The organism is Bacillus sp. 17RED48, assembly GCF_019837545.1.
GTDB lineage: Bacteria > Bacillota > Bacilli > Bacillales > Bacillaceae_G > Bacillus_A > Bacillus_A wiedmannii.
This window is the reverse complement of record NZ_JADAXG010000011.1, coordinates 1-57,671: the sequence shown is the minus strand read 5'-3', so window position 1 is coordinate 57,671 and position 57,671 is coordinate 1. Positions and strand designations below refer to the sequence as shown.

General features: G+C 33.4%; 50 protein-coding genes and 8 pseudogenes. 43 read left to right on the top strand and 15 right to left on the bottom strand.

What is annotated here, in order from left to right; translation table 11 throughout:
- Positions 1-3,299: 3,299 nt before the first annotated feature.
- Together ILT06_RS28310 and ILT06_RS28305 are read right to left on the bottom strand one after the other, a co-directional pair.
- A pseudogene (locus ILT06_RS28310) lies at positions 3,300-3,651 on the bottom strand (zinc ribbon domain-containing protein); the annotation flags it as partial.
- Positions 3,652-3,841: 190 nt separating this feature from the next.
- Positions 3,842-4,396 carry a MerR family transcriptional regulator gene (locus ILT06_RS28305; RefSeq protein ID WP_097815784.1) on the bottom strand — a complete coding sequence of 185 codons (555 nt, stop codon included), beginning with the start codon at positions 4,394-4,396 and terminating at the stop codon, positions 3,842-3,844.
- 919 nt (positions 4,397-5,315) lie between these two features.
- Between ILT06_RS28305 and ILT06_RS32730 the strand changes: the two genes are divergently transcribed.
- Positions 5,316-5,447, top strand: coding sequence for a hypothetical protein (locus ILT06_RS32730; RefSeq protein WP_257206901.1), 132 nt, complete (start codon positions 5,316-5,318; stop codon positions 5,445-5,447).
- Between the two features lie 587 nt (positions 5,448-6,034).
- Here the strand turns inward: ILT06_RS32730 and ILT06_RS28300 are convergent.
- Entirely contained in the window at positions 6,035-7,003 is a 969-nt protein-coding gene (locus tag ILT06_RS28300) for a Replicase RepFR55 (protein WP_098095561.1), read from the bottom strand.
- A gap of 664 nt (positions 7,004-7,667) precedes the next feature.
- Between ILT06_RS28300 and ILT06_RS28295 the strand changes: the two genes are divergently transcribed.
- A complete protein-coding gene (locus ILT06_RS28295) occupies positions 7,668-8,798 on the top strand; it encodes an AimR family lysis-lysogeny pheromone receptor (RefSeq protein WP_098095570.1) in 1,131 nt (376 codons plus the stop codon).
- 388 nt (positions 8,799-9,186) lie between these two features.
- On the opposite strand, the gene ILT06_RS28290 is transcribed toward ILT06_RS28295, so the two are convergent.
- Positions 9,187-9,579 carry a helix-turn-helix transcriptional regulator gene (locus ILT06_RS28290; RefSeq protein WP_090978803.1) on the bottom strand — a complete coding sequence of 131 codons (393 nt, stop codon included), beginning with the start codon at positions 9,577-9,579 and terminating at the stop codon, positions 9,187-9,189.
- Between the two features lie 146 nt (positions 9,580-9,725).
- Between ILT06_RS28290 and ILT06_RS28285 the strand changes: the two genes are divergently transcribed.
- The 6 genes and pseudogenes from ILT06_RS28285 to ILT06_RS28255 all read left to right on the top strand — a co-directional run bounded on the left by ILT06_RS28285 (position 9,726) and on the right by ILT06_RS28255 (position 13,118).
- A complete protein-coding gene (locus ILT06_RS28285; RefSeq protein ID WP_090978805.1) occupies positions 9,726-9,935 on the top strand; it encodes a helix-turn-helix transcriptional regulator in 210 nt (69 codons plus the stop codon).
- Between the two features lie 263 nt (positions 9,936-10,198).
- Positions 10,199-10,518: pseudogene (locus ILT06_RS32725) on the top strand (prealbumin-like fold domain-containing protein); the annotation flags it as partial.
- A 172-nt stretch (positions 10,519-10,690) separates the two neighbouring features.
- A pseudogene (locus ILT06_RS28270) lies at positions 10,691-11,148 on the top strand (TRAG family protein).
- 40 nt (positions 11,149-11,188) lie between these two features.
- A complete protein-coding gene (locus tag ILT06_RS28265; RefSeq protein WP_222655715.1) occupies positions 11,189-11,764 on the top strand; it encodes a type IV secretory system conjugative DNA transfer family protein in 576 nt (191 codons plus the stop codon).
- A 102-nt stretch (positions 11,765-11,866) separates the two neighbouring features.
- Entirely contained in the window at positions 11,867-12,115 is a 249-nt protein-coding gene (locus ILT06_RS28260; protein ID WP_222655714.1) for a hypothetical protein, read from the top strand.
- Positions 12,116-12,674: 559 nt separating this feature from the next.
- Positions 12,675-13,118, top strand: a complete 444-nt coding sequence (locus ILT06_RS28255; protein WP_097822225.1) for a hypothetical protein — start codon at positions 12,675-12,677, stop codon at positions 13,116-13,118.
- Positions 13,119-13,280: 162 nt separating this feature from the next.
- Here the strand turns inward: ILT06_RS28255 and ILT06_RS28250 are convergent, their stop codons facing one another.
- The gene (locus ILT06_RS28250) at positions 13,281-14,510 is read right to left on the bottom strand and encodes an IS110 family RNA-guided transposase (protein WP_000765657.1); all 1,230 of its coding nucleotides are present in this window, start codon (positions 14,508-14,510) and stop codon (positions 13,281-13,283) included.
- A gap of 166 nt (positions 14,511-14,676) precedes the next feature.
- On the opposite strand from ILT06_RS28250, the gene ILT06_RS28245 reads away from it, so the two are divergent.
- The 23 genes from ILT06_RS28245 (at position 14,677) to ILT06_RS28140 (ending at position 39,168) form a co-directional block, all read left to right on the top strand.
- A complete protein-coding gene (locus ILT06_RS28245; protein ID WP_014990590.1) occupies positions 14,677-14,817 on the top strand; it encodes a hypothetical protein in 141 nt (46 codons plus the stop codon).
- Positions 14,818-14,866: 49 nt separating this feature from the next.
- Positions 14,867-15,100 carry a hypothetical protein gene (locus tag ILT06_RS28240; protein ID WP_001018797.1) on the top strand — a complete coding sequence of 78 codons (234 nt, stop codon included), beginning with the start codon at positions 14,867-14,869 and terminating at the stop codon, positions 15,098-15,100.
- A gap of 31 nt (positions 15,101-15,131) precedes the next feature.
- Positions 15,132-15,440 (top strand): hypothetical protein, encoded by a 309-nt coding sequence (locus tag ILT06_RS28235; RefSeq protein ID WP_000062187.1) that lies wholly within the window; start codon positions 15,132-15,134, stop codon positions 15,438-15,440.
- Positions 15,441-15,543: 103 nt separating this feature from the next.
- Positions 15,544-16,629 (top strand): hypothetical protein, encoded by a 1,086-nt coding sequence (locus ILT06_RS28230; RefSeq protein ID WP_098625499.1) that lies wholly within the window; start codon positions 15,544-15,546, stop codon positions 16,627-16,629.
- A gap of 15 nt (positions 16,630-16,644) precedes the next feature.
- Entirely contained in the window at positions 16,645-18,102 is a 1,458-nt protein-coding gene (locus tag ILT06_RS28225) for a hypothetical protein (protein WP_222655713.1), read from the top strand.
- A 90-nt stretch (positions 18,103-18,192) separates the two neighbouring features.
- A complete protein-coding gene (locus tag ILT06_RS28220; protein WP_222655712.1) occupies positions 18,193-20,769 on the top strand; it encodes a VirD4-like conjugal transfer protein, CD1115 family in 2,577 nt (858 codons plus the stop codon).
- Between the two features lie 58 nt (positions 20,770-20,827).
- A complete protein-coding gene (locus ILT06_RS28215; protein ID WP_000538815.1) occupies positions 20,828-21,037 on the top strand; it encodes a hypothetical protein in 210 nt (69 codons plus the stop codon).
- Positions 21,038-21,060: 23 nt separating this feature from the next.
- Positions 21,061-23,757, top strand: coding sequence for a pLS20_p028 family conjugation system transmembrane protein (locus ILT06_RS28210; RefSeq protein WP_222655711.1), 2,697 nt, complete (start codon positions 21,061-21,063; stop codon positions 23,755-23,757).
- A 47-nt stretch (positions 23,758-23,804) separates the two neighbouring features.
- Entirely contained in the window at positions 23,805-24,092 is a 288-nt protein-coding gene (locus tag ILT06_RS28205) for a DUF5592 family protein (protein WP_001258275.1), read from the top strand.
- 15 nt (positions 24,093-24,107) lie between these two features.
- Positions 24,108-24,917, top strand: a complete 810-nt coding sequence (locus ILT06_RS28200) for a hypothetical protein (protein ID WP_222655710.1) — start codon at positions 24,108-24,110, stop codon at positions 24,915-24,917.
- 15 nt (positions 24,918-24,932) lie between these two features.
- A complete protein-coding gene (locus ILT06_RS28195; protein ID WP_222655709.1) occupies positions 24,933-26,870 on the top strand; it encodes a VirB4 family type IV secretion system protein in 1,938 nt (645 codons plus the stop codon).
- Between the two features lie 4 nt (positions 26,871-26,874).
- Positions 26,875-28,002 carry a bifunctional lytic transglycosylase/C40 family peptidase gene (locus ILT06_RS28190; protein ID WP_071714078.1) on the top strand — a complete coding sequence of 376 codons (1,128 nt, stop codon included), beginning with the start codon at positions 26,875-26,877 and terminating at the stop codon, positions 28,000-28,002.
- A gap of 27 nt (positions 28,003-28,029) precedes the next feature.
- Positions 28,030-28,608, top strand: coding sequence for a hypothetical protein (locus ILT06_RS28185; RefSeq protein ID WP_000653494.1), 579 nt, complete (start codon positions 28,030-28,032; stop codon positions 28,606-28,608).
- Positions 28,609-28,629: 21 nt separating this feature from the next.
- Entirely contained in the window at positions 28,630-29,526 is an 897-nt protein-coding gene (locus ILT06_RS28180) for a hypothetical protein (RefSeq protein ID WP_222655708.1), read from the top strand.
- A gap of 259 nt (positions 29,527-29,785) precedes the next feature.
- Positions 29,786-30,046, top strand: a complete 261-nt coding sequence (locus ILT06_RS28175) for a hypothetical protein (RefSeq protein ID WP_222655707.1) — start codon at positions 29,786-29,788, stop codon at positions 30,044-30,046.
- Positions 30,039-31,229, top strand: coding sequence for a MobP2 family relaxase (mobP2, locus tag ILT06_RS28170; RefSeq protein ID WP_222655706.1), 1,191 nt, complete (start codon positions 30,039-30,041; stop codon positions 31,227-31,229). The genes ILT06_RS28175 and mobP2 overlap by 8 nt, the downstream gene beginning before the upstream one ends.
- Positions 31,230-31,232: 3 nt before the next feature.
- On the top strand, positions 31,233-31,676 hold the full coding sequence (locus tag ILT06_RS28165; RefSeq protein WP_098645839.1) for a hypothetical protein: 444 nt from the start codon (positions 31,233-31,235) through the stop codon (positions 31,674-31,676).
- A gap of 42 nt (positions 31,677-31,718) precedes the next feature.
- Positions 31,719-31,994 carry a hypothetical protein gene (locus tag ILT06_RS28160; RefSeq protein WP_222655705.1) on the top strand — a complete coding sequence of 92 codons (276 nt, stop codon included), beginning with the start codon at positions 31,719-31,721 and terminating at the stop codon, positions 31,992-31,994.
- On the top strand, positions 31,987-34,494 hold the full coding sequence (locus ILT06_RS28155) for an LPD25 domain-containing protein (RefSeq protein WP_222655704.1): 2,508 nt from the start codon (positions 31,987-31,989) through the stop codon (positions 34,492-34,494). Before ILT06_RS28160 ends, ILT06_RS28155 begins: the two co-directional genes overlap by 8 nt.
- A 145-nt stretch (positions 34,495-34,639) precedes the next feature.
- Positions 34,640-34,774 carry a hypothetical protein gene (locus ILT06_RS32720; protein ID WP_255257104.1) on the top strand — a complete coding sequence of 45 codons (135 nt, stop codon included), beginning with the start codon at positions 34,640-34,642 and terminating at the stop codon, positions 34,772-34,774.
- Positions 34,775-34,789: 15 nt separating this feature from the next.
- Entirely contained in the window at positions 34,790-37,447 is a 2,658-nt protein-coding gene (locus ILT06_RS28150) for a type IA DNA topoisomerase (RefSeq protein ID WP_222655703.1), read from the top strand.
- 85 nt (positions 37,448-37,532) lie between these two features.
- On the top strand, positions 37,533-38,513 hold the full coding sequence (locus ILT06_RS28145) for a DUF3991 and TOPRIM domain-containing protein (protein ID WP_222655702.1): 981 nt from the start codon (positions 37,533-37,535) through the stop codon (positions 38,511-38,513).
- Positions 38,506-39,168, top strand: a complete 663-nt coding sequence (locus ILT06_RS28140) for a restriction endonuclease (protein ID WP_222655701.1) — start codon at positions 38,506-38,508, stop codon at positions 39,166-39,168. Before ILT06_RS28145 ends, ILT06_RS28140 begins: the two co-directional genes overlap by 8 nt.
- Positions 39,169-39,381: 213 nt before the next feature.
- Here ILT06_RS28140 and ILT06_RS28135 read toward each other — a convergent pair whose 3' ends face one another.
- Positions 39,382-39,534: a ribbon-helix-helix domain-containing protein gene (locus ILT06_RS28135; RefSeq protein WP_000290205.1), complete on the bottom strand. Its 153-nt coding sequence runs from the start codon at positions 39,532-39,534 to the stop codon at positions 39,382-39,384.
- A gap of 115 nt (positions 39,535-39,649) precedes the next feature.
- Between ILT06_RS28135 and ILT06_RS28130 the strand changes: the two genes are divergently transcribed.
- From ILT06_RS28130 to ILT06_RS28100, 7 genes are all read left to right on the top strand, one after another.
- The gene (locus tag ILT06_RS28130; RefSeq protein ID WP_002090003.1) at positions 39,650-39,838 is read left to right on the top strand and encodes a hypothetical protein; all 189 of its coding nucleotides are present in this window, start codon (positions 39,650-39,652) and stop codon (positions 39,836-39,838) included.
- Between the two features lie 26 nt (positions 39,839-39,864).
- A complete protein-coding gene (locus ILT06_RS28125; protein ID WP_222655732.1) occupies positions 39,865-40,128 on the top strand; it encodes a hypothetical protein in 264 nt (87 codons plus the stop codon).
- 428 nt (positions 40,129-40,556) lie between these two features.
- Positions 40,557-40,835, top strand: a complete 279-nt coding sequence (locus ILT06_RS28120) for an AbrB/MazE/SpoVT family DNA-binding domain-containing protein (protein ID WP_071743599.1) — start codon at positions 40,557-40,559, stop codon at positions 40,833-40,835.
- Positions 40,836-41,126: 291 nt separating this feature from the next.
- On the top strand, positions 41,127-41,462 hold the full coding sequence (locus tag ILT06_RS28115) for a hypothetical protein (RefSeq protein ID WP_000788513.1): 336 nt from the start codon (positions 41,127-41,129) through the stop codon (positions 41,460-41,462).
- 26 nt (positions 41,463-41,488) lie between these two features.
- On the top strand, positions 41,489-41,677 hold the full coding sequence (hfq, locus tag ILT06_RS28110) for an RNA chaperone Hfq (RefSeq protein WP_222655700.1): 189 nt from the start codon (positions 41,489-41,491) through the stop codon (positions 41,675-41,677).
- A 35-nt stretch (positions 41,678-41,712) separates the two neighbouring features.
- Positions 41,713-42,048 carry a hypothetical protein gene (locus tag ILT06_RS28105; RefSeq protein ID WP_098289338.1) on the top strand — a complete coding sequence of 112 codons (336 nt, stop codon included), beginning with the start codon at positions 41,713-41,715 and terminating at the stop codon, positions 42,046-42,048.
- A 553-nt stretch (positions 42,049-42,601) separates the two neighbouring features.
- Positions 42,602-42,904: an antibiotic biosynthesis monooxygenase family protein gene (locus tag ILT06_RS28100; RefSeq protein WP_222655699.1), complete on the top strand. Its 303-nt coding sequence runs from the start codon at positions 42,602-42,604 to the stop codon at positions 42,902-42,904.
- 703 nt (positions 42,905-43,607) lie between these two features.
- On the opposite strand, the gene ILT06_RS28095 is transcribed toward ILT06_RS28100, so the two are convergent.
- From ILT06_RS28095 to ILT06_RS28065, 8 genes and pseudogenes are all read right to left on the bottom strand, one after another.
- Positions 43,608-44,519, bottom strand: a complete 912-nt coding sequence (locus tag ILT06_RS28095) for a DMT family transporter (RefSeq protein ID WP_222655698.1) — start codon at positions 44,517-44,519, stop codon at positions 43,608-43,610.
- Positions 44,520-44,608: 89 nt separating this feature from the next.
- A complete protein-coding gene (locus ILT06_RS28090) occupies positions 44,609-45,499 on the bottom strand; it encodes an aspartyl/asparaginyl beta-hydroxylase domain-containing protein (protein WP_222655697.1) in 891 nt (296 codons plus the stop codon).
- 387 nt (positions 45,500-45,886) lie between these two features.
- A pseudogene (locus ILT06_RS28085) lies at positions 45,887-46,060 on the bottom strand (YetF domain-containing protein); the annotation flags it as partial.
- 246 nt (positions 46,061-46,306) lie between these two features.
- Positions 46,307-47,467, bottom strand: coding sequence for a Ger(x)C family spore germination protein (locus tag ILT06_RS28080; protein WP_222655696.1), 1,161 nt, complete (start codon positions 47,465-47,467; stop codon positions 46,307-46,309).
- A gap of 52 nt (positions 47,468-47,519) precedes the next feature.
- Positions 47,520-47,696, bottom strand: a pseudogene (locus ILT06_RS32715) (spore gernimation protein GerLB); the annotation flags it as partial.
- 3 nt (positions 47,697-47,699) lie between these two features.
- Positions 47,700-48,143, bottom strand: a pseudogene (locus ILT06_RS28075) (spore germination protein); the annotation flags it as partial.
- Positions 48,144-48,465: 322 nt separating this feature from the next.
- Positions 48,466-49,407: a nucleoside hydrolase gene (locus ILT06_RS28070; RefSeq protein ID WP_002205041.1), complete on the bottom strand. Its 942-nt coding sequence runs from the start codon at positions 49,405-49,407 to the stop codon at positions 48,466-48,468.
- Positions 49,408-49,981: 574 nt separating this feature from the next.
- A pseudogene (locus tag ILT06_RS28065) lies at positions 49,982-50,380 on the bottom strand (recombinase family protein); the annotation flags it as partial.
- A 486-nt stretch (positions 50,381-50,866) separates the two neighbouring features.
- On the opposite strand from ILT06_RS28065, the gene ILT06_RS28060 reads away from it, so the two are divergent.
- Complete coding sequence (locus tag ILT06_RS28060) at positions 50,867-51,865, top strand: ETX/MTX2 family pore-forming toxin (RefSeq protein ID WP_222655695.1); 999 nt, start codon at positions 50,867-50,869, stop codon at positions 51,863-51,865.
- Between the two features lie 856 nt (positions 51,866-52,721).
- The gene (locus ILT06_RS28055) at positions 52,722-53,693 is read left to right on the top strand and encodes a beta-channel forming cytolysin (RefSeq protein WP_222655694.1); all 972 of its coding nucleotides are present in this window, start codon (positions 52,722-52,724) and stop codon (positions 53,691-53,693) included.
- Positions 53,694-53,756: 63 nt separating this feature from the next.
- On the opposite strand, the pseudogene ILT06_RS33320 reads toward ILT06_RS28055, so the two are convergent.
- Positions 53,757-53,843: pseudogene (locus tag ILT06_RS33320) on the bottom strand (IS6 family transposase); the annotation flags it as partial.
- Between the two features lie 189 nt (positions 53,844-54,032).
- Between ILT06_RS33320 and ILT06_RS28050 the strand changes: the two are divergent.
- From ILT06_RS28050 to ILT06_RS28040, 3 genes are all read left to right on the top strand, one after another.
- Positions 54,033-55,469, top strand: coding sequence for an IS4 family transposase (locus ILT06_RS28050; RefSeq protein WP_222655693.1), 1,437 nt, complete (start codon positions 54,033-54,035; stop codon positions 55,467-55,469).
- A 678-nt stretch (positions 55,470-56,147) separates the two neighbouring features.
- Positions 56,148-56,549, top strand: a complete 402-nt coding sequence (locus ILT06_RS28045) for a BlaI/MecI/CopY family transcriptional regulator (RefSeq protein WP_222655692.1) — start codon at positions 56,148-56,150, stop codon at positions 56,547-56,549.
- A gap of 2 nt (positions 56,550-56,551) precedes the next feature.
- Positions 56,552-57,671: M56 family metallopeptidase (locus ILT06_RS28040; protein WP_222655691.1), on the top strand; the 1,120-nt coding region annotated here is incomplete at its 3' end.

Below are 57,671 nucleotides of genomic sequence, written 5' to 3'. Positions count from 1 at the left end.
TCATCGTATATTCTTCTTGGAGTATATATTTAAGTTTCTTAAGTTGAAGTAAATGCAAAATTTTTATTTTATGAACGTTTTAGAAGTGTTATTTAGGCGTTGTTATTTGATGTTGGCGCGTTCTTAAAGCAATTTTTAGTGGCATATTTATATAGTTATTAATTCGATGTTTTGATGGGTAAAGCAGAAACTTCGGCTAAGAGATAATATGATTGCAATTTAAAAGAAGATTCTTTTCTTAAACATATGAAGATGTGGAATATCAACCTAAGTTCGGAGAGAAGTACGGTAGACGTAAGCATATGTTTTTTTGAAATGAATGACTCTAGTCCAACCAAATAAAATCTTCCACAAGAAACAAACAAATGGAAATATCGTTATAGTAGATGATCAAGCAAAAATATCTATAGTAGAACGTAGTTTGCGAAGATCATGATTTAGTAGAATTGTTAGACGGTACATAAAAGAATTAATGAAAGTTTGTATTTCTGTTGGAAATGATATGTGATTAGGAATTAAAGAATTTTTCTAGTTATAAAAATACTAAATTCGTTCGGACAGTAGAAACTATCTAGCAAAAGCAAGGCGCACTCTTTACAGAAGAACGAAGGATTCTGTAAACTGGCATATGCAGCATAAAGAAGCCAATAATTTTTGAAGAATCTTAGATACAATTTTCAGTAATGTTGAAACTCAAAGCGAAATGGAATGAGGAGATAGTTATAGTTGTATCTGATCTCGTGTTTCTAATCACTCATTTTAGAGGTTTTGCGAATAAATTTCTTACTTTTAGGTATATATCATAATAGATATATTAATCTAGGATTAACTAAAAAAACAAATCAATTTATTTCATTTCGCAGCTTTACAATATAGTTATAAAAAAAATATAATATGGATTTACGGATGTAGTTGAAATTTCTATCATAAATTGCGGGTTTCATGAACGTTATAAAAACGGTCATGTTGCTATCAAAATATATTATTAACACTACTACCTATTTTTTTGTATAGGATGTATTTAATATGACAATACTATTAATATTGAACTACGCCCACTTAACAATGTTGCGACCCATTTAATATATTAGATTACGGCTTTCTCTTGGATTTCTTAATTTCGTCAAGTGTGGGACGATAGAACGTTGAATCTTTTACAATTGCTATGACTTTTTTGCAAACTATATTCTAATAAAAAAGTGATCTGTACAAGTAGATGGTAACAAGACAATCGGTATGCATCGCCCACCTTCACATTTTAGAGGAAGAAGTACTTTGTAATAATTTTGAGAATACTACTTTAAAGCAACTATGTTTTTAAAAGATGTCACCAAATCGAGGACGTTACAAATTTAAATTACTACCTCTAACTTCTAACTTTAATCTATAAAGGTTAAGTGGATATTTTAAGGAATCAGGATTCTTGTACAATTCAAACGTTATCGAAGTGTTATTTTAGTGTTAATTTCCATGTGAACGCTGTCCGTTATTTCACCGACTAACCCTTTAACTACAGCGTTAAGAGTTGTATAAAGTGCGTTACTCATAACAGGCATATCAATTAATAAAATAAAAAGCAAACTAAAATATATAAGGTGTTCTATAATTTGTACTGAATGTTATAACAACAATTCCAACTAAATGAAGTGAAAATATATCGTATTAAATTCTTTAAACAGGAATCAACTTGCAAGAAGCAAAGTATAATCTTCCAAGGGCATATTTTAAAAAATGCCCTAAGTTTTGCTGTGTTATAGATGTTAATGAGAGTGTCCTTCTTATAACACACATTATTACAAAGGTATTAGCACAAATTTAAATCATAAAACGAAGTAGTTCATTTATAAAGCATAGGAATTACGAGAATAGTCACCTAACAAATTAAGAAGTTTACTTATTGGATCTTGCGCCTTAAACAGTCTGTAAGAATGTTTAAGGCGCAAGATGTTTAATATAATAGGAAGAAATAAAATAGATGAGCGCTTGAGAAACGTTAATTTAACGCTTTGTGAAATGTGAACGCATAGCGTTTACAAGAAATCCCCTTCATTAATATAATACGTTAAAATATATTTACATCTAAACGTATTATGTGATTTTAGGATAGATATGTTTTATTTAACAGTGTTCATAACGTGTATGAATTAGTAATAATGAATGCGGCGTTTGTATAATGCGGTTTTATTATTACAGATCTTAAGATTTATCTTAATTGAATGTTACACTTCATATAACAAATACAATCTGACAAATATATTAAAGAAGGCTGGAGATATATGGAGTATTTTTTGAATCAATAAGAAAGGACAAAAAAATATGTAGTTGTGGTTGTGCTGAAATTGTTTTTTACTTAAATGTTGTCGAGTGTTATTTTAATGATTTCTAATGTGAACGCTACCCGTTATTTCAGCGTCTATCTCTTTAATATCAATATTCTGAGTTGATCAAAGGACGCAATTTATGCTAAAGCAATATATAAAAATGATAACAAGTGTATCAATTAATAGCTCAATAATAAAGTTGTAGGTTTCTATGTTGTAATGGTTAATGAACGTTATAATAACGACCTTGACTAAATGAAGCATAGAGTTTCATAATGCTATATGTCATGAAGTATTTAAAGCGAAGTGGTATGAAAAAAAGTTGTTGATGTTAGCTGACGATGTTCGAAGTATGATTACAAAAACATAGACATTAATGGGCGTGTTCTTCATATGGCACATATCTTAGTAGCAAAGATTTAAATTATAAGAGTGATGTGATAGCGGCCTAACAAATTAGAGAATGTGTGTTTAGTGTTTTGAATCCGAAACGATCTGTAAGGATATTAGATGGCAAATAGTTTAATACAATAAGAAAAAACGAAATGAGCGCTTACAAAACGTTAATTTAACGTTTTGTAAATGGTGAAAGCATAGGATCTAGTAATAATGAATGTAGCAATTGATGACAATATAAATAAAAAATCTAGTCTGGCAAAATGAATTAAAGAATACTAGAAAAAGCATGCAGTTTCATATATGGGTTTAATATGTAGTTGAGGAATTAGAGGATTAGTCAAAACTCCCTAAAAATCGTCAAAGAAAACACTTAAGTAATTTTAGGAAATAGGATTAACATGTTGATATTAGAAATATAGAGTGTTTTTTGGAATCCATAAGAAAGGTCCAATAAGATATGCAATTGTGGTCATCTTGGAATTCATGTAAGCAAAATATGTTGAACCACTCAGTACTTAACATCTTCCGGAGCGTTTTAAGTGAGGGATCCCTAAGTACAAAAGCCTAACGCTTTCTAATTTAGTAGGCCATCCTCATAGTTCCTACGGTTAAAAGAGGAATTGCTTCATTTCTAAGGTTGAGCACTGTGTTACATCTCTATCATGATGTGTGCCACAATAAGGACAATCCCACTCAAGAATGGTTAGATTTTTAGCATCTTTGTTTTTGTAGTTACAATTGGAACATAATTGACGTGAAGCAAATGTTTTAGATAATACAGCTAATTGTTTGCCATACCACTAGATCGTACGTATTCTTTACCAATGACATCGTACTTTTTGATGATTTCACTAGAAAGTTTATGTAAGTAATCAGCCCGTATACTCGCATCATGTTCATGAATTCATGCAATTATCACGTGCTGTTTATTTTAGTTAGAGTAAGTAACATAAGTTATATAAAAGTACATTCTCAATATTAAACAAGAAATAAAAAACATATTATAAAAATTTTTTATAAAACTACGTATTCATGTTGTGAGGATGAGTAAAAAAAAAGCGGTAGCTACCGCTTTTTTTACTCAATTAGATATGTATTGGATAAAAAAAAGTATATCTGATTTAATTCCTACCAAAAAAACGTTGAATGAACGTTTTTTTGGTGTTATCTTGCTGTTCTTGGCGATCTTCATTCAATAGTTCAATTGCTTTATCCAGTTTTTCTTGTAATAACTGAATCTGTAAATCCTTGTCTTCTTTTTCTGAGCGTTCCTGTAATAATAATTTAATAATATCTTGGTTTTGCTGTACAATTTTATCTTGCTGCTCAAACATGTAAGAAAATTTTTCTTGAATCATTAAAATATCTGTTTCTGAACGTTTTCTGAGCGTTACTTGAACTTCATTTTCCTCGTGAACGCTATCCGTTTTCTTAACGTTTTCTTCAGTATTTTCCATGCTTCTTGTTGCAGCTTCTTCTAGTTTCCAGTTTTGATTTAAGTATTCTTTCATTTGCTTTAAGATATCTATATCATTCTCATAGTAAATTCGTTGATTACGCTCATTTCTTTCAAATATATATTCCATTTTTTCTAATTCAATTGACCACCTGCGAAGTGTATTGGTGTTTATATCTAGTTGTTTTGCTACTTCTTGTGCAAAATATCCATATTCCAAACTTCACACCTCCATTATTTGTGTGTAAGATATTGATTCGTTCTTGAAAAGATCTTTCTTTTAAGAGTAAAAGTTTTATAGGCAGCCACCTAATTATTTGTACTCATATCAGTTTGTTTGTATACATACTTATATATTAAGTCAATCTATACATCTAGCGTTAATGTTTTTTCAATAATAAACGCTATTCGTTCTAATAGCGTTCATTATTGGAAGTGAACAAGTATTTATACAACATTAATGTAAGCAGGAAATTAATTTAAAACTAACTATTAATATTAGAAGTTTGTTGCTGATATAAGAATTTTACTAGATATTTGTAATAGAATCAAAGCTTTCATTAATAGAATTAGCAATTAAGTACTATTTTTTTATTACAAATGCCTAAAAAGCAAACAAAAAACTTTATTTATATGTGAACGCTATGCGTTAAAGTAGCGTTTTATGTTTGTATAAAGGCTTGCATAGTATGTATTACTTGAATATTAAAAAGGTACTAGATATTATTTATTGTGTTTTGAATCTCAAATAAGGTTATTTGTATAAGTGAAAAATAATGAGGGTTATTCAGAGATTAAATGTATTGTTTAAATATTAAATAGACATAGCTATAAAAAACTCAGTTTTAGGTTTTATGTATATTAGTATGGACCAGAATTTTGAATAATATACACTTGTAATTCGATATGAAATTTAGATGTATATAGGGAGAGGGGCAATAGATATAGGCGTTTATTATTTTGACAAGGATACTTGTGGTTAAAATATATTGAAAGAAAAAATTTCATATTATTTTGTTGATACTTACAGTAAATAAATCCTGTTTAAGAAAAGTGAAAGCTATAAATATATTAAAATGAAATTTCGTCTCGTTAATTTTACTTTACCAAATAATAGTTAGGATGAAAGATTTCAAGAGTTGTTAAAAGTAGTAGGACAGATGTTGGAGCAAAATGTAGATTGTACAATAGTGGAAGAGGGGGAAGAAGACAATTGTATAATGAAATCAGTTGTTAAGACAGTGTATGAAACGAGTTATTATACATTTTAAAGAGTGAAATCAATGAGTACGAAGTTTTTAACTTTTAAAGCACATAGACAAATTAGAACAAATTAATCAAATACTATTGAACAAGATTGATAAATAACAACAGGCCATTGCTTCCACGCAACTGGTAGAATCATAGTTTAGCCAATTGTTTAAGAAGTAAGTTATGCCAAATTAAATAAAAAATTAGGGAATCCTTTAGAAGATATGCTAAGCCTCCCTAAAAAGTTACAAAGAGATGCAAAGTACTATATTTAATAAATCTTGTTTTAGAAATTAAAATAAATAAAAACATTAGAATTAATTTTGGGGGCATTATGGTTATTGTATCAAGGTATTGGAGATTTATGCTTAGTAAATTTCTAAGTAAATAGTTTAGTAAATAATTGAATATACTATATTCATGAGGTGTAAATTTTATAGTTGAATTAGAAGTAAAAAAAATATAGTCCATAGAAATTGCATATAGTTTTTGAAATTATTTTATTGAAGACCAATAAGGCAATAAAGAACGATAGGAAGACATTACAAATAGCCTTGCTGTATATGTTTTTTTCAGCAAGGCTATTTGTAATGAGATTTTTTTGATTTTAATTGTGCTCATCTAAAAAATTATAAAAAACAAATGTATGACTATGATTTGTATCTAAGAGTGAGCTTGTATTTTGTGCATTACGTTTTCTACGATCTTGATTTTGTTTAGATTTTTGATTAAGCATTTTTATGAAATGTGCAGGATTACTGTTTTCAGCTTTATTAAACTGGAACCATTGCACACATTCTTCAAAATCCCATCTTATGTAGCGATCAATATCCGGTGGCAATCTTAAAGCAATTGTGTATGCATCATTTTCAGATAGGTATGTTAGCTCTTGACTCAAAATGTAGTAATACGCTTTTTTCTGATCTTCACTCAAATAATCATTTAAGTCTTGTAATCTATTATTTTTCCCTTGTTTCTCATGATTAACAGCAGGTTTTGATTGCTCTTCAATGCCGAAAAAATCTAAGGAAGGTGAAGGATTAAAATTGTTTTTTTGCATAAATTCAAGATCTGTCACATCAGACTTTTTACTAATTTTGTTCTTTAAAAATCTAGTAAAAGTAGCACAAACATCAATTGCTACAGCCCATTTTATCTTGAAATATTCAACGATTTTTAAATAATTATTATGTATTGTTAAGATGTAAACAGAGGGGGCAATCTTTCCGTGCCGTCTTACCTTTATTTGTTGACATACTCCTAAATCTTGCAGCCAATTGAAAATGTAATTAATAATAGGTTTTGAAATTCCAGATTTTTTGCTAATGTGTTCTTGTCTAACTTGACTATAGCCTTCTTGTACTAAATAAGATAAAACAGTCTCTAAAGCTTCGTATTTCTTTTTGGTAAGATAATCTTTAGTGGTAGCACCTTCACACTCTAGGACAACACCATCAATATAAGAAGTTATTTTCTTGATTGCTTGATTGATAGCTCCAGGAGTTTTGGATAAGTGATGGATGTGGGGACTTAGTTCCGCTTTTGCTCGACTAAGCAAAAAGTTTCGCAACAACACTGAAAAAACCTCCTATTTTTCCCACTAAACACATACAGAAAAAACATGGAAAAATAGAGGTTCTTATTCACATTAAATCCACTTTATGTTATAATTATTTTTATAAGTGAACATTAAAAAATGTTAAATAAGACCCTTACTATTCTAGGAGTTTTAAATTGGTTCATGTCGCCAAACTAGAGACCAATTTAAAACTGTGTATAGTGGGTTTTTTTTATGTGTAAATATTTTTAAAAATTATTTCTTCTTTAAAATACAATCTTTCTATCTATCTTATATTGTCATTAAAATAATATCAATCCCCTCGAGTAGCCTTTTTTATCCCATCTGTAAAAAACATTTAAATGTATTCATTCAAACCCATCTGAATTTTAATGTCTCCTCCTTATATTTTGAATTTTCTGATAAATAAATATAAAATTTTTATAATGGTCAATTTACACATAACGATAAGACCTTCGTGTTAAAATATTTCTAATTATACAATTTTTGAGAAAACATTAAGTAATATAATAACAAGTTTTGATTACCCGATCATTAAAGTTAATTATTAACCTCCAAGAATATATATAAATACTACACTATAGATTAAAACATCTATTTAATAATTTATATTGGGTGATGTGTCTTGTGCTTGGAAGGGGGCTTTACATTGGAGAATTTAATGGGGAAATTGTCGAAAATTAAAGCTGAAAAGAAAATAAGTAGTAGACAACTAGCAAAGGAAATTGGAACAAGTAAAACAACAATTGATAACGGACTTCAATGTAAAACAGAAGAGTTTAAATTTGAGATTTTTTTAAAGTTAATTCAAGCCATTTGTAATAATTCGGAAGAGAAAAGAAAAATCATTCATGAATATATTCTTCTTTGTAAAACACCATTAAATGTACAAAAAGCATTATGCTATTGCCAAGCAATGGGAGAATACAAAGTAATAGCAGATATTATAGAAAAGCATGCGGATACAAAGGGATTAAAGAAGTACATAGCGGTTTATAAAATACAGAATAAAAGAAATCAAAACATAGCGAGAGGTCAGCAACTTCTAGATGAGATATATACCAAAGATTTCTCTTCAGATACAGTGTGTCAAGCAGCCTTAAATATTTTATATATGGAAGCTATGTATGATAAGCAAAATTATAATGCGGTTATTCCTTATGCTGATCGTACAGATGTCATTTTAAAAGAAGTGAAACAAGAGTACGTTAAGAGATGCTTGGAAATGAAATATAAAGAGCGACTGGCTTATATATATTTAATGAGAAATGCCTTAGATAGATGTCGCAATACATGTTATGAAATTTTAGATTCTAAATTGGATATTTCTATTATTAAGGCTACAGCTTGGTGCTGTTTAGGAGAAAGTTTCACGTTTGAATGCCCATATACAGCTGAGAAGTATATCAAGAAAGCCATTTCTCTTTGTGAAAGTATTCAAGTTCCACAAAAAACACAAAAGTATTTAGCGTTTCATACTACACTAGCCCATTTGTATATAGAAAATGGTATTAATTTAGATGAGATAAGATTTGATCTTATTCATTCATCTGAGAAGGCTTTTTTTGAATGCATGCATGGTGATTGGGAAAAAGGAAATAAACTATATGATGACTTGAGAAAAGATGGTAAAAAATTCACGGCCTTCCAGCAGTATTCGTTTTCAAAAGTAAATAATGATATAATAGGATTAAAGGAATCGTTAGAATCTTTCGAATTGACAGGTAACATTTTTTATTCGCAATACGTCAAGAAGGAGCTATTAAAAGAAGAGGTGAAGTCAAGTGAATAAATTTTTAGCGGTTACGTTATATACCGTGATGCTATTGACATCGTTTTTTCAATTAGAAACACCAGATTCACAATATGCAAAAGCGCAAGATACAAATAAATATGTTATGCAAAGGATGGTCGATCCCGGAGGTGGTTAAGCCGTTTAAGCAAGAAAGACGCTACTAAAAAGTAGCGTCTTTCGTACTTTATAATGGTGGCTCATTATTATAAAGCGTAAAAATTTCGTGCCACTAACACATAAAATTCATGTAAAATATGGGAGGCGTTACAAAATGAATCTTAATCAAGAGTGGTTTAATGAAATGATTAACCAGGATAATAATATTTTAGAAACTTATCGCGAATTATTATTGTTAATTGGAAATTTCCAAGAAGAATAATGTATTTCAGCTATGTTTTAATTTATTTTTAGTCTCAATTCTATGCGTTAAGTATTTTGCATACTCAATTAACTCATTTTCTAATAATGGTTTATCTTTATCAGGAATATTTTTATAACTTTCATACAAATCTTGTGCTAAACGTTCAACAACTAATTTTCGATCTTCTGTTGTAAGAGCTTCACTATCACCAATTTTATGATTTAGGAGTCGATCAGTACTTACATTAAAATATATGGAGATCTTTTGGAGCATTTCAAAACTTGGCTCTTTCCTGTTATTTTCCCAATTGGAAATAGTACTACTAGCGACTCCTAAAACATCACCAAGTTCTTTCATATTTAATCCTTTAAGCGTTCTTAGAATTCTAACATTTTCTCCGAAATAATTTTGTATCATCTATTTCACTCCATTCATTATATTCACATTAAGGATTATTTTTTATCCCTAAAGTAAAAATAATTCACTTTAGGGATAAAAAAGTATCCTGAAAGGATTGACATTCTACTTTAAGGAGAATAGAATGTGATTAAGGGGGTGGGGAATTGACTGTTATACGCAATATTAGAGAATCAAAAGGGTTATCAATTCAAGAGCTGTCGGATGCTTCTAAAATACCTTTGAAAACTCTGTATCACATTGAAACTGGTACAAAAGGAGTTATTGAAAATAGGGCAAAAGTTCTTGCTGATATTTTCAATGAGCCAATTGAAAAATTGTTTTTTGCTACGTACTATCGTGCAAGATTAGAATGAAACAAATTTCATTTACTAACTAAACAATAATTATACATCTATATTGTAAATGAAAAATACAGAAAAGTGATAACATAATTACTTTTTTTAAGTTTATAAATCTGAAAATTTAGTTTTTTTGTTCTCTAAAAGCTGCATATCATATGAGGAAGCTGTTAGTCATGTTGAAACTTTCGTGTCGTATGCTACTCATTACAATGAGTGCGCTCCTTGTAGCATCATTAAACCTCCTATTTCCGGCACCAATAAACTTCCGAACGCTGAGGCTTCCATATGGAAAATACACGTATAAAGAAACATTTGCACAAGAAGGATATTTACTGAATGAAGAAATGTTCTCATTTGAAATTAAAGAAGATGGTCAAATTATTAAGCAAAAGGTGAAGGGTCAAAAGAAATCGCCCCACCACTTACTCCAGTGACAACACAACAGATTGTTATGAAACCACCACTAGAACAAACACCAAAGAAACTCGAAACGTATCTTCCGACAACAGGCGGTAAATCCGAAAATCCATACATAAAATGGATTGGTCTTGCATGTGTCGTACTTGGCTTAATTGGAGCCGTATTTGCAGTAAGAAAGCTCAATTATGATATGAAGGAATATGAAGCTCATTCTAATGAAGTAGATGAAAATCCGTTAGGCTTTGCTATTGGATGTCTTTATGCATGTATATTCGTAATTCCCATTTGGACAGTTGTTTTTTTGATAGGGAGCAAGATATAAGAGACCGAGAGGGAGATGATATGAGATGTCAGAAATCTATGTCGTTAAAATAAAAAATTTAGGGAAACTTGGGGAAGACGTTATGCGGCGCATGAGTCTTGGTTACCTGAAGAATTGATGCAAGCAATTTCAATCGCTCAAACTGTAATGAAACCATTAAAGCAACATGATTACTGGATAGAATCCGCTACAAAATTATTGGCAGGAAGTATTTTGTATCTGGATCAACGGCATAAAAAGCTATATTACCTGGATGTGAAAAAAGTTATTGAGTTCACGGAAAAAATGTATGAGTGTGTAGCGAACATGGTAGAGGTAGTAAATTTGCTCGAGAATGAGCATCCAGCTTATCATATCTTCCATGAGCTAGGTCTTTATTCAAAAGAAACAAGGGATGCTATAACTATCACTTTGCTATACATTCTTGAAAAACATCAACGTGAAAAGCAAGGGGAACAAAAAGAGTATTTTTGGTTTCAGTAGTAGTCAGAAGAGGAAAATGAAATAGAAAGGAGTGCAATACATGTTAGGCGTAGCTAAGAAGTATACAAAGGTGATTAGAGCGTTGAAAGAACTGAATGAAGGGAAAAAGGTTGCAGGTGTGATAAAAGCTCATTTTGGAGCTTATAAAACAGTCATAGAAGGTTTAAAAGAAAACGCCAACGATTTTATTTTCATTTTTGATCCAAAAGGTATCTTTTATGAAGATACCCATCAAGAAAAACGAAAACAAGGATATCAAATCATCAATCATGATTTACTAACTGGTTATGAAACACTACAAATGGATCTAAAACAAAAATCCGTTGTGTACATCAGTGTAGAGACGGAAACGAGTACGTATCAAGAGAGAGGGGAAGCATTATCAAATTTTCTTCAATATCTAACAGAATGCAAGAATATAAGACCGATTCACCTGGTATTTCATCAATATGATTTGTACCCGATCCCTCATATGGAGCAGTTTTTGAAAGATAGCGCAACATACCACATTCAGCATTCAATCGTAGTTGAATCTCAATCCGCATTACAACACATATACGGAAAAGAAGCAGCACAACGCATCATAACCTCGTATAACACAACAATTCTAGCATGATATGAAGCACTCGTTCACTATTTCATCCTATCTAGATGGCTAGAAAACTAGACAAGGGAGAAGCGTTTTTCTCCCTTCTTTATCAAAATAGGAGGCGTTCATATGGGAAAAGAAAAAAGACTCACATTTTATGATATTGCCGCATCACAAGCTCACAGTGTTAAAACTTTTGATGGAAAAACATACGAACTGAAAGGTACCATCGCAATTGAAAATAGCACAGGAAGCATCGAAAAGGTCGCTCAAATTTATTATCAAGTGCGCTCGGTAAGAGATGAGCATCAAAACTTAATTGCTAAACGAAAAAATAAACATGCGGATTTAGTAGCTGTCAAACAAAAGTGTAAATAAAAAAAGCGATTTTGAAGTGTGCTGAGAACATAGCACAAAGTAAGTTGCTCTTTGACAATTTAGATATATATTGCGTATCTTTTCCTTTCAGTAATAATTTAGAAGGATAGTATACGACTTTCAATATATATGCGTGCCTCCCTTCGAAAGGTCACTAGAAGGGTTAGGTATACGGTTATCGTTGGGTGAGTAAGATCGTAAAACTCATCTGTGATCACTGGGAAATGCATTGTATCAAAGACCTGTTTGTGTCAGTACTCGTGAGGAATATCCCATTTTGACATTCTGAAGAAGCGAGGAACATCACAACAGTAGATACATAAGGTTCTACGTTCACGCCAAAATACGTAGTGCGGTATTGGGCATATAGAAACTAGGTCGGGATTAGTCTCTATACGCATGCCAATACAGGGTTCGTCATTCCAGCCATAAATGATATTTCCATTTTCTATCCCACTTTCCTTTAAATGTTATAAAATAAAGACAGATGTTGAAGTTTAAATGTGTCTCATCACACTTCAAAATCGCTTATAAAAATATGACATAGGGAGGAACATGCATGAGTCGTAAAGGGTGGATCATTTCCGCTGTTGTTGGACTGTTAATTGCAATTGGTATTGGTTCGACATTTGTCTTTAGCTCGGGAAAAGGGGAAGTAATGGAACTTAGTCCGTTAGAAATGAAGAAGTTCATGAGTGAGGATGGCACGGGTTTTGTAATATTAAATAATGATAAGAAAACAAGAGCAGATATACTTTTTAAAGTCGAAAAATTAGCAAAGCAAAACAATATACTGGTTAGAGAATTATTCGGAGGTAGAGAGGATGTCCCAAGAACAAGTAATCAACATGACTTCGGTTTGTCACAAAAACGTGATACTCTTGCTTACTATGAAAAAGGTGAGTTAAAGAAATCAATAAAGTTTGAAGAAATTAAACCATCTGATTTTGAAAAAGAAGTTACCTACTTTGTTCAAAATTGCAAAGAGCAATATCAGAAGTAATCACATAATCATTGAAAGACCTGTGGTGTGATGTCAAGTAGGTATTTTAGTACTTGAACTATTAAATCTAGTATTACAGCTTAAAAAAGGCAATAGGAAACTAGACCATCAACTAATTGTAAATTAATGGTATTTAAAAGGAAGGGGAAATGTCGTTAGATATCATCTATCAACGCCCCTTCCAGGCGCGTAAATTTGGTTATTGCGTAGTAGCGCATCAACCAAACGCACAAATTTTCTTGCAGTTAAGACGAGGGCACGTTTGTGCTTATGTTTAGGCACTTCTGCAGACTTTTTCGTATAATAATCACGATATTCAGGTACATGACGTCTTACGGAGTTGGCGGCTTCAACTAGGTAATAACGTAAGTACGGATTTCCTGATTTTGTTAAGGATGTATTTTCTGCAGTAAAGCGACCAGACTGGTATTTTTTCCAGAAGAGGCCTGCATATTTTGCGATACGTGTTTCATCGGCAAAGCGGTCAATTTGACCAATCTCAGCGACAATACCTGCCGCGAATACAGGACCTACACCAGGAATACTGTCAAGGGTTTGCGGTAACGTTGACATCAAACTTTCTATACCTTTCTCAATCTCTTTAATTTGAGCTTGATAGGTGCGCATAATCTGAATAGAGGTGCTTAGTAAGAGATCAATAGAATCTTCTACGACTTTGCTTAATCTATACGAACCTTTAACAGCTTTTTGGATGGATTTCGCAACGTCTTCTGGATTACCAAAACGCTTTTTTCCTTTTTCCTGAAGGAAAAAAACGAGCTCTTGTAAAGGCATTTGAGCCATTTCTTCTAAACTAAATCGTTCTAGAAATAATTCCATCATGGCATTTCCGAATACAGAGGATTCAACGTCTTGAGTAAATTGGCTGCATTTCAATCCTAGGTGTTGAAGAAAATGTTGTTTTTCTTTCGTCAAGGCATGTACGAGTTGATAGCGAGAACGAGTTAATTGTTGTAAGGCCATATATTGTTCTTCTTTTACAATAGACATCGTATGGCGACCAAAACGAACATAGTCTGCAATGACAAATGCATCAATTGTATCGGTTTTATCCATTTCCGGATAGCTTTTTTTAAAATTTGAAATTTGTTTTGGATTAATCATAAATACCTGAGAACCGTAGGTTCTAAGTTCCTTGTCATTATGAAGGAACATGGCTGGGTGGTAGCTATAAATTGATGTAGATTCTAATCCAATCTTAATGATTTTACAATTGGATTTAGAAGCTGTGTCTAGAATTTTTTTCTTTAAAATCAAAGCGCCAGGTAAATCATTTGTAATAGTGAACGATTGTAAACAATCCCCTTCACCATTTAAAAAACAAATTTTCGCATCTTGAGAGCTCACATCTAAACCTACAAATAATTTCATGAGAAAACTCCTCCTTTCTTTTAGAATCACTGGAAACTTTCTTGGACGTCTGGGGATATCCCTAGTGTGATCGCTGACCAACATCCTCGTGTATAAGAACTTATTCTTACTCCAAAAGCCGCCCTAGCGCTACTAACAGCTAGGTTTGAAGTAAGGGGAACAGCCTGTGAGTAGGAAGCATAAAGCGAACACTGGGAAACAGTCTTTCCTTGTAGTTATATCTACAGGTGGTGAAGGAATTGTCCCAAATGATCCTTACTTTCATTATCTAGGAATATCCTCGGACGTCCAAGAAAATATAGATTAAATATGTCCGAAAAAAAGTAATTAAACATAATATACGAGGTGGTGATATAGTGGCGATTACACAAAGGGAATTAAAAAAAGAAAAAGATATGGTAGCAAACCTATTAAGAGCCAATGGTCAGGATTATAACCATTGGCTTCATTTACATCATCAGAAATACATTGAAGAAAATCAAGATTTAGTAATGAAAGCTTTACAAGCTTATAAGGCAACAGCAACAGAAGTAAAAGAAGTGAAAGAAGACAGCAAGGCAAATGAATCAAGTCAGCTTAGTAACGTATAAGCACTTAAAAATGAAAAGGGAGTGAATGTATATGTCAATGTTGGAAACATTATCTCAAATGTTAGTGTTAGGTGATGCGATGGACGGTCTAATTAATACAGGGAATTCATTTATTGCATGGATGCAAAGAGGGGCAATGGTTAGTACAGCGATTGTCTTTTGCTGGGGCGCTTATCTACTAATTTGGGGCGGTGAACGAGGAAGACATAAATGTATATGGTGGTTTCTTGGTGGGGCAGCCGGACTTGTTATCGTAATGGGATGCCAATACTTAGCAGAGAGCGTAAATAGCAATGTGAAATTTGGTCAAATCTTATTCCCGTTTTTCTGGATGAAATAGTGAAAAAATATAATTAAGGCAATGAAGAGGCTATGCAAAGGGTATGGCTTTTTTTGTTGCCTTTTTTCATGGAATTTAAAGTAAATGTGAGAAAGGAGAAGCCATGTTTGTCATTTTTAAGAGTAGTAATGGAACAGAAATTGAGTCGGGTAAGCAATATTCGTTTCATGAGGCCTATGCCTTAACTAAACGATTAGAACGTGTGTATAGAGAAGCAGGACGTCAAGAACATATTGATTTTGATTTGTTAGATGGTCATGCTAATGAAATTTATAACGGTACATTATCACTTGGTTCGAGATATGCAGATCACATTTTTGATCACATTTCTAAAAAAATGAATGTAATGCAATTAGATCCAGAACAAGAGGAACAAAAAAAGGAGCTGTTAGAAACGTTAGAAAGGGAAATCAATGATTCTCCTTTTCATGAAGAATATGAATATCAAGAAGAATTACCAGTAAGAAAGGAAGAACCCTCTTATAGTCCATCGAATGAAATAGAGCCACAAATAAAGCCTGGAAAGGAAAATAGAAAAGGATTCAAGATTATTGTGAGTGTCATAGGAAGCGTGGTGTTAATTGGAGCTGGTGCCATATTTGCCTTTAAGTTATTCTCTTCCGAGCCAGTTTCGAGTGCAAATGCTGGTTCGGAACAATATGTAGTAAAAGGATTACAACAGGCAGCCATTCAGCAGTATGGAGAAGCCGTTAAATACTTCGATAAGGTCAATTACACAGAATTAGATAAAGATAGTCAGAAGGCAGTTTTATTTACTTATTTATTAAACGGAAAGGCAAATAAGGCATTACAATATGAGCCGAAATTTGCAGAAAGTGTGGTTGCTTATTTTATTGGGATAGACAACATGAATAAAATCAATGAAATTGATGTCAAAAATGATGTAATCGACTTTGAAAAGGCAGCGCTTAATAAGAAATATGAGGAGGTAATCAAACTTAAGGGGAAAGTCAATATGGATGGTAGACGTGAAAAACTCATTGTTGAAGCTTTTATAAATCTAAAAAAATATGAGGATTGTTATTCTTTTGCCAAAACGCAAGGAAATAAAAACGTAATGAAAGAGGTCAAAGAATTAGAGAAACGAGATATTCAGCAGTCTACGGTAAGTGAAGAGGAAAAGAAAGCTAAGATTGAAAAAATTGATAAAGATCTACAGAACATCTAAGGGGGAGAGAATAACATGCCTTTAAATTATGAGAATTTGTACAAAAAAATGGGAATTGTTTTTCTTGGTGGTTCATTGATATTGGGTACGACAGGTTGCAGTTGGTTTGGAAGTAAGGAATCATCAAAAAGTAAATCAGCTATTACAAAAAAGGTAGATAAGAATAAGCCGGAGGAAAAGAAAGAAGATCTGAACAAACAAGATTTTGAAGCAATTACAGAGAATGCAATTCAAAGTAAGGATAATGAAGTTGCTTATGTACTCGAAGAGCTGGATAAATCAAAAATTAATTTTAAGGAAAAATCTATTGTAAGTAATCTTCAAAACGGGGATGACACCACTTCTCGTGTTCTAGCACTCTTTGATAAAGAAACGACAGATAAATCAATTCAAGATACAGCAAAAGACAACGTGATTGCAGCTATTACAGATAATAAGCCACAAGTCACCGTGAATGGAGATCATTTTGCATTCGGTGATCAAAATATTGATTCTTCAGTAGCAAGTATAGGCGATATTCTTCCACCAGAGAAGAAACCAGATGTAATTTTGAACCCACCAATTATAACGGAGGGTGAGAATGGTAATACGGAAAATACAGGGACAGAAAAACCAAAGCCGCCAATAGAGCCGGAAAAACCAACAAATCCAGAGAAACCGACAGAGCCGGAAAAACCAACAAATCCAGAGAAACCGACAGAGCCGGAAAAACCAACAAATCCAGAGAAACCGACAGAGCCGGAAAAACCAACAAATCCAGGTAAACCAACAGATCCAGAAAAACCAACAGATCCAGAAAAACCAACAGAACCAGAGAAACCAACAGATCCAGAAAAACCAACAGAACCAGAGAAACCAACAGATCCAGAAAAACCAACAGAACCAGAGAAACCAACAGATCCAGAAAAGCCAACAGAACCGGAGAAACCAACAGAACCAGAGAAACCAACAGATCCGGAGAAACCAACAGATCCGGAGAAACCAACAGATCCGGAGAAACCAACAGATCCAGAAAAACCAACAGAACCAGAGAAACCAACAGATCCAGAAAAACCAACAGAACCAGAGAAACCAACAGATCCAGAAAAGCCAACAGAACCGGAGAAACCAACAGATCCAGAGAAACCAACAGATCCGGAGAAACCAACAGATCCGGAGAAACCAACAGATCCGGAGAAACCAACAGATCCAGAGAAACCAACAGATCCAGAGAAACCAACAGAACCGGAAAAACCAACAGATCCGGAGAAGCCAACAGAACCGGAAAAACCAACAGAACCGGAGAAACCAACAGAACCAGAGAAGCCAACAGAACCGGAAAAACCAACAGATCCGGAGAAACCAACAAATCCAGAGAAGCCAACAGAACCGGAAAAACCAACAAACCCAGAGAAGCCGACAGAACCAGAGAAAACAACGAATCAAGAAAAGCCAGTTCTGAAACAAAATGAAAAGATGGTAGCGAGTAAATAAAGAGAAAACAACTGATTTTGCCAAAAAGGTACTCATAAAAAGAGTACCTTTTTAATTTGAAGCTGGATTGAACAGAGGTGATACTTTGATATGTATAGTGAAAAAATATCAATCAAATATAAATTAGCTGAAAAAGAAGTACTCATTCCATTGAGTGCTTTTTTGTTTGTTGGAATGTTATTAATCGCTAATTTTTTACTCAACTTATCCTTAGAGCTGATAGAAACAACTTTTAGTGATTTATTACATCCCAAACCGTTTCATATGGAGATAGGATTTCTTTTTCGGATGCCAATTGCAGAGCATCCAATTTACTACTTGTTTGTTTTCCTTGTAGTGATTGGAACTATTGCAAGAACGGTGTATAAGCTGAAATCTTCCTTTAAAAACTTAAATAATCATCAGAAAGGTTCTAGTCGTTTTACAACAGTTGAAGAGTTGAAAAAGCAATACCGAGCTGTACCAGATCGAGAGGAATCATTTAAAGGTGGCGGTGGTGTTGTTATCTCCCGACTAGGTGATAAGGTATTCATTGATGATAGCCCGGTAAACAACTTAATTATTGGTACAACACGCTCTGGTAAAGGGGAAACCTATGTATTTCCTACAATTGATGTCTATTCTAGAGCGGAACATAAACCCTCCCTAATTTTTAATGATCCAAAGGGGGAATTGTTCAGCGCATCGAAAGAAACGCTGGAAGAACGAGGCTATCACATTGAAGTTTTGAACCTGTTAACTCCACTTGATTCTATGAGCTATAACTTGTTGCAGCTTGTCAAAGATGCCTATAAAGATGGGGATTATTCAACGGCACAGGCATTATGTAAAACACTTTCTCACACTTTGTATTACAACCCAACTGTAAAAGATCCTTTTTGGCAACAGTGCGCTATGAGCTTGTGTAACGCCATGATATTAGCCGTTACAGATAAATGTATTGCGGAAGGTACAGAAGAAAAAATCACAATGTACGCAGTTGCAAATATGTTATCAGAACTTGGTTCAAAAGAGGTAATCGTAGATCCGGAAGCAGATCCACAAAATGCATTAGATTTATACTTTGAAGGCTTACCAGCGGATAGCGTTGCGAAGATGCAATATGCAACCTCAAACTTCTCAAAAGGAACGACACGAGGCGGGATCTTCACCCAAACCATGAACGGACTTTCTATTTTTACATTTGATGAAATCGCTAAAATGACCGCAAAGAATAGTGTAGATTTAAAACGTGTTGGTTTTGGAAAAACGATAAAAGGAAAAGTAACACCTAGAAAACGAGTAGACATTGTATTTCCAGATGGCTCAAAGGAGTCTATCAAGGCAGATATTACAGGACGTTTTGCATTAGATTTCAAACAAGTAATACAAGTTGGAGATACCATTCAATGTAATGAAAAAGAAAACCCTCAAACGAAAACATCTATTACTATTACAAAAATAGATGAAAAAACGGGTCATACAGAATTTAAAATAGTAGAAGAAAATGAAGATATGAAAATAACAAAAGTGGATTATTTCGATAAGCCAGTTGCTATTTTTATGATTACACCAGACTTTGATTCTTCGAACCATGTGATTGCTTCTATTTTTGTAAGGCAGCTTTATTTTATATTGGCAAAGGGTGCATCTCTCGCTCGTGGAGGGAAATGTCACCGTGAAGTGGTTTTTTGCCTAGATGAGTTTGGAAATATGCCGAGTATTGAAGGAATGGCAAATATTATCACGGTTTGTCTTGGTAGAAATGTTCGCTTTAACCTTATCATCCAGGCATATGCACAATTAAAAAATAAGTATGGTGAAGATGCAGATACAATTGATGGAAACTGTGGGAATACGATCTACATTCTAACGAACGATCAAGAAACCGCCGAAAAAGTGTCCAAAAAACTAGGGAATCAGACGATTAACCTACCTTCCCGAAGTGGGAAAGGTCTTTCTACTGATAAAAATAAAACGGAAGGTCTAGACCAACGCCCACTGTTAACAGCAAATGAACTGATGAATTTTAAAGAAGGAGAAAGTGCCGTTATTCGTGTCATAAAACGTCAGGATAATAACCGAAAACGTATCAGACCTCGACCAATCTATAATACGGGAGAAACAGCTTTAAAATATAGATGGGAGTACTTAGGGGTAGAGTTCGATACAGATAAATCTATTTTAGATATAGATATTGATTCTCTACATGATGATGTAAATCCAAAATCACTTATTGTAGATTTTCTAGGACAGAGAAAAGCAGAACAAATTGAGCAAAAAACATCAGAACCAGAACAAGTACAAGAAGCTTCTTCTCAAATAGAGACACCGCAGCCAGTAGAAGAACCAACAATGATGGGAATTGATGAAGAGATTCCAGAAGAGGCGTTTCAGCAGGAAGATAGCCCGTTTAATTCCCTCTCCATTGAAAATTGGAAAGAAAAAACGGTTAATGAATTTTTCGAATCTGATTTAGCGGTTTTGAAACTGGTTGATAAGTTCTTTTTAGCGCAATTAGGTAAAGCAATAGATGAGGTTGAAAATCAAGAAATGGGCGAGTTTTACAGTGAATTTCAAATGTTAGCTCACAATGACCACATTGACAAAAGTGTTTATCAAGCAGTCGAAAACAAGATTAATCGAATATTGCGTGACTTAGAAGAAAAAGAACAAATAACAAGTTAGAAAAGCACTCAAATGATTGAGTGCTTTTTTGAATCTAAATATAAAGGGGGAAGAGGTAATGGGTGTACCGACAATAACGGATAAAATGCAATTGATTTTAGATAGTTACTCGCCATTTGTAACAGAAGAAAATGAGGTCATTCTTGGTTTAGAAGATGCGGTTCTTTTCCTTTCAGTAGATCGGGAACAAAAAGGGAAATTGATTATTCGTATTGACAGACTGAATGAGAGAGTGAATTGGACAGCAAAAGAAGTATTAGGGCAATAGCAAGCATGAGAGGAGGGTAAATCGTGAAAGATGAAGAGATTTTAAAAACTATAGAAGCGTTCTCGGATTATCTTCAAGTAGGAGACATCGTGAATTATGTATTACGTTGGTTAGGGTGGTTCCTAATTGTAGGCCTATCTTTAGTTGTAGATGCCTTAGAAGGTGTGACAGATGCCATACTGGGGATTAAAGGATTCTTTAATTCACCGGAAATACAAAAGTTTGTTGATATGCTATATCCATTGTTTGTCGTTCTTTTAGCCATATCGTTTTTATATATTGGCTACATGTTCATCATGAACAAACAAATGAACCGTTCTCAAATTATCATCAATATTTTCATAACATTGAGTGTACTTTGTTTATTAAGTACTGGTATGACAAAGGTCGATAAGTTCACCGATGATGCCATAGCGGTTGTAAAATCAGAGCAAAAAGGTTCCTTAAGTGATGAAATTATTAAGAAGAACATAACGGATGTAGCAGTGATAGATCAAAATGGATGGAAAAAGAAAGAGGATATGAATCCGAAAAATAATATTCCGGAAAAAAATATTAGACAAATTGATATTACTGAAAAGATAGATAAAGATTTTGAGTTTGCTAAGGATAAGGAATTATCCGAGGGTGGTCAAGATATTCTTAAGTATAAAAGGGTAATGGATGGGACGGGAGTCGCATCTTTAGCGGAATTAAAAGATGGATGGTTTGATTTCTTTCCAGAAAAGTATTATCGCTGGCATTGGAATTTTTGGAACATATTCTTTACTTTACTGATAACAGGATTAACTTTGTTATTGGTGAGTATTAAATTAGCTAGGTTATTTTATGAATTGGCATTTAACTACTTGTTAGCGAACATATTAGCACCAGCCGATGTTGCGAATGGTCAAAAGTTAAAAGCCGTGTTATCCAATATACTCAATATATTTATAGCAACGATTATGATATTCCTATCTTTGAAGCTATATATAATGGGAACGGCGTTTCTCCATGACAAACTAAGTGGTGTACCGTATCTGATTGCATTAGCCGCATTTAGTATGGCAGTTCTAGATGGTCCGGCAGTCGTAGAAAGGTTATTCGGTATAGATATTGGATTAAAGAGTAGTTGGGGCATGTTAGCAGGTGGTATAGCTGGTGATTTCGCACTTGGTAAAGGAATTGGTGCTCTTGCAAATTCAAAACCAATGAAGGGTCTCGGAAATATGATTGGAAAAGGAGCGAAAGGTGCAGCAGAAGGAACGGGTGTTGCAGCAGCTAAAACAGCAAGTGCGGCAGCGATGGCAACAGGTGGAATGGCTGGTCTCATAAGTGGTTTGAAAAATGGAAATGAATCTGAAAATAAAGATTCATTGCAAGATCAAATGAAAAAAGCTGGTGAGAAGAAAGTAAATGGAAAAGATGTAGCAAAAAATGAAAAAGAAAAAGGTAACTTAAATAAGGAAAAAGATAAAAAGAATGGTGGTACGCCATCTATTCAAGAAGACATGAAAAAAGGAGGGAACGAAAACCCAGGGGTAGCGAATGGGCAAGAATCGGGAACAACAAGTCTTCAAGATGAAATGAAAGAAGCTGGAAAATCAAATGGAACAAGTGAAGGAAGCCAAGCACCAGGAACAGTAAGGCAAGGAGCAAGTGAAGGAAGCCAAACACCAGGAACAGTAAGACAAGGAGCAAGTGAAGGAAGCCAAACACCAGGAACAGTAAGACAAGGAGCAAGTGAAGGAAGCCAAACACCAGGAACAGTAAGACAAGGAGCAAGTGAAGGAAGTCAAACACCAGGAACAGTAAGACAAGGAGCAAGTGAAGGAAGCCAAACACCAGGAACAGTAAGACAAGGAGCAAGTGAAGGAAGTCAAACACCAGGAACAGTAAGACAAGGAGCAAGTGAAGGAAGCCAAACACCAGGAACAGTAAGGCAAGGAGCAAATGAAGGAAGCCAAACACCAGGAACAGTAAGACAAGGGGTAAATGAAGGAGTTCAAACACCAGGAACAGTAAGACAAGGAGCAAATGAAGGAAGTCAAACATCAGGAACAGTAAGACAAGGAACAAGTGAAGGAAGTCAAACACCAGGAGGAGTAAGACAAGGAGCAAGTGAAGGAGTTCAAACACCAGGAACAGTAAAACCAGTACCAAGTGGAGGAAGCCCGGCACCAGTAGAAGCATCAAGACCAGTACCAAGTGGAGGAAGCCCGGCACCAGTGGAAACATCAAGACCAGTACCAAGTGGAGGAAGCCCGGCACCAGTAGAAGCATCAAGACCAGTACCAAGTGGAGGAAGCCCGGCACCAGTGGAAACATCAAGACCAGTACCAAGTGGAGGAAGCCCGGCACCAGTGGAAACATCAAGACCAGTACCAAGTGGAGGAAGCCCGGCACCAGTGGAAACACCAAGATCAGTACCAAGCGGAAGTAGCCCGGCATCAGCCGACATCACAACGGTGACACACAGTAGCCCAATTATTCCTTATGAAAGCGATAAAGAAGTGGCAGCAAGTAGAAGTCAGGAAACACGGACATTAGGACAATATACAACTGATAAAGTTAAAAATACAACATCATCCGTGAAACAAAAGGTAAGAGGAGTACAAGAACGCATTCATAATTCTGAAACGGTACAGAATACAAAGCGTTTTTATCAGATGGGGCAAAACACGGGTAAAAGTTGGAGAGATATTGTAAACAAAAATAAAAAGAATACGGATAAAAAATAAGCGTAATCGTACGCTTATTTTTTATTGTCGAAAAGGAGGGAATCCCGATGAGAAGCTATCGGATTCCGAAGGAAATCAGTACAGAATTACGGATTAATAAAGTGCTTTATTTAATAGATTTCTTTTTATTAATTGGCTTATTAGTTGTAACGATGATTCTTAGGAATTTTGTACATGATTCCTTTCAATTACCATTTGTTATTTTCATGGCAGTTATTGCAATTATCATGATTTGGCGTCCAAGTACGAATCCTCAAAAAAGAATGTATGAAGTGTTGATAATTACATTGCTAAGAAGGAAAGGTGCATATTGCGCCATTGATAACGATCAATAAGGGAGGGATCACACTATGGCGTTATTCAGCGAAAAAGATGTAGAGAAAGAAGAGCCAAAACAACTAGAAAGACCAAAGAAAAATACATTTCGATTTAACGAAAAAAATGTAAAAGAATCAATTACTGAACCAAAAGAAATTGTGAAGGTGGTACCCGACAAAAAGAAAGAAGAAAAACCAAAGGTAGAACCACAAGTAAAAAAACAGAAGAAAGAAAAGCCAAAGAAAGATGTTTCAAAAAAGAAAAATCCAAAACTGTTAGGTTTTTTATCTAGAAAAAAGAAAGAAGCACCACCAAAGGTAAAGAAAAGTATTGCGGAAATTATGCAAATTGTAGATATGACAGAGGATGGCATATTTGAACTGAAAAATGAGGAGTTTTTAGAAATTCTTCAAGTGGAAGGTGATGATATGTTCTCTAAGAATAGCGACGAGCAAGCATTTGTTATTTTCTCACATGCTTATTTTTATCAAGCCTACAAACAGTCCATTAAACTCGTTTTTTTAAATTTCCCATGTCAAACAACTGAACAACAACGTTATATAGAGAAGAAAATTAAAGAATGTACTAGTCCTTTGTATGAACGGATTTTAAATCAGAAGTTAAAAGAACTGCAGTTTTTAGAATGGGGCAGAACCAATCGGGAAGCCTTCCTATTTATTTACGGAGAAACGGAATTAATCGTAAAAGAACGTGTAGATGCAGCAAAACGATATATCAGGCGCTCTACTGAACTATTAGAGGTGGATGAAGAGAAAAAGTTAGAGCTTATGTTTAAATTGTTCAATCAAAATGCAAAATTAGGAACGAAAAATATATGGTAGTAAGGGGGCAACAATATGTTTGCGTTCAAGAGTAAAAAATCTAAAAAAGAAAAACAAGAGGAACTAAAAAAGAAGAAAGGTTATAACCCCTTTTTAGTGGCTAGAGTTCAGCCACAAGGGGGAATTAGTTTTAAAGAAAGTTATTTTCAAACAGGTGATGGATTAGGTACTTGTGTTCATGTTTTTGACTTTCCAACAGAGGTAAATGATTTTTGGTTAGAACAAATTATGAATATGCCAAATGTGATCACAACATTAGATGTCATGAGTGATGACCGAAAAGAAGTTGTTGAATCAATTAATAAATCCATGAGTGAACAAAGTGTCCGACATGATACAGCGAAGGATAATATAGATCGAATTGATGCGAAAAATGAATTTTTAGAGCTGGAAGCTCTCTATACGGATTTGAAACAAGGTGAGGTCATGAAACGTATTCACATTCGTATTTATGTTTCCGCTAGAACAATAGATGAGCTAGAAAAACAAGTAAAAGAGATCCTGGAAACATTAGAATCTTATAACTTTCGAGGAGCTGTCTTTTTAAATGAACAAGAGTATGAATGGGATGCACTCGTAACGAGCTTTGATACACAAAAAAATTATGTGAACCGAAGAAAAGGGAAAGAAATTCCGGCAGTCAGTTTGGCTGGTGGGTGTCCGTTTCATTATTCTTATTTGCACGATCCATACGGTACGTATTATGGAACAACGAAAACAAAAGGAAATGTTATTTTTGATATCTTCCATAAAGACAATCAAAGAAAGAGTTATAACGGTGTAATGATTGGGAAGTCTGGTGCGGGGAAATCAACATTGTTAAAAAAGAAAAGTGTGGATTATGCAAGTAAGGGTCATTTTGTTCGGATATTTGATGTGGTAGAAGAGTTTACAGATACGGTAGAAGAGCTAGGTGGAAAGACAATTGCGTTAGATGGATCACAAGGTCAGATTAACCCACTTCAAGTATATAAGACAGCAGAAAGTGAGGAAGTTAGTTTTACCCAGCATTTATCTAAACTAACAATTATTTATCGATTCATTGCGCCAGAAGCAAAAGATGATGAAATTAAAGAATATGAAAATTTGCTTCGTAAATTATATATTCGTATGGGATTATGGAATGACGAAAAAGGAGTAAAAAATGAAATTACAACAAGAAAATCGAAAGAATATCCGATCTTCTCTGACTTTTTAAAGTTTGTTCGCAAAGAGTTATATCAAGATGTAGCAGCTAAAAAGCATCATGATAATTTAGGGGACAGCAGACTTCATCGTTTAGAATTAATTGAATTAAATCTTACGAATTTAGTAGAAGCATATGCAGAATTATTTGATGGGCATACTACCATTGAAGATTTCAAGAAAGAACAGGTTGTATCTTTTTCTTTACGGAATATATCCAGTTTTAAACCAGAGGTATTCCAGGCACAGATCTTTAATGTGTTAAATCTTCTTTGGAATGAAATGATTTCAAATGGTGCGCCTCAATTAAAAGCCTTTAATAAAAAGCAACTTGCTTTTGAAGATGTAACTCGTTATTTCATTATTATTGACGAGGCGCATCATATCATAAACACGAAAAAAGAAAGCGCTCATGCTCTACAATTTTTAACAAAACTTAGTCGTGAAGATCGAAAATACTTTGCAGGTCTTTTATATGCAAGTCATACAATTCGAGATTTTGTACCGGAAGGATCTTCACAAGAAATGATTGATGAAATTAAAAAGTTATTTGAACTTACACAGTACAAATTTATTATGCAGCAAGATAATAACAGTTTAGATATGTTACGAAAAGTATTTGCAGGACAATTAAGTGAAAGTGAGATTGCAGCGATTCCACATTTGCCAACAGGGGATGTCATCTTAAGTATTGGGGCTGTAAAAAACATTCATTTTCATGTAGAAGTAACAGACGAAGAATTAATGTTATTCGGGGGAGGTGCTTAATACTATGCATCTAGTTTTAAAGGTTATACCAAAGAAATGGCTCATCACTTTAGCACTACTTGTGATGGGTCTTTTTTCTTTTCTTTTACTTGGAGTGGTTAGTATTTTCATAGCAGCAATGGGGAGCGATAGTGGAACAGACACAGGTGATATTACGTATACAGGTGAAGGGCAAGTCATGAATGTTTCGCCCGAAGTTTTAAAATGGGAGCCAACGATTCGGAAGCATGCGAAAGCCTTTGGTGTAGAACCGTTTGTCGCTTTAATGCTTGCTCAAATGATGCAAGAGAGTGGAGGACGTGGTAGTGATCCGATGCAGAGTTCCGAAGGCGCATTTAATACGAAATATTGTAAATCACCAAACTGTATTACAGATCCAGACTATAGTATTTGGGCTGGTGTACAGGAGTTTAAACATGCGATAGAAAGAGCCGGAGTAACGAGTCCTGGGGATATGGATCATATTAAAACAGCCCTTCAAGCCTACAATTTCGGGACAGGATTTTTTGATTTTGTTGGCGCAAATGGTGGCAAGTACACGAAAGAATTAGCAATCAAATTTTCACAACAACAGTATCAAAAAGTAAAACATACTGGTATGTATCATTGCCTTAGACCAGAAGCCGTACCATATCAAGCGTGTTATGGCGATATATTGTACGTTGACGCAGTTTTAAAGTATTATCAGCCGGGTTCTGTCGTTTCTGGTGGCGGAGGAAATCCAGGAAGTGGAGGAAGTAGCGGTTCAAAAGTTGCCGATGTAGGTCGCCAATGGATAGGGCGTTCTACCTATGTATTTGGTGGAGGACGTAACACAAATGACATTGCAAGAGGGATATTTGATTGTAGTAGTTTTGTACGCTGGGCATTCGAACAAGTAGGAATGTATACCAGTCCGATTGGTGCTGTAAGTACGGAAACATTAAATAAAATTGGTACAAAAGTATCAGCAAATGATATGAAACCGGGTGATGTTATTTTCTTTGATACCTACAAACATGACGGACACGTTGGCATTGTAATTGATAAAAATACTTTCATTGGATGCCAAACGAATAAAGGTGTTTCTATTGAAGATTTAAATAATCCGTATTGGAAAAAAGTCTTTTCTGGTCATGTAAGAAGGTTCTAAAAACCGAAAGAATAGGAGACTAAAAGAATGAAAGATAAACGAAAATCTTTGTTTATTGTGTTTGTCATTTTAGTTGTAGGTGTGACAGCTTTTAATATCTATTTGAGTAAAAAGTCAATGAGTGATGGTAAAGAAAAACAGCTAAAACTTTCAAATGAATTACTAACAAAACAAAATGAAGACTTAAAAAAACGACTGGATAAGGTACTTCCTTCCGCACAAGAACAACAGAGAAGAGCGTATTTATCGACAGCCGAAACGTTTATTCAATTATCATTTCATCGAGAAAAAGAAGGCTACAGTGAGCGAAAAGAAAAAGCAAAATCCATTATGAGTGAAGAACTATTACAACAATTTTATCCAACTGATAAATACGAATTAGGAGATACGTATAAAACAAAACCAATAGAAATGAAGTTTTATTTACAAGAAAATGAACCGGATAAAGAGGAGGTAAATGTCTTAGCTGAATTTATAAATGTCACGACAGATTCAACGCAAAACCGAGAAGAAAAAGTAAACAATGTGTTACGAATCATCATGAAAAAAGAAAAGGAAACATGGCGAGTTACAAGTGTGGAAGAGTTAAATATGAAAGTTTTATAACGAAAAAAGTGGGGTGAGAGTGTGATAGGTGCAATTGGTAAGAAGAGTGAAAGAATCAATCTAAGAAAAAATAAGTCGTGGATCTACTTAACAATTATCAGCTTTCTGTTTTTTGGTTTCTTCGCTTTCTTAACATCTAAAATTTACATGCCAAACGATGAAAAACTATTTCATACTGAGACAAATAAAGTAATTAAATTGTCGGGTATGGGGAAATTAATTGTAGAAAAAAGGGAATACAATCCACACAAAAACTTTATACAAATTTACTTTCGATTAGAAGGGTATGAAGAGACAGGATATACATTTAAAGCACAGCAAAAATCAAATCCAGGTGTTCAATTACCTGTCAAAGTATTATATGAGGAGAACGGAAAATACGTAGTAGAAATAAAAGACTTATCTCCGAATTGGGGAGCGTTAGCTTTCGATATTTACAATAAAAATGGTGAAAAAGAACAAATGGATATTCGTAAATTCACACAAGATGTGAACGAAGCTGAAGAAGAAAATGCAGCAACAAAAAGTCCGAATAAATTAGTTCAGACGATTTTTACCGATCAAAGAAAAACAAAAGCAAATGATGAATTGTTAGCTGAAGATAAAAAAACATATGAGCTAGATTTTATAGAAAGAGACAAAAAGGATATAGAAACAAAGATAAAAAATTATGGGAAAGCAATCAAACTAGAAGAAGAAAATGCGAAGACAGTTTATGAAAAAGTAAAAGAATTACAGGATGAAATGAAGTACCAAACTGAAGCAGAAAAAACGGAAACACAATCCAAAATAGCATCCTTAGAATCAAAAATAAAATCATCAGAAAAGAACGTGGAATTGTTTAAAGGAGAACAAAAAATTGCACGAGATAAGATCAAAAAATTAGAGCAAAAATCACAAGAAATTAATAAAAAGTGAAAAAAGATATAGGGACACAATGGAGACATTGAGGTGAAATAAGGGGACACGAAAGGGACGCTAAGAAAAAATAACGGGACATGATGGAGACATTAATCAAAAAGATAGGGACGTAATGGGGACATTCAACTTCTTTCCTTGTTCCCATCGTTTTGCTAGGCTCCGCCTAGCTTCACACCTTAGGTGGGAACAAAAACCCCTTATGCTCTTCTCACTATTTTTTAATCTCTACCCACAATTGCAGAAAGGAGAGAGAAAAGTGGAAATTAGAATAAGAGAAGTAGATCCAATTGCCGTAAAGAAAATAGATGAAATTGCAAAGAGGAAAGGATTATCCCGGCAGAAATTTTTGAAAGACCAAATTGAAATGTTGGCATTTTTTCAGCAACAAAATAAAAGGGAAATGGAATTAGAAAACCTCATTGAAAAGAACATCCATATGATGAGTGATTGTTATAGCGCAATGGAAAAAATGAATGAGTTTATTCAACTGATGATGCAGGATATTGAAAATGAGTAATGCGGTTCCTGTTCAGTCTTCCGTCACACCGGGTGTTGTTTTAAAAACGAAATTTGTGTTACCAAGTTCCGATGCGTTTCAGAACTATATTGAGTATGTAGATCGAGAGGAAGCGAAAAGTGAAGTGAAGCTGAATCCGAAAATGTTCGAAACGTATCAAGACTATATGGGGAATTCAGAAAAGACATCGGCACTATTTACGGAGCACGCAAATCGTTTAACAGAAAGTGAGAAAAAGTCCTTAAAGGAAATGTTTAAAACCGCTCATGAAAATGGAAGTATCATGTGGCAAGATGTCATTTCTTTTCATAATCCCTGGTTAGAGAAACAAGGAATTTATGATGAGAAAACAAAAACATTGGATGAAAAAAAGTTAATGGATGTAACACGGCTTGCGATGAAGGAAATGCAAAAAAGAGAGGGGATAGAAAAAAGTTCAATCTGGTCAGCAGCTATTCATTTTAACACGGACAATATTCATATTCATGTAGCAACTGTTGAACCATTTCCAACGAGAGAACGTGGCAAAAGAAAACCAAAAACATTGGATGCGATGAAGGGGAAAGTCGTAAATAATTTGTTAGATCGTAAGCAGGAACAAAAGCAAATTAATGATTTAATTAGAAATAATATGGTGGGAAGTAAAAAAGAAGATTCCGTTTTTGATTGGCGCAATCAACATTTGAAACCACTGTTTTTACGAATTTATAAACAGTTACCAAGTGATAAAAGACAGTGGCAATATAGCTACAATACAATTCAACCATTGAAGCCGGAAATTGATGAATTAAGCAGGCGATATATTCAACATCATCATAAAAAAGATTACGATCAATTTCTCAAAAAGTTAGACAAAGAAGTGCAAGTTTTTAAAGAAGCTTATGGGGAAGGAAAGTATGATAAGAAGCAATATGAAAATTATAAAACGAATAAAATCAATGACCTATATAAAAGAATGGGAAACGCCTTTTTACAAGAAATGAAGGCATATGATAAGGAACAAAAGAGAATCCATCACATGAAAAAATCAAAGCCGTTTCAAAAATTTCAACAGAATGTATCTATTCAGTATTCCATGAAAAAGGTGGAACGTGCTTTTAAAAGTGAGTATGAAAGCTGGAAGAATCAAAAGTATTATGAGCGTATGCAAAGGGAAAATGCATATGAAAACGAAAGGGGTTAGAGCATGGAGAATAAAAAAATAAGAATGAAGTTATCGTTAAATGAAAATGTTCATCAATACATTCAAGATTATATGGATGAAAATAATATTACACATCCAGGTGATGCTATATCGAAAATTTGTATGGAGCATCAAGCATCAAAAAGTTCAGAATGGTCATTGAATTATATTTCCGAAATTGTATCAAAGAATCTACACGATGTGTTGAAAAGTGAACTAACAAAAATTCGTCTTGGTGCAAACAGTGCAGATCGAAATACACAAGTTCTAATTGAATTAATGAATGGATACTTTTTTGCTAACGACTTGGATTTAGAAAGCATTATTACAACAGATAAAATAGAAGTCGGTGGCGTAAAGATAGCAAAAGAAGTTGTAGCGGAACGGATTAGTAATGCAAGACAAAAACGTATAGATCATGAGGCATCAAAGAACAATGTAACGTAAGCTACATTGTTTCTTTTTATAAAAAAACAGGAGGTTAGTAGGATGTTATTATTTCATGAAGATATCGCATTAGGAGTCATTAAAGAGGTTGGAGAAGGTGAACTTGTTTTACTTGTAAAAGAGGAAGAACTAACAATCAAAATTACACGAGAACAAGAAGAAGAACTTGCAGTCCATGTCATGAATCAAGAAAATATGTTAGTTCCGGTTAATGTGAAAACTCATGAGCTTTTCTTTGATACAGCTGAGAGATGGAATGAAGAAGAAATGGAGGAATTACAAAGTGCGAGTGAAAGTGTAGGAGAAGAATATGAGTAAAAGTTATAAGAAAAAGTATCAAAAGAAATCACCGGAAGAAAAAAGAGAAGAGGTTCAAGCTTTAACAAAAAAGATGGAAAAAAACGTAGAAGGCTATTTTCGTACACCAGAAGATATGAAAGAATATTTAACGTTTATGGCAAAGTTTTATAAATATTCACCACAAAATGTTTCGTTAATACAAGCACAATTTCCAGGAGCCCAAGCAGTGGGCTCTTTTTCTTTTTGGGAAAAAGCGGGCTTCCCTGTTGTTACAGGCGTAGGACATAAAGGAATTAAAATTCTTGTTCCAAACAGAACTGTAGCAAAATTTAAAGATAAAGATGGGACATGGAAATCCGTTACAAAGGCGAGTGAGCAAGAGAAAAAACAAATTGAATCTAAAAGCGTAGAAGTGAAACCAAGTCGCTTATATTTTGCTATCGGTCATGTGTTTGATGTGTCCCAAACAAACGCAAAAGCGGAAGATCTTCCTCGTATTTTTCCGAATCGTTGGCTAGACGGGAGCGTAACAGATTACAAGAGTTTGTACAAGGGAATGGAAGCCATTGCAAAAAAAAACGGTGTGAAAATTATTGAGCCGAAGCAAGAACTTGGGGTCGCAAAGGGGGTTAGTTACACCTTAACAAAAGAGGTTGCTTTGAATCCTAGAAACAGTGAATTACAAAATGTTAAAACACTTCTTCATGAATTGGCACATGCCAAACTTCATACAGCAGAGACACATATGAATTACACAGCACCAGAAAAAGAGTTTCAAGCAGAAATGACAGCTTACGCCGTTTCTTCTTATTTTGGAATTGATACAAGCGAATATTCATTAGGATATTTAGCGAGCTGGACACAAGGAAAAGAAATGAAGGATAAAACAAGATTATTAAAAGAAGTACATGAAACTTCGATTGAATTTATTGAAACAATTGAAAACACACTAGAAAAGGACAAAGAACAAATAAATGAAAAAGAGGTGGAAAGTATGGCAAATAGAAATGAAAAGCAGGACGAAAAAAATATTTTGTTGGTTGAATTTATGAGTTTAAGTAACACGACACAAGAGCTTGTTTCCGTTACGGAGTTAAGGGAACAAGCGGATAGAAACAGAGCGTTTGAGCCCGTAGAAGGCGCAGAAAAATTGAGTGATAAAGAATTTATTGATGCATTTAACGAAGCGAATCAAGAAAAGTATGCAGCACTAAATCAAAATGAAATAAATCGTCCAACTATGTTAGTTCAGTGGAGCGAAAACGAAAATTTTAAAGGTAGTCAGTTGATTCCATTTGGAGAGGCCAATGAAAAAATGGCTGAAGTCATTAAAAATATTGAAAAAGCAAAAGAGGAAGCAAGAGAAAGGGATGAATACGTACCATATGATAAAACTCGTTATCATATTGCCATTCCAAAAGAAGTAGATAGAGATTTTGGGAGAATGGAGCTTGTGAGTATGGATCGTTTGGATATGGGGGATGGGGACTACAAGACACCATATGAACAAGTATTAAACGAGAAAAGGTATTTATCGGATGAAGTAAAACAAGCGTTACGAGATGAAGTGATGAATTATAGAAATAACAAAGAAATACCGATGGAAAAAGCACAGGAAAATACAATAGAAAAACCGAAAGAGACACCCAATCACTTAGTTACAATTGAAGTATTAGCAAACGGTATACAAGATGAAGAGCTTGCAAGAATCCACATGATGGATGCCGTTACGAAAGATATCAGTTATTTGTCTGTATGGAATCAAGATAAAACAGATCGGGACGATTTATATGTTTCCCTCATGGAAAAGAACGGAAAACGAGAAAATGTCTATTTAGATAACATTTTGAAACCAGATTTATATGAAAAGGTTCAAAGTTCTATCTTTGATGGAAGAGGGAATTTGTCATTTGTTGTTTATGAAAAAGATGCAAATATGAGTCTAGATGAAATCGTAAAAGATGAACGATATGGACTCTTGGTTGATAAAGCGGAGGCACAAAAAGATTACTTATTTAATGAGAAAGAAGTGGAATTATATAAGGAAATGAAGACAGATGGATATGCACCTATTGCTTCTCTAGATCAACAAATTCAGCCTTTAAAAGAAAAGGAGCCAACTACATTAGATAAAGATTTAAGCCGAAAATTCGAAGCATACAGACGTTCACAATATGAAGAGACACCAGATAATATTGATAGCATTGTCACTCGTGTAAAAGCTGAAGAACGGTATTATACAACGAAATATGTTTCGATTGATAATGAGCTGGTAAGCCAGGAACACGTAGTAAAATTAGAAAACCAGGTGGATGAGAAGCTTGGAAAAGAAGGAATAACGGTGAATCAGTCAACAACTACAAAGGAAATGAATTTTGATAAAAATTTTCAGCCATTGAATGGAAAACAAACGAATGATAAAGAAAAAGACAAGAAAATAGATCCTGGTAATGTAGATCAGTCGAAGTCTACAAAGAAATCGGGTAGAAAAAAAGAAACAATGGAGATGGAACGATGAAAAATTTAATAACAGGAATACCAGATTAAATCATTTTTTGTTACTCAATTGAGATAGCGGAGAGTGATTTTTTTATATCTAAAAATGAAAGAGGGTAAAAGGAAAAGCCCTCTTTCTTATTTATAGAACGAAAGGAGAGAATGCCATGAATGTATGGCTGTTTGCGGGCTGTATGTTCCTTGTAGCTGTCTTTTTGAACATGTTGCTATTATTTGGTCACAGAATAATGAAAAAGCGCAGAAATAAGAAATGGAAGCGTGAAACTGAAATTGTAGATTAATAGGAGGTAATACGTATGGGGAAAACATTGTTTATTGCAGAAAAACCGAAGGTAGCTGTTGAATTATTAAAATCACCTAGATTTAGAAACTCACAAAAATATCCGGGTAGTAAACCGTATTACGGATACTATGAAAATGAAAATTACATTATTAGTTGGTGCCGTGGGCATTTATTAGAGTTAAAACATCCGGAAGAGATGGACGAGAGATACAAAGAATTTAAATTTGATCACTTACCTATTATTTTAGAGCCAGAATATAAAGAGAAATCGGATAGTCTAGAACAAATTCAAATATTAGTTAAGTTGTTAAATCGTTCCGATGTAGATCATGTGGTCAACTCCTGTGATGCAGATAGAGAAGGTGAGCTTATCTATCGTGAATTATATGAATATGCAGGTGTGAACAAGCGAGAATCACGCCTATTTATCTCTTCTTATGAAGCCGCAGAACTAGAGGGAGCCTTGAACCGATTAGAACCAGGAACAGATTATGATGGGCTTGCACAATCCGCTAAAGCAAGGCAATACCTGGATTATATTCTAGGAATTAATGTTACAAGGGGCTGTACATCGAAACTAGCAAGAAACCAATTTTTATTGGCTTCTGGTCGTGTTCAAATGTGTATCTTAAATGAAATCCGTCAAAGGGAAATCGCTATCCAAAATTATAAAGAACAAACCTATTACAATTTGAAGCTACTAACCGAAAATGGTTTATCACCAGTAATGAAAACAGAAGAACAACTGATAGATCCATCGCCACTACAAAAGCTTGGAGATAGCTTGAAAGGAACGGATGCAATCGTAACGGAATTTAAAGAAAGTACGAGAAAAAAGAAACCAAAATTATTGTATAACTTAACTGACATTTACAAAGATGCTCACGCCAAACTGAAGATAAATGCGGAAACAGCAAAAGAACATATTCAGAGTTTATATGAAGAAGGCTTTATCACGTATCCTCGTTCTTCATCGAGGCATTTACCTACAGAACAAGTGGAACGAGTGAAAGAAGTAATGGCAGCATTAGAAAAAAGCACTTATGCAAATCTCGTACAACAAGTGGTTCCATCTTCTATTACGAAAAAACATACTACTTTTAATGATGAGTTAGTCAGTAGTCACTTTGCCATCATCCCAACAACAAAATTATATGTCGGGACCAACCGAAATCCATTAGAAAAACAGTTATATGACTTGATTGTAAAACGATTTATCGGGAATTTTATGAAACCAGCAATCTATCTGGTGAGAGAAGTACATTTTATAGATCAAGAGGGCAACACATACAGTACAAAAGAAAAGATCCTACAAGAGAAAGGGTTTCTAAGTGTGTTTCAAGAGGATATAGAAGAGGGATCAGTTGAAGCATTTCAGATACCTATTTTACGAGAAGGAGATTCTTTCAGAATCGTTCAGTATGACTTGATTGAGTCTCGAACCAAGAAACCAGCCTTTCATACGGAAAGTTCCATTTTAACCTTTATGGAGACAGCAGGGCGTAAATTAGATGATGAACATTTGAAAGAACTTATGAAAGGAAAACGGATTGGGACAGTCGCAACGGAAGAAACGTTTATTCCGAAATTGTTAGAGCGAAGCTATATTGATGTTACCAACAGTCAGATTCGAACCACTAATATTGGTCGTGCGTTTATAGATGCTTTTCCGGTAGATGAAATCAAAAATCCAGCTTATACGGCTGAAATGGAAGGGATGATCTACATGATCGAAAAGAAAGAAATGAAATATGAGGAATTCGTAGAGCAAACAAATACGTTTGTAAAAGACACGGTGGAACAATTAGGCGCAATGGATGATAAGGTGTCGGATAGCATTATTAATACTTGGAATCAACAAATTGAAGTGTGTAAATGCCCTTGTAGAAAAGGAAAAATCCTTCATAAAGGCAATTTTTACGGGTGCAGTAATTATCCGGAATGTGGAATCTCCTTACCGAAAAAAATTAAAGAAAAAGCGATTCCGGAAGCGCAAGCGAAAAAGCTGTTCGAAGATAAGAAAACAGATCTTTTAAAAGGATTTAAGTCCAATGAGAAAGAGTTTGCCGCTTATTTAGTGTTACATGAAGGAAAAGTAAAATTTCAGTTCCCAACACAAGAGGAGCTGTCATTTGGTAAATGTCCAAAATGTAAAAAAGGGGATATGCTTCATCGTAAAACATTTTATGGATGTACGGAGCATAAAAATGGATGTGATTTTATGTTACCAGCCAAGATGAAAGGGAAAGCAATCCCTGGTAATCAGATGAAAAAGTTAATTCAATATAAAACAACGGATTTTATCAACGGCTTTCAAGGAGAAAAGGGAGAATTTACAGCAGCTATCTATATGGAAGCGGACGGAAGTTTGAAATTCCGTTTTCCAACGACTGAAGATCGTACCATTGGTAAATGTCCATTGTGTAAGAGTAGGGTTCTTGTAGGGAAAAGTAACTACTTATGTGAGAAATACAAAAAAGGCTGTGACTTCATTATTTTTGGTACATTCTCTGGGAAAAATTTAAGTAGTAACCATGTGAAAAAGTTATTAGAAAAGAATGTAACGGATCAGATTAAAGGGTTTATCTCGAACAAAAACGGGAAGAAATTTGACGCTCGTTTATCATACAGCGTACAGGAGAAGCGATTAAAATTCTTATTCGGCAAATAAAAATTGAATGCATGTAAAAGAGGACTAAGAAACGGAATAGTCCTCTTTTTTATTTCATTTTATAGAGTAAAGGGGGGATTCCGTAATGGCACGTGTCAGTACGGAGGATGCGATGAAAGCAAGAAAAGTTGACTTGATTTCATATCTGGAAGCAAAAGGAGAAACGTTTAAGAAAGAAGGAAACTATTATCGTCATACGGAGCATGACAGCCTCATCATTAAAGGGAATCAATACGCCTGGAATAGTCGAGGGGAAAAAGGGTATGGAGCGATTAGCTTTGCGATGATGTACTATGACATGACATTCCCACAAGCCGTGATGGACATTCAGAAGGGGGACTATAAAGAGTTTGATCGTTCTAAAACTGAAGAGGAGCGCAAAAAAGAGCAGCAGCCATTTATCTATCCGAAACACTTAGAGGTGCCGAAACAAACAGAAATCAAGCAGTACTTAATTGATGAGCGGAAAATAGATCCTCGTTTAGTGAACTGGCTGATTAAAAAGGATCTCATCGTCCAGGATAAGAAAAATAATGTGGTGTTCAAATGGAGAGAAGAAGGGGGCAAAGGGCAAGTAATTGGAATGAACCGTCAAGGTACGGTCAAAATGGAGAATAAAAGAGGAAGCTTTAAACAAATTGTCCCGAATTATGAGAAAATCCATGCAGGTTTTACGGTTGATGTAGGTAAGCCGGATAAAATCTACTTTTATGAAGATCCAATCGACATGTTATCCCATTGGAGCATCAAGCAAAATAATATTCAAAACGCTCGACTGGTTTCTATGCATGGATTGAAGTCAAAAACAGTGATTCAATCTTTAATGGATGCGAAAAAAGAAGGGCACGATATTAAAGAGGTCATTATGGCAGTTGATAATGATAAGGCTGGGAGAGACTTCATTCAGACGATGAAATGCTTTGTAGATCTTAAAGAGGATATTCCAAAGAATGAAAAAGAAGATTGGAACGATGTCCGGAAGAAACAAGTGAGTGAGCAACAGGCAAAAGAAACAGCACAACCAAAGAAAATGAAACCAATTAAAGAGGTGGAGAGAAGTGTCTAATCTACCAGAAATGCCAAACATATTACAGATTTTGATTTATGGTTTTATCCTTTATGTTCTTTTTCGTATTTGTAAATTTATGTACCGAAAGTTCCAAGAGCGAAGAATACTGAAGCGAATAGCTAAGTCCGGTATTCGCTATATAGACAAAATGGACGGACATCAATTCGAAGTATATCTAAAAGCACTCTTTCGAGAGCTGGGTTATTCTCCAACAGTCACAAAGCAGTCAAATGATTTCGGAGCGGATCTGGTATTGAAGGGAAAAAATCGTATTGTCATCCAGGCGAAACGCTACGGGATGAAAAATAGAGTCGGCATCAGTGCCGTACAAGAGATATATGCAGCACAAGCCTATTACAAAGCACATGAGGGCTGGGTTGTAACAAACAGTGTATATACAAGACAAGCAAAAGAATTAGCGGAAGCTTGTCTTGTAAAACTAATAGATCGTGTAGAACTTCAGAAACTGATTAATAAAATTAATCCCGAATATTCGGCTGAAGATGTATATCAAGGGGTAACACCTGCAGAACGGAAATGTCCAACATGTAAACATGATTTAGTCATTCGAAATTCGAATAAAACAGGAAATAAGTTTTTTGGCTGTTCACAATATCCCACATGTACACATACAGAACCAATTAATACATGAGCTGTGATGAAAATCCGGATCTTTTTCATTTGTTTAAAGAATACATGAAAAAAATCAGTTTAACTAAAAAATGACCCTTCAGATTTAGTTTTATGGAGTTTTGAGGGGATTATTAATATAATAAGTCGTATTTGTTGTAAAAACGCATGTAAAGGGAGAAAGGGGATTTAAATGCGTTTTTAGGTTTTTTAGGAAAAATAAAAAGGGTAGCCATTATTTACGACTTAACCCTTTGTCTACGATCTGACGAATTGCTTCATTTCGATTCTTCAGCTTATTTTCATGCCAATAATTTTCTATTTGTTCTACTTGTTCTTTTGTAAAAGTAACTAAAATTTGAGTGTACTTGTCTTTATTAACAGCCATATAACAACCTCCTCTATAAAAAATATTATAAGTTATATAACTTATATTGACAACCAGAAAAATGAGTAATAGAATAGTTATATAAGTTATATAACTATATTGAGGAGGTTATTACATGGAACGGAAAGTTAAAAAGATGATGGCTGATCTTCAATTTATTATGAATCATGGTCAAATCAGTGTAGATTTTATGGATTTAGGATATAAAAGAATGCTTTTTAGTGCATTAGAAGCTACGGGAAAACAGTTCAATGTGCATACCAATGAACATAATGAAACAACCTTGTTCTTAGAGTTAGTTTAGTAAATTTACGCAATGAGGAGCTGTTAATAGTGGAGCAGTTAACTATTTTTGACGTAATGGATGAAACTAAAAATAAGTTATATGAGGTATTAGAGAAAAATGGATTAAATTATAAGATTCATAAGTACTATTTATATTCGAATTATGAAGGGGCTGTTCAGTATTACTATATAAGGACAACTGATAATACAATTATTGATTTGTGTCTTTCCGATTTTCCAGAAATATTTGCAATCCATGAAGGGTTTAGTGATAAACAAATTAGAAAGATTTACAACTGGAACTTATAAGCTATATAAATAACAAATTTAATTATTGGAGGAATGAAAAATGAAAATTGGTGTATCTGAGTGGAAAGCATTGAAAAAAGAGACAAAGTTAAAGCTATTGCGCTATGCGATGTTAGAAAGTAAGTATAAGTATGCAAAATAAAAGCTCTTCATTTGCAAAAGCAAACAAAGAGCAAAGTCATGAGTGACCATCTGGGAAAGAAATTGGCACATTTCTTTCCTTCTTATTTTAACATATAAAAAGTTGTAGAGAAAAGGGGCATGTAGAATGGAAGAAGGTCGTATTTCCTTTCAGCAAAGTTTTAAAGAATTTCTTGTTATGATCGTCAGTTTTTGGGTCATTATGTTTCTCATGTATGGCGAAATCCTGTTACAATAGTTAAGAATAACTTGGTACAAATTGATAATGAAATGGAGAAAGATACTAGATGAAAGCAACTGGAATGACTAGAAAAGTAGATGAATTAGGACGTGTAGTACTTCCAAAGGAACTTAGAAATACACTTGGTATTAAAGAAAAATCACCATTAGAGATTTTTGTAGAAGGGGAAGATATTATTTTACAGAAGTATCAGCCTGGTGGTGTTTGTGCATTAACAGGAGAAGTGTCAACTCATAACATAGCATTAGCAAATGGTAAGATAACATTAAGTCCAGAAGGTGCAGAATTATTACTAAAAGAAGTAGAACAGTATCTTGTAAAATAAACGCTCCTTTCAAGGGGCTTTTTTTGTAAGAGAAATACATAATTTCACGTACCGTAATGTTTAAGAAAAAACAAACGACATAATCAATATGTCTACATTTAATTTTTCGCCTAATTAATCCGCTTAATGGATTCGGTCTCGTCTGTTTTGGATACTATTTTATGTGAAATGGAGATATTATTTTTATTTCGTATAGATTTCTTGCGAAATATGTACCTAGAGCAGTATTTCGATTTAAATGTGATACGATAGTGATATATTCGTTTTGCTAGTAAAAGGGGATGAGTGTCGATGAAAAACCACATAAAAGTAAATGGAAAAATCCTTCAAACAAATAAAAAATGGTCACATCTCAAGCAAAGACAAAGACAACATATTTCTAATTGGTTACGTAGAGAATATACACAGTTTGTAAAAACACATTATAGAAAACCTAGAAAGTATGAACATGATGAGATTCTTCATGAAGTGATGAATCAAATACAGGAACGTGAAATTTGGATTCCTAATGGTGAAGTAAAAAGATATTATCTAAGTAAAATAGGAAAATGGTTTAGAAAAATAGAAAGTGAATGGGAATCACAAATATCCAACAGTGAAAAGCAGCAGGTATTAGAAGAAAAGTAAATACAAACAAACCAGGGGGGCATTTCATGTTTAATTTACAAGAAGATATGTATGAACAATTGAAAGAGATAAAAGGGGCAGTTACAGTATTTTTAAAGAATGGCGTTCCAGTACGTGGGAAGATCCTTGCAACAGATAAATTTACCGTCCTAATGATGGTTCATGGTAAACAACAACTAATCTACAAACAAGCAATCTCTACACTTGCTATATAAAAAATGCTTGTATACTATAAAAGGAGAGGGATATATTGATTTTTTTATTTCGATTTGACATAAAAGATGATGGAATAGATTTTATCTTAAACGAAAAAATAGCTGAAGATATGATTCCTTACTATGATGAAATGCTTAGACCGCTTGCCGCTTCTTTAAGTCAAACATTAAACTTTTATCGAGCTTTTAGTAAACACCCTACCATTCTATCTTGTCGAATTTTAGATAATAATGAACTGGAAATTATGTTGAGTAAAGGATTGGGACAGTATATAGATCCATACACTAAAAACCAAATTATTTTCGAAAATGGAAAATTAATAGCAGATATCTTAATGGAAGTTATGAACCATCAAACTATATACCGTTAAATTATATTATAAGGGGTCACCATACATGCCCATCAACTTAAGAAATTAGGTATTCCAAAAACAAAAAATAGGCTAAGTGTTTTTATATTTTGTTTTATATTTATATAAAGAGGAGATAAAAAAAGACTTAATCCTTATGAGGAAATTAAGTCTTTTTATAGTATTGTTATTAGAAATTGTTGTTTATGTAAAGGGCATGGAAAAAAACAACTGATTTACAAAACAGCTATAACCACAATTGCTATATGGCGTACCGCCAGCATTTCGGTAAAAAACCACGCTAAGAGTATACAAAGTTTTATGCAAAAAATAGGGAGACATAGGGAACTATAGGGAATCCAAAAGTCGCTCTAGAACAGGAAAGTATAAAAAGATACATAGAGTCATAGAAAAAGAAAAAGGCAAATCCCTTCTGAGAGTAAGGAGATACCTTTTTCTTCTCTACCGATAATGAGACGTTATGTTAACTTGACGTGTATATGTTATATATCAAAACTCCTCATCCAGCGTTCCTCCCACATGGTATAATTAGGAGAAAGAGGAGGACTTCAAAATGATTTTAGAAGCAGTCATATTGCAAGTAAAAGACGGTATGGAGACGGAGTATGAATCGGTATTTAAGCAAGCATCTTCAATCATCTCTTCCATGCAAGGATACATAAATCATGAATTACAACGCTGTATGGAGCAGAAAGGAAAATATTTGCTCCTTGTGCAATGGGAAACTTTAGAAAACCACACGATAGGATTTCGTCAATCTGATCAATATCAAGAGTGGAAGGCATTATTGCATCACTTTTATGATTCATTTCCAACAGTTGAACACTTTGAGCGTGTAGAGTTATCACGAAACTGAACTTGACTGTCTATTAATACTTGAAAAGTAACTTCCAATAACGATAATTATTAAATAAGCTGTCCTTATGGGCAGCTTATTGTATTTTTTGCTTAGCGTAGTTTTTTTACAAAATGCTAACGGTACTCCTATATGTAATTAGAGATAAATATTGAATTATGATTCAAAGGAAATAAATAGTTTAAAATATAAAGCAATATTAATTTATAATGGATATATATATGTAAGGGGGAGTCGTTTATTACAAAAGTGATAAACGAAGAGAATTATGAAGTAATTACTGACACAAATGAGAAGATTGAGGTATATTCTCGTAGTCTCCAAGAAAGTTAAGTGTTGGCATAAAGTTTTGGAATTCTACAATTGAAATTCGCATATGGTTTTATCAATAATAAAATATAAGAATGTAGATTATACTATAAGTAATTTTTTATATTGTTTATATTTTTGTAATTTCCTGTTGCAGAATCCTTATTATAAGGATTCTTTTTTTGTATCAAAAATCTACAAAGAAAAAAGATAAGATCGGGAACACAATCTTATCTTTAGGGGGCACGGCAAGAATTCGTTATTTTTGGAGCCATTCAAGAATAAATTGAGAAAACCATCAATTTTGGGTAGTGAGACGGTTCGTGCTCTATTTAATTTTAAGGTCTGTAAATCATCTGATGGATTAGAACAGAAACCGCCTCACTACCCTTATTTATATAGATTTATGTTTTTCACTCCCCAGTTTCGGTCGGAGTAATGCTTTGATATTCATTGTTCCTGAAAATAACAACCCAGCAATTACAAAAATCGCACCAATAAGATGAAACCATGTAATATCTTCTTTCAGTATTAACCATGCAAGTAAATAACCAAAAATCGGTGTTAAAAATAGATAGTTATTAGCCTTAATTGGATCTTTCTTTAATAAGTAAAACCATAATAGCATAGATACAATCGATGTCATCACGACTTGCCAAAATAGACCGATAGCAAAATTCACATCTAAATTGATATAAGGATTACTATCTAATAAGAAACTTAAAGGGACAGCGAAAACACTACCAAAGATTATCTGCCATGTGTTAATGACGAGGCGATCAATTTTCATATCGTATTTTGTAAAACACACACTTCCTATTCCCATCGATAGCATTCCTACTGCTAGAATAATGACACCTGACACTGTTGCATGTGTATCTTTTAAATACGGATACACAGCGATTAGTAAACCCAATGCTGCTATAAGCATCCCAATCCATTCTTGTTTTGTTACTTTTCTGCTCAAAAAGATAGAAGATAATAAAGCAACAACAAATGGGTTTACAGTAATAAATAAATTAAATAAGCTTGAAGATACTAATTTTAGAGATAAAAAGCAGCACCCCACATACAATGTAGTATTTAAAATTCCTAAAATAATTAACTGCCTCCACTCTACCCCTTTTGGCCACCTATTTGATTTAATAAAATAGGTAAAAACAAACATAATCAGACCAGCACTTATTAATCTCGTTGTTGCAAACATAAGAGGGGATGAAGACAGGAGACCAATTTTTGTGGCTATTGCCCCTGATGCCCATAATATACTAAAAAATATACCTATTAAAATCTCCATACTAATCATTCTCCTTTACCAAAATAAAATAGTAAAACAACCGATTTTATCAAAATAAAATCGGTTGTTTATGTGAGGATATGTTACCTGTTTTAAAATCAAACAGTTACTGCTTCTTTCCATTCATCCATACTGAAACGCTCACCTAAATTACGATGTTCAATAATATACGCACGTAAATGTTTTGCTTTATTTACAATCGCTTTATCACCACTTCTTTCGGCGATTTGATCAAGCCAATCGTAGCATTTAGCAACTGGGATATCTTTTTCAAAATGAATTTTAGATAAAAAGAATACAACATCTCTAAAATTAATTCTTGAAATTACTTTAGATAGTGAAGTAATCAGTTCCTCTTCAAATTTCTCATCTAACTTCTCACGTTGTACAATAAATCTATCTAAATGAAGATTATATGTCTTTTTATCCTTAAAGATATCAGATGGATCAAAGTCTCCTTCAAATATATAGTCTAAGCAAAGGAATACTCGACTATCTTTAGAGAAGTTTGCAGCCGCATGGCCAATTGCTGCATGAAGGAACCAAATTTCACCTTTTCTGATTCGGAATACGGCTTCCTCATCAGAATGGAAAGCCCTTTTATTATCTTCTAAAGCTAAGAAAACACGGAATCGCTGTTTTGTACTGTGAGAGAATTCAACAAAATCTTTATGCGGGATAACCATTGCATCCACTAAATTACGTGTACGAACCATTTTTAAATTATCAAAAGTAAAGTATTCTTCAAGAAGGGAGTTAACGTATGGCAATTGCTTTCTATACTCAGTTTGCTGAGCAGCATGATCAAAATCACGATACATTGTATCATGTTTATCATTTGATGCATTCCATAAAGAGTTATTCATCCAGTAACCAGTACTGAATTCATCATATTCTTCAGGAATAACTGGGAAATTTGCAATTGTTTCTAAATCTTTTTTTAATAATTCTTCATTAAATTTTAATTTGCCAATAATATAAGATGCCATAATACTTATTCTCCCCTTTAGTAATTATAATATGAACATTATGAAACTACAATATAAGCGACAAAATAATCTGACTATGTATTCTTTTCAGAATCATGATTCCAAGATTAGTTACAGATACTAAGAGTCTATATATTATTTTAGAAACATAACATACCTTAATTAAATTTTGGCTGTTTAACCGATCTCATTCTCATTATTCTAATAGACCTCGATATACACCTATAATCAAATATATATAGTTCGTATCGCGACACTTGATCACAATACTTACATTTAATATTTTTGTCTGTTTCACAAACATGCGGTACATTCAATTTTTTAATGACTTTTAGTACATGATCTTCGCAAACAAACAAAAAACCACCTGATTTCTACTTTTAATCATTATGTTTTGTAGTTTTTATTAAATAAGGTGAAAGACTCACTACTCCATTTCCATTCCGCATATAATATATCTTCAAACCTTGTAATTCCTTTTTGTTTAATTTGCTTAAAAAGCCAATCTTCATCAAATCCTGCTTGTTTTAAATTATCCTTAACAACTTCCCCTTCACTGATTCCGTGGTTGATGTACTTTTAGTAACGGATAGTGTCTTTGTAATGGATGTTGATAAATCTGTGCCTATTGCTATTTCAGTTGTTTCTATCATGGAAATTTGATCTGTTCGAGCGACACCGGTTGTTTGTTCATATTTATATGATTCACCAGATCCTACTACTTTTTGGGGTATCTTCTCCCAGTATTGTCTTCGTACTAATAATATTGTGCAGCTAATGTCTAATACGGTAAAGGCTCAAATCACCTTATTTCACTCTATTTGGTAAGGATGAACCTGAATGTTCAATTGTCGGATGAACATGAACAGTAATTTCAGCATTACTAAAATACTTTTCACCATGATCCCAATTCTTACTGATTTTTTTCCATTCTTTATAATTATGCCTCTTATACACTTCTCCTAACGCTAGTACATCCACCTTATATTTTTTTTGAACAAGCTTTATTGATTTTTGAATCTTTTGTTCCATTTCCTTTGAAATATCCCTCGTTAAGCGTTTTTCATTTATAGTTTGTTTATGATCACTAAAATGCAACTCCGCCAAAGTTCCTTCCAGAAATAAATGAATATCAAACTTCGGTTTTGTAGTATTTTCAGTAAATACCTTTATTTTTCGGTGTAGCTTATGAATTTCATATGTAATAAGCTGATTTTTTTTACGTGTGGTAAAAAAACCTCCCATTTTTTTAGCTATTATAAAGTTCATTCCCATTGTTTGTTCTCCGCTTAACACTCCAACACATTTGTTATCCTTTCCACGAAACAACGCAGCCCCGTCCATTTTTATTCCTTGTTTTGTTGACTTTAAGATAGGGAGTACAAAACTTTGGTTTGAGATTATCTTTCCCTGCACGTTCCCAATTCTTGCTGCCTCAATCACTTGAGCATTTATCATAGGGTGGTCAGCTAACATATCAATATACTGTGCCGGTAAATTTTCGGGTTTTGCACTTTGTTTCAAGATATCTTCTGCATTTTTTTCAGAAACAAATAGACGGATATTTCGTCTCATTTCATGATCTCGAATATATACATCTAGCGTATTTTGTAAAATATTTGGATTCGAGAGTAATTCTTTAGAAAAAATAAGCGCTTGTATATGCGGAAAAAATAATGTACGACTAATTTTTTTATCGATCATTCTTATTTGTTCAAACACATTATCTGCTTTTGCACTCACATTAATATAATTATTTCCTGCATCCTGTACACCTTGTTGCGTTAACTTACTGGGAAGAACCATCTGATACGTCCCTTTCATAATTGGACTTGATTTCTTTTCCTTCACAATATCGTAAGCCACACCTACTACAAATCCTCTTTCTTCTATTTCTGATAACTCAGAGCAACCGCTGATAACCCCAGCTAAAAGCGTAATTGCTATAATTTTAAGAAGACATTTCATTTCCACCATTCCTTTATTTTACATTATATAAAAACTAGTAAGGGTACTAGCACAGCAAATCCCATATCAATCCACTCAAAAGTAAAATAATCCAACCATATGTAAATAAAGTTTACATATCAATATTTCACGTTATAGATAATGTACTTATACTAATAATGATTGAAAATACCGCAAAATCAAGTTCCCGAGATCCCATTTCTTCATCTCCATACTCAAATGATTTCAATTTTTCTCGTTCCTTTGGATGTATTGTAGAATCTATTATTTGTAAATTTCCTGTCTTTCTTTCAACATTGATTTTGGCAGACGAATAATTTCGTCTTTCCCATCTTTATAAAATGAAGAAGCAATAGGCGTTGTAAAAAGAATACTAACACTCTTAAATTTGTAATATGAATCACAAGTGCAATAAGAACTAAAATGATTCCATGTAATCTCAAAGCAGTCACTATTAGCAAAAATACAAAAAATAAAATCCGATACCTAATTGCAATGCTATATATGAGGAAGTAAAAATGTAGTAACCGCAGTAACTGCAATATTAATCACTACGATGGGGCCCATATAAGAGCGGATTTATAACCCTTGCATTCACTACCAATTCTCCAATTATATAACCACCTACAATACTAATTGTTTGTCCCATCAATTTGAGCAGCCTAACTATAGCTTTAACAAATTCACCCATTTAACTTCCTTTTCAATAAGTTTTTAGTTAGATTTCACTAATACAAAGAAATATATACGAGAAAAGAGCTATCTCTTTTTATGAATAGCTCTAACATATAAATTATTTAATTCGCTTGGTAAGTCTAACAAAATCTTATATTCTAATCGATTAGATAACTTTTAAATCTTGCACAAGAAGTTTACTTCTTCGTTGAACAAATTCTACTTTTTTAGCTAAATGATTCAGAGTATGTGGTGATATATGTTGACGTAATTCTCTAGAAAACAATTGTAATTCATCAGAAATCGATAAATTCATACTAACATTATTTTATTATTCTGCATTGACCTACCATTATATCTATAAAGTCTTTAATGAAATCTTTATGATTCAATTTTAACCCAATTCGAACGCCCTCAGCTTTTGAGCTAGGACGAAAATCAGCAACAGTTTGTCCTCTGAAAGAATTTAAGTCAACTTCCACTTTACGATACATATATTGCAAGAAATTAGGGTTAGCTATTGCACTCATTGCAACTACATCATGTAAAGGAGCTCCTTTAATACTTTTATTCAATTTTTTATAAGCACTGTAATAATAATCATAGATTGGTTTGATTAATGATTTGAATGGGCTATTTGTATGTTCCACAATATAATCCACTTCGTTTGGAAGCAATACAGCTGAATTCGTTACATTTAAAGGAATCATTGTTAAATTTTTTGACTGATCAATTACAAACTGAGTTGAAACTGGATCACCATATGCATTTGCCTCCGCTACAGAAGTGACATTTCCTGGTTGTAAAAACACCCCGGACATGATATATAATTCCTTTACACTTTGCATCGTTTCTTTCCAAATATTTAATACCATTGCAAGAGAAGTAGATCTTCCTACATCAATAATTGTTAACTCTCCCTTGTACCTTTCAATAATTTTGGGGATTAAACTAAAATCATGAACAGGACCAGTTGTTACACTTTCAGGAGGCTGAATAGGACCAAGTCCTTCTGCACCATGTATTTCTGGATAATAAGCTGTAAACCCATTCGAAAATGGTAAAGTAGCACCACTTATAACAGGAATATCTTGTCTTCCAGCCAATTGCAAAAGATATAAGGCATTTCGAGTTGTTTGTTCTTTGGTAACATTACCGTAACTCGTAACAATTCCAACAATTTCAATTTTAGGATTTAATAGACCATATATGATAGCTAATGAATCATCAATACCTGGGTCGCCAAATAACAATACTTTTTTCAAGATGGGTCTCCCTTCTTAAATCACAAATTCTATTGGACAAGCCTTATAATATGTATATGTAAGAAGTTATTTTATTTATGATTTATATTTTGAAAAACTCTTAGCAACTTTGACATATGTATCTTTTTTAAGTTTGAAATCTAAACTTTCGTTAAAAAGTTAGTATGATTACATCAATCAAAAATAGCGTGTTTTTTCATTTTAAGGAAATTTAGTTTTGTTAGCTTGATAGTGATGTGGCTTGACTCCAAATCCAACAACTTAAGGGTTTGAAGTACCACTTAAATGAAAATTTTCTTTCTCTACAATTAGTTGTTTTGGGCGTTTAGTTTATTTTTGAATGACATGTGTAAATAAGATTAACTAATAAAATTTCTTTCATAGTATAAAATAAAATTAAAATGAGTTTTTTAATTTTTTAAAATACTTATTCTTTGTAGTTCGATGCACCTGTCTAGTATCACTTTGGTATGCTATCTTTTTTCTGTAAAGATAAGTAAAAAGAAAAGTTGTTCCAGAAATCCGATAGTGTATTTCAATAAAATAATATAACTTGAAGAAACACAAAGTATTTTTACTTCTGTGTTTCTTCAAGTTTTCGTTTGTTAATTGCTCGATAAAGAGAGCCCTGTGATATTCCAGTTCCTTCTATGATTTCTTTAATGGAATATTCATTACTATCATACATACGTAATGCAATTGAAAGTTTTTCTTTTTCTATTTTTGGTCTCCCTAATTTTTTTCCACGTTTTTTACTCGCTTCTAATCCTTCTTTTACTCGTTCAGCAATTAAATTCCTTTCTAACTCAGCAATAACACACATCATTTGTAACATAGCCTTACCTGTAGGTGTGCCTGTATCCATATTTTCCTTCAACGATACAAATTGAATTCCTATTTCTTCGAACTGTTGGATAATACTTAGAATATCTAGGGTTTTGCGTCCTAAACGTGAAATACTTTCAACTACAAGGGGTCACTATACATGCCCATCAACTTAAGAAATTAATTGTTCCCCAAAACGAAAAAAATGAGCCGAAATCTTATAAATAACTGTGAAGAGGTAAACTTTTCGTTATGGGGGGACTTTGATTTCTTAGGTATCTAGGCATGGGGTACAAGCCTAGATACCTGTAAAAATCGGTCACAGGCTAAATTTTATTCCCCAACATAATTTAAGAGTATTTATTTTTACATTTTGGAAAGATAAGCACATTCAAAAATATTGTAGAATTTATGACAATTAACGATGGATTTCTTAATTCTTATATATCTTTTTATTTTAAGTATGACATTAACAAAAAAAAATAATATATTTCAAATGATATATATATAACAAAACATAAAAAACTAGTCACTATTATCTTATAGTGACTGATTAAACATAAAATTGCGTATTTTCTGACGTTTAGATATTCTAATAGCAGAATACTAAATCTAATAAGAGAGGGGAAATATGATGAAATCATATAAAAAAAAGGCTGTAATGATTCCATTCGCATGTATGTTATGTGTAGGAGTAGTAAATATGCCTACTACTACTTTTGCAGATTCTACAAAAAGTACAATATTAAATGTTAATACAAAGAGTGATAATGTTTATAATGAAAATAAGTTTATACAAGATTTAAAAGATAGAATGACTCCAGGAAAAAGTATAGCTAATCCAAATACTGCGACTAAATATGTATCTAAACCCGAATATCGTACTGATGTTAATAATCTAGATATAACAGCACATTTTGATAGTTGGGGACCTACACAACAAATAGAACTATTGTCGTACAAAAATGATGGATTAGTAGATCAAACATGGAATTCTCCTGAAAAAAGTATAAAAACAACAGAGTCTTTTACCTATTCAAACCAAGAAGGGGCTAAATTGGGAGTATCTTCAAAATCAACGTTATCAGTTAAAATTCCTTTTGTTGCTGAAGGCGGTCAAGAGATTACACTTTCATCTGAATTTAATTATACTCATACAAGTTCTAACACATCTACTCATGAAGAAGAGATTATATTTAAATCACAACCTGTAATTTGTAAAGCTGGTTATACCACAACATATTTTGGTATAGTGAAAACCGCTAACTTCTCAGGAACATTTAAAACAAAATCAGGAGTTCATGTTCAGACAATATCCTACTTTGATCAAGATGGATACGGATGGATTAGTGAGGAAAAACGTCCTGATTTTTACAATAAAATTGTTCATTCTTTATTTATGGATGGATCAAAACCAACACCATCATATTTAAACTTTGAATCTTATGTACAACCAAATAATGAAAATATACAAATACCAGTAGTAGATATTCAATCTGAATTCAGCGGCGAAAGTGGTCATTATTCTGAGGTATATGTTAAAGCAACTCCAATTGATTCACCAAATAAATCTATTACACTACCCCTTGATGAATATCAAAAAAGAGTAGCCAAAGGATTACCATTAGAATAAGAACGGTTCTGTTGCAAAGTTTCTTAACATCAAATTAAATGAGGTATTTGTCACTAACTATTAGGGATTACCATACATGCCCATCCACTTAAGGGTGCATGCAAAATGAATTTGGGTATCTTTGCACATCCACTCGAAAAGGGGGAATAAGAAAAAATGATGTGAGAAATCTTTATTTATAAGGTTTTTTCGTTACTCATAGAATGTATGTTTCAAAACATATACAACTATGTTGACATATTTCAAATACGATTAAGCTGTATTTTTAAAATGAAAAAAGCTAGGTTTTTAGCTAATTCCCCCTTTTCGGGGATTTGGGAAAAAACACCCATGCTACGTTAAATTACACTAAAATCAAAAGATCAAAATTCTATTATTATGGGTTTAATGTAAAAGCTATAGAAGGAGTAATTAGGTGTACAACTACAACCAGATAGACTTGTATGGTAAGATTTCTAGCTTTAGCCCAGATAATTGATTTTAAAAACAATTTCCCAAGAGAGTTCCATTTCCAATTCATCATAATAGTTTAAACACATTTTGTAACCAGTGTTGAGGGAATTTAGAGGGAAGTCTGAACATGTAGTACAATTTCTTACCATTACTGTAGGTAAAAGCTTTGAATTGTAATAGGTGTGAGGAAACAATAAAATCTATATTAGAAAAAAGGGTTGGTTATAACTTTCATATTTAGCGATTTTATGTTGGGAGCCCAAACCCTTTCACAACTAGATAGCCCGTAAATTCAATAACAAGGGAACAACTTCAAAAACCTTAAATTTAATTTTTTACTTATAAAAATAATGGTTAAGTTATATTAATACTATTTTTTATTTTAATTTATGGAGGAATAGCAATGAAACTAAAAGTGCTTGCAACAACAGGACTAGTCTTATCTTTGGGCTTAACAAGTCTTGGTTATGGTGGAACGACGTTAGCTCAAACTCGTATGGGAACGACAGAAGACATCGGAAAAGATGCTAAAGTATATAATGTCTTTTCTACACGTGATGATTCTCAAAATAAAATGAAGAAATCGCTTAAAGTGTCATTTATAGACGATCCTAATGCAAATAAAAAAATTGCTCTGATTAGTACAGATGGAAGTAATATCGATGCAGATAAACAAATTCCACCAGGAAACGGATATATGGGTTCTATATTACAATGGTCTTCCGAGTATCATATGGGAATGGAATTATCCGGAGGATCCTCAAGTTTCCACAAAGTATCCCCAATAAATACAATTGATACCAAAACGGTTTCTTCTACTGTAGGTTATACTGTTGGTGGAACAATTAAAATTGGATCAAGTGCAGATTCGTCTATATCAGGTGGAGCAAATTGGTCAACAACAACTAGTTATAATCAACCTGATTATAAAACGATTTTAACAAAAGATACTAGTACACAAGTTCAATGGGAAGTGCCATTTGTTTCTGCTATGAACCAAGGATATGGACCATACACTAGAGATTCTAATGACTCCATTTATGGTAACCAATTATTTATGAAATCAAGAAATGCAAATGTTTGGGCGAAAGATAATTTTATATCTAGTAATGAAATGCCTACGTTAGCAGCTTACAATTTTTCTCCAGGCGTACTAGCTGTAATAACGGCAGATAAATCCGAGAAAACTTCGAATTTAACTGTTACATTTAAACGTGTTTCAGATAATTATTATATGGATTGGATCGCCTTCTTAGGTGGATATCATGCTTCTGGTGCTGGTTGGTGGAAAGGAAAAAATGAAAAAGGGGAAGAAAAGACTTCAAGTTCAAAATATGTACTTGACTGGGAAAATCATAGCCTGATTGAAAATTAAGCATGTAGGTTCTGTTGCAAAGTTTAAAAAAACATAAACGTGTTTACAAAATATAGGAACCGTTTAGGCGGTTATGAATAATTGCTGCAATTCATTGTATGTCGAAAAAACGAAGTTTGCTTGTTACAAACTTCGTTTTCGTTTATATAGAAGACATTGCTTGAAGCTAAAGATTTCTATGAGTTCTTATCTAGGAAATTGAAAAGCGCACTTGAAGATTATGAGGATTAATAGGGGTCACCTTACATGCTCATCAGCTTAAGAGATTTTAATACCCTCAAATACCAAAAAACGTTATCCTTTCTAAACAAGCTAGATTAGAAAGGATGACGTTTTCTTATGAATCTTTCGATTAAAGATGAACTACAACCATTTGTGGAAGAATTACAGCGATATGTTACACCTGTATTTTTAGAAGAACTGGCAAGAGAAATTGGCTTTATAAAGCGAAAACGCAAGTTTTCTGGTTCAGACTTAGCTACCATTTGTATTTGGATCAGTCAAAGAGTGGCAAGCGATCCTTTAGTCCGATTATGCAGTAGACTTCATGCAACCGCAGGCACTTTACTCAGCCCTGAGGGCTTAAACAAACGGCTAAATCGAAAAGCGGTTTTGTTTTTACAGCATATTTTTTCTTTACTGTTACAACAAAAAATATGTGAACAAACACAAATCTCTAACCAACTTTTCTCGTATTTTGAGCGAATTCGTATCCTAGATGCCACTGTATTTCAAGTACCAAATGTTTTAGAGAATGTATATCCAGGCTCTGGAGGTTGCGCCCAAACAGCCGGAATCAAAATTCAATTAGAATATGATTTACATAGTGGGCAATTTCTTAATTTCCAAGTGGGACCCGGAAAAAATAATGATAAAACATTTGGTACGGAGTGTTTAGATACCTTACGACCAGGAGATTTATGTATTCGTGATTTGGGCTATTTTTCATTGGAGGACTTAGATCAAATGGATCAACGAGGTACATACTATATTTCTCGTTTAAAACTAAATACGAATGTATATGTGAAAAATCCAAACCCCCAATACTTTAAAAACGGTGCAATAAAGAAACAATCGGAATACATACAAATCGATGTGAAACAGATTTTGAAACAACTACAGCCTGGAGAAACATTTGAATTAAAACATGCGTATATTGGCGATAAACAACAACTGTTTGCACGCGTTATTTTTAATCGATTAACAGATAAGCAACTTCAAAAACGACGAGCGAAGATCGCGGAAAAAGAAAAATCTAAAAATAGAATGTACTCAGAGAAAAGTAAAATGATAGCGGGATTAAACGTGTACGTGACAAATATACCCTGGGAATGGGTTCCGATGGAACAGGTACATGAGTTATATACTTTACGTTGGCAAATAGAGATTGTCTTTAAAACATGGAAATCACTCTTCAAAATAGACCATTATCGTAATGTAAAACAGGAGCGATTAGAGTGCCAACTATATGGAAAGCTAATCGCTATTTTCCTATGTTCCTCTACAATGTTTAAAATGCGTCAACTTCTTTTACAAAAGAAGAAAAAAGAGTTAAGTGAATATAAAGCGATTGGTATGATTCAGGATCATCTATCTCTTTTGTATCAAGCCATACAGAGAAACACCCACGAAATAACAAAAGTCCTAATCCGCCTGTTCCACCTCCTAGAGAAGAATGGGCGCAAATCTCACAGATATGAGAAGAAGACTGTCTTTGATATCATGGGTGTTGTCTATGAGTATAATGGATTGAAAAAACAAAAGAAAGTTGCATAATTTAAAAAATGAAACCCGTTAGGGTTTATTTGGGATGCGTATTTTTAAGAGTATGCTTTTATTTTAGGAATGTTTTGATCCGATGAGCCGAAAGCACAGGTTGTTCTCACTCTTAAGTTGATGGGAATGGAAAAAACACCCAAAAAAGAAAATTGTACGTTTAGACTATTTTTCTGTGAAATAGGAGTTAATGTAGTGCTTGGAATTTGATATTTCTTTAAATGTTACCCCTTTGTTACATTGCTTGTTTATTTGTTTATTAATTGGTAGTTTCTGTATTATTCCCCTTTTTCGGGGGGATGGGCAAAGTTACCCTTATAAGATAAAAGAGGGAGTTTGATGGCAAATCAATAACAAGTAATTTTTTTATTGTTATTGATTTGCCATTCCCTATTGCAGAATCCTTATGATAAGGATTCTTTTTTCGTATCAAAAATCCACAAATAAAAATAGATAAGATTGGCGTTATCTCCTAAAGTTACATAATAATTTATATTCGTATCTTCTTATTTTAGTTTTGTAAGTGGCTCCAAAAAGAAGGAATCGTTTCCGTACCTCATTTAAAAAGAACTTATTTTGGTAAATAAATCCTTTTAAAATATTGTCTTGATTTCTCGTGATTACAAGTGTAATATCATTATCAGGATTACAATTGTAATCACGAGAAAGGAGGTCAATATGAATAGTTTACCTAAGATATCAGAAGCAGAATTAGAGGTCATGAAAGTTCTTTGGGATACAGCACCCCGACTTACTGCAAATGAAGTAATCCAAGCTCTTGAGAAGACAAATGATTGGAGTCCTAAAACTGTTCGAACATTGCTCAACAGATTAGTACGCAAAAAAGCAATTTCTTTTCATCAAGAAAAAGGAAAAATGTATACATACACTCCTTTAATTTCTCAAGAGAACTATTTACAAGTAGAAACACAGTCTTTTCTAAAACGTTTTTACGGCGTAGCATTAAAACCATTACTTGTAAATTTTATAAAAGAAGAAAAGTTTTCTTCAGAAGATATTGATGAATTGAAACAACTTTTAGATGATAAAGCCGAATCAAATCACAGAAAGGATAGATAATTATGTTTCATCCGTTATGGAATAGTTACCTTTCTTCTATCTTTGATTGGGTAATAGAAACTTCTATCCTTGCGAGCGTGTTAGTTGGTTTTATTTTATGCATAAAAATTGTATTAAAAAATTGGCTAACTCCTCGATGGAAATACGCATTATGGCTTATCCTTATTGTAAGACTTATACTACCTTGGTTTCCTGAAAGTTCTTTTAGCATATATTCAATACTTTCAAAAGGTTATGAGTCTTCCCAGTTCTTTATTCAGGAAAATACAAGCATTTGGCATGTAAAAGAAAACAATCATGAACCGAAAACATCAATTTTAACTCAAAAAATAACTAAGGAAGTTCCTACGGAAGGAAAAAACAACAACGGGAACCTATCCGTATATAATATCCTGTTGTTGTTTTGGATTCTAGGAGTCTTGATATCTGTATTTTTCATGATACTGATAAATAGACGGCTATACATTTATATAGACAAACAACCAGCTATAACAGAGAAAAGAGTTTTGGACATTTTCGAAAAATGTAAAAAAGATATGTTAATAAAGAAGGACATCTCTTTATCTCTTTCTGGAAAGATTTCAAGTCCTACACTTTTTGGGATTAGAAACCCTAGAATTTTACTTGATGAAAATCACGTGAAATACTTAAATGATAACCAACTAAGATATATTTTTTATCATGAATTATCTCATTTTAAGAGAAAAGATATAAGTATTAATTTACTTATGCATTGCTTACTTATTTTAAATTGGTTCAATCCTATTCTTTGGTATGCATATTATGCAATGCGTGAAGACCAAGAAATAGCATGTGATAATTTGGCTCTCACTTTTATTAATCCTGAAGAAAAAATTGCATATGGACAAACCATTATTACACTATTAGAACAATATTCTACTTATTATCGAACACCTACATTAGCTAATTTCAGTAGAAATAAAGCAATATTGAAAAGGAGAATTATAATGATTAAAAAATTTAATAAAAACTCGTACCGTTGGTCTGCAGTAGGATTGGCTACTATTTTGGGATTATCTACATTCTCTTTAGTGAATGTAAACGCTGAAGAAACATTTTATAAGAAAAACATAGAAGAACAATCTAAGAAAGAAGAGCAAC

What these genes read in the sequence shown, in the direction of transcription:
- ILT06_RS28295 (WP_098095570.1), top strand. Translation starts at nt 7,668, where the DNA reads ATGGGGAAATTGTCGAAAATTAAAGCTGAAAAGAAAATAAGTAGTAGA.
- ILT06_RS28290 (WP_090978803.1), bottom strand. Translation starts at nt 9,579, where the DNA reads ATGATACAAAATTATTTCGGAGAAAATGTTAGAATTCTAAGAACGCTT.
- ILT06_RS28265 (WP_222655715.1), top strand. Translation starts at nt 11,189, where the DNA reads ATGTTAGGCGTAGCTAAGAAGTATACAAAGGTGATTAGAGCGTTGAAA.
- ILT06_RS28260 (WP_222655714.1), top strand. Translation starts at nt 11,867, where the DNA reads ATGGGAAAAGAAAAAAGACTCACATTTTATGATATTGCCGCATCACAA.
- ILT06_RS28255 (WP_097822225.1), top strand. Translation starts at nt 12,675, where the DNA reads ATGAGTCGTAAAGGGTGGATCATTTCCGCTGTTGTTGGACTGTTAATT.
- ILT06_RS28250 (WP_000765657.1), bottom strand. Translation starts at nt 14,510, where the DNA reads ATGAAATTATTTGTAGGTTTAGATGTGAGCTCTCAAGATGCGAAAATT.
- ILT06_RS28235 (WP_000062187.1), top strand. Translation starts at nt 15,132, where the DNA reads ATGTCAATGTTGGAAACATTATCTCAAATGTTAGTGTTAGGTGATGCG.
- ILT06_RS28230 (WP_098625499.1), top strand. Translation starts at nt 15,544, where the DNA reads ATGTTTGTCATTTTTAAGAGTAGTAATGGAACAGAAATTGAGTCGGGT.
- ILT06_RS28225 (WP_222655713.1), top strand. Translation starts at nt 16,645, where the DNA reads ATGCCTTTAAATTATGAGAATTTGTACAAAAAAATGGGAATTGTTTTT.
- ILT06_RS28220 (WP_222655712.1), top strand. Translation starts at nt 18,193, where the DNA reads ATGTATAGTGAAAAAATATCAATCAAATATAAATTAGCTGAAAAAGAA.
- ILT06_RS28215 (WP_000538815.1), top strand. Translation starts at nt 20,828, where the DNA reads ATGGGTGTACCGACAATAACGGATAAAATGCAATTGATTTTAGATAGT.
- ILT06_RS28205 (WP_001258275.1), top strand. Translation starts at nt 23,805, where the DNA reads ATGAGAAGCTATCGGATTCCGAAGGAAATCAGTACAGAATTACGGATT.
- ILT06_RS28200 (WP_222655710.1), top strand. Translation starts at nt 24,108, where the DNA reads ATGGCGTTATTCAGCGAAAAAGATGTAGAGAAAGAAGAGCCAAAACAA.
- ILT06_RS28195 (WP_222655709.1), top strand. Translation starts at nt 24,933, where the DNA reads ATGTTTGCGTTCAAGAGTAAAAAATCTAAAAAAGAAAAACAAGAGGAA.
- ILT06_RS28190 (WP_071714078.1), top strand. Translation starts at nt 26,875, where the DNA reads ATGCATCTAGTTTTAAAGGTTATACCAAAGAAATGGCTCATCACTTTA.
- ILT06_RS28185 (WP_000653494.1), top strand. Translation starts at nt 28,030, where the DNA reads ATGAAAGATAAACGAAAATCTTTGTTTATTGTGTTTGTCATTTTAGTT.
- mobP2 (WP_222655706.1), top strand. Translation starts at nt 30,039, where the DNA reads ATGAGTAATGCGGTTCCTGTTCAGTCTTCCGTCACACCGGGTGTTGTT.
- ILT06_RS28165 (WP_098645839.1), top strand. Translation starts at nt 31,233, where the DNA reads ATGGAGAATAAAAAAATAAGAATGAAGTTATCGTTAAATGAAAATGTT.
- ILT06_RS28160 (WP_222655705.1), top strand. Translation starts at nt 31,719, where the DNA reads ATGTTATTATTTCATGAAGATATCGCATTAGGAGTCATTAAAGAGGTT.
- ILT06_RS28155 (WP_222655704.1), top strand. Translation starts at nt 31,987, where the DNA reads ATGAGTAAAAGTTATAAGAAAAAGTATCAAAAGAAATCACCGGAAGAA.
- ILT06_RS32720 (WP_255257104.1), top strand. Translation starts at nt 34,640, where the DNA reads ATGAATGTATGGCTGTTTGCGGGCTGTATGTTCCTTGTAGCTGTCTTT.
- ILT06_RS28150 (WP_222655703.1), top strand. Translation starts at nt 34,790, where the DNA reads ATGGGGAAAACATTGTTTATTGCAGAAAAACCGAAGGTAGCTGTTGAA.
- ILT06_RS28145 (WP_222655702.1), top strand. Translation starts at nt 37,533, where the DNA reads ATGGCACGTGTCAGTACGGAGGATGCGATGAAAGCAAGAAAAGTTGAC.
- ILT06_RS28135 (WP_000290205.1), bottom strand. Translation starts at nt 39,534, where the DNA reads ATGGCTGTTAATAAAGACAAGTACACTCAAATTTTAGTTACTTTTACA.
- ILT06_RS28130 (WP_002090003.1), top strand. Translation starts at nt 39,650, where the DNA reads ATGGAACGGAAAGTTAAAAAGATGATGGCTGATCTTCAATTTATTATG.
- ILT06_RS28120 (WP_071743599.1), top strand. Translation starts at nt 40,557, where the DNA reads ATGAAAGCAACTGGAATGACTAGAAAAGTAGATGAATTAGGACGTGTA.
- ILT06_RS28115 (WP_000788513.1), top strand. Translation starts at nt 41,127, where the DNA reads ATGAAAAACCACATAAAAGTAAATGGAAAAATCCTTCAAACAAATAAA.
- hfq (WP_222655700.1), top strand. Translation starts at nt 41,489, where the DNA reads ATGTTTAATTTACAAGAAGATATGTATGAACAATTGAAAGAGATAAAA.
- ILT06_RS28100 (WP_222655699.1), top strand. Translation starts at nt 42,602, where the DNA reads ATGATTTTAGAAGCAGTCATATTGCAAGTAAAAGACGGTATGGAGACG.
- ILT06_RS28095 (WP_222655698.1), bottom strand. Translation starts at nt 44,519, where the DNA reads ATGATTAGTATGGAGATTTTAATAGGTATATTTTTTAGTATATTATGG.
- ILT06_RS28090 (WP_222655697.1), bottom strand. Translation starts at nt 45,499, where the DNA reads ATGGCATCTTATATTATTGGCAAATTAAAATTTAATGAAGAATTATTA.
- ILT06_RS28080 (WP_222655696.1), bottom strand. Translation starts at nt 47,467, where the DNA reads ATGAAATGTCTTCTTAAAATTATAGCAATTACGCTTTTAGCTGGGGTT.
- ILT06_RS28060 (WP_222655695.1), top strand. Translation starts at nt 50,867, where the DNA reads ATGAAATCATATAAAAAAAAGGCTGTAATGATTCCATTCGCATGTATG.
- ILT06_RS28055 (WP_222655694.1), top strand. Translation starts at nt 52,722, where the DNA reads ATGAAACTAAAAGTGCTTGCAACAACAGGACTAGTCTTATCTTTGGGC.
- ILT06_RS28050 (WP_222655693.1), top strand. Translation starts at nt 54,033, where the DNA reads ATGAATCTTTCGATTAAAGATGAACTACAACCATTTGTGGAAGAATTA.
- ILT06_RS28045 (WP_222655692.1), top strand. Translation starts at nt 56,148, where the DNA reads ATGAATAGTTTACCTAAGATATCAGAAGCAGAATTAGAGGTCATGAAA.